Annotated in this window: 46 protein-coding genes, 1 tRNA gene and 1 pseudogene (1 of these 48 running past the window's edge); 16 read left to right on the top strand and 32 right to left on the bottom strand. The window is 59.0% G+C overall.

From position 1 onward, the window contains the following. The first annotated feature begins 131 nt into the window (after positions 1 to 131). A complete protein-coding gene (locus tag ACT6QH_RS02140) occupies positions 132 to 338 on the top strand; it encodes a helix-turn-helix transcriptional regulator (RefSeq protein ID WP_444973168.1) in 207 nt (68 codons plus the stop codon). On the opposite strand, the gene ACT6QH_RS02145 is transcribed toward ACT6QH_RS02140, so the two are convergent. The 6 genes from ACT6QH_RS02145 to surE form a co-directional block, all read right to left on the bottom strand. Further along, positions 289 to 1,566: a tyrosine-type recombinase/integrase gene (locus ACT6QH_RS02145; RefSeq protein ID WP_444973169.1), complete on the bottom strand. Its 1,278-nt coding sequence runs from the start codon at positions 1,564 to 1,566 to the stop codon at positions 289 to 291. The two genes, ACT6QH_RS02140 and ACT6QH_RS02145, sit on opposite strands and share 50 nt — an antisense overlap. A gap of 172 nt (positions 1,567 to 1,738) precedes the next feature. Beyond that, a tRNA-Ser gene (locus tag ACT6QH_RS02150) sits at positions 1,739 to 1,830 on the bottom strand. Between the two features lie 142 nt (positions 1,831 to 1,972). Next, positions 1,973 to 4,060, bottom strand: a complete 2,088-nt coding sequence (locus tag ACT6QH_RS02155; protein ID WP_444973170.1) for a tetratricopeptide repeat protein — start codon at positions 4,058 to 4,060, stop codon at positions 1,973 to 1,975. A 154-nt stretch (positions 4,061 to 4,214) separates the two neighbouring features. Then, on the bottom strand, positions 4,215 to 7,775 hold the full coding sequence (gene mfd / locus ACT6QH_RS02160; RefSeq protein WP_444973171.1) for a transcription-repair coupling factor: 3,561 nt from the start codon (positions 7,773 to 7,775) through the stop codon (positions 4,215 to 4,217). Positions 7,776 to 7,835: 60 nt separating this feature from the next. Next, positions 7,836 to 8,132 carry an FAD assembly factor SdhE gene (locus ACT6QH_RS02165; RefSeq protein ID WP_444973172.1) on the bottom strand — a complete coding sequence of 99 codons (297 nt, stop codon included), beginning with the start codon at positions 8,130 to 8,132 and terminating at the stop codon, positions 7,836 to 7,838. Between the two features lie 156 nt (positions 8,133 to 8,288). Next, positions 8,289 to 9,056: a 5'/3'-nucleotidase SurE gene (surE, locus tag ACT6QH_RS02170; protein WP_444973173.1), complete on the bottom strand. Its 768-nt coding sequence runs from the start codon at positions 9,054 to 9,056 to the stop codon at positions 8,289 to 8,291. Between the two features lie 354 nt (positions 9,057 to 9,410). On the opposite strand from surE, the gene lldD reads away from it, so the two are divergent. Further along, positions 9,411 to 10,544 carry an FMN-dependent L-lactate dehydrogenase LldD gene (lldD, locus tag ACT6QH_RS02175; protein WP_444973174.1) on the top strand — a complete coding sequence of 378 codons (1,134 nt, stop codon included), beginning with the start codon at positions 9,411 to 9,413 and terminating at the stop codon, positions 10,542 to 10,544. Between the two features lie 107 nt (positions 10,545 to 10,651). Continuing rightward, on the top strand, positions 10,652 to 11,443 hold the full coding sequence (locus tag ACT6QH_RS02180) for a hydroxypyruvate isomerase family protein (protein WP_444973175.1): 792 nt from the start codon (positions 10,652 to 10,654) through the stop codon (positions 11,441 to 11,443). A 61-nt stretch (positions 11,444 to 11,504) separates the two neighbouring features. Here ACT6QH_RS02180 and serS read toward each other — a convergent pair whose 3' ends face one another. From serS to ACT6QH_RS02220, 8 genes are all read right to left on the bottom strand, one after another. Further along, entirely contained in the window at positions 11,505 to 12,968 is a 1,464-nt protein-coding gene (gene serS, locus ACT6QH_RS02185) for a serine--tRNA ligase (protein WP_444973176.1), read from the bottom strand. Between the two features lie 133 nt (positions 12,969 to 13,101). Continuing rightward, positions 13,102 to 13,923: a twin-arginine translocase subunit TatC gene (gene tatC, locus ACT6QH_RS02190; protein WP_444973177.1), complete on the bottom strand. Its 822-nt coding sequence runs from the start codon at positions 13,921 to 13,923 to the stop codon at positions 13,102 to 13,104. Positions 13,924 to 13,936: 13 nt separating this feature from the next. Beyond that, positions 13,937 to 14,581, bottom strand: coding sequence for a Sec-independent protein translocase protein TatB (gene tatB, locus ACT6QH_RS02195; protein ID WP_444973178.1), 645 nt, complete (start codon positions 14,579 to 14,581; stop codon positions 13,937 to 13,939). Between the two features lie 75 nt (positions 14,582 to 14,656). Continuing rightward, positions 14,657 to 14,902: a twin-arginine translocase TatA/TatE family subunit gene (locus ACT6QH_RS02200; RefSeq protein ID WP_444973179.1), complete on the bottom strand. Its 246-nt coding sequence runs from the start codon at positions 14,900 to 14,902 to the stop codon at positions 14,657 to 14,659. Between the two features lie 141 nt (positions 14,903 to 15,043). After that, positions 15,044 to 15,760 (bottom strand): SMC-Scp complex subunit ScpB, encoded by a 717-nt coding sequence (gene scpB, locus ACT6QH_RS02205; RefSeq protein ID WP_444973180.1) that lies wholly within the window; start codon positions 15,758 to 15,760, stop codon positions 15,044 to 15,046. Further along, on the bottom strand, positions 15,757 to 16,584 hold the full coding sequence (locus ACT6QH_RS02210) for a segregation and condensation protein A (protein ID WP_444973181.1): 828 nt from the start codon (positions 16,582 to 16,584) through the stop codon (positions 15,757 to 15,759). Before ACT6QH_RS02210 ends, scpB begins: the two co-directional genes overlap by 4 nt. Positions 16,585 to 16,586: 2 nt before the next feature. Next, entirely contained in the window at positions 16,587 to 17,600 is a 1,014-nt protein-coding gene (gene nagZ, locus ACT6QH_RS02215) for a beta-N-acetylhexosaminidase (protein ID WP_444973182.1), read from the bottom strand. Positions 17,601 to 17,823: 223 nt separating this feature from the next. Continuing rightward, entirely contained in the window at positions 17,824 to 18,972 is a 1,149-nt protein-coding gene (locus ACT6QH_RS02220) for a peptidoglycan DD-metalloendopeptidase family protein (RefSeq protein ID WP_444973183.1), read from the bottom strand. A gap of 357 nt (positions 18,973 to 19,329) precedes the next feature. On the opposite strand from ACT6QH_RS02220, the gene cobS reads away from it, so the two are divergent. The 3 genes from cobS to ACT6QH_RS02235 are packed head-to-tail and all read left to right on the top strand — an operon-like array spanning position 19,330 to position 21,106. Continuing rightward, entirely contained in the window at positions 19,330 to 20,121 is a 792-nt protein-coding gene (cobS, locus tag ACT6QH_RS02225; RefSeq protein ID WP_444973184.1) for an adenosylcobinamide-GDP ribazoletransferase, read from the top strand. Between the two features lie 29 nt (positions 20,122 to 20,150). Next, positions 20,151 to 20,381 carry a DUF1289 domain-containing protein gene (locus ACT6QH_RS02230; protein ID WP_444973185.1) on the top strand — a complete coding sequence of 77 codons (231 nt, stop codon included), beginning with the start codon at positions 20,151 to 20,153 and terminating at the stop codon, positions 20,379 to 20,381. Beyond that, the gene (locus tag ACT6QH_RS02235) at positions 20,378 to 21,106 is read left to right on the top strand and encodes a retropepsin-like aspartic protease family protein (protein WP_444973186.1); all 729 of its coding nucleotides are present in this window, start codon (positions 20,378 to 20,380) and stop codon (positions 21,104 to 21,106) included. The genes ACT6QH_RS02230 and ACT6QH_RS02235 overlap by 4 nt, the downstream gene beginning before the upstream one ends. A gap of 21 nt (positions 21,107 to 21,127) precedes the next feature. Here the strand turns inward: ACT6QH_RS02235 and ACT6QH_RS02240 are convergent. Together ACT6QH_RS02240 and ACT6QH_RS02245 are read right to left on the bottom strand one after the other, a co-directional pair. After that, positions 21,128 to 21,962: pseudogene (locus ACT6QH_RS02240) on the bottom strand (aldo/keto reductase). 435 nt (positions 21,963 to 22,397) lie between these two features. After that, complete coding sequence (locus ACT6QH_RS02245) at positions 22,398 to 22,766, bottom strand: response regulator (protein ID WP_444973187.1); 369 nt, start codon at positions 22,764 to 22,766, stop codon at positions 22,398 to 22,400. 102 nt (positions 22,767 to 22,868) lie between these two features. On the opposite strand from ACT6QH_RS02245, the gene ACT6QH_RS02250 reads away from it, so the two are divergent. The 3 genes from ACT6QH_RS02250 to purB all read left to right on the top strand — a co-directional run bounded on the left by ACT6QH_RS02250 (position 22,869) and on the right by purB (position 26,071). After that, positions 22,869 to 23,195 carry a DUF3572 domain-containing protein gene (locus tag ACT6QH_RS02250; protein WP_444973188.1) on the top strand — a complete coding sequence of 109 codons (327 nt, stop codon included), beginning with the start codon at positions 22,869 to 22,871 and terminating at the stop codon, positions 23,193 to 23,195. 136 nt (positions 23,196 to 23,331) lie between these two features. Continuing rightward, positions 23,332 to 24,639: a DNA polymerase IV gene (locus tag ACT6QH_RS02255; protein WP_444973189.1), complete on the top strand. Its 1,308-nt coding sequence runs from the start codon at positions 23,332 to 23,334 to the stop codon at positions 24,637 to 24,639. 124 nt (positions 24,640 to 24,763) lie between these two features. Beyond that, positions 24,764 to 26,071, top strand: coding sequence for an adenylosuccinate lyase (gene purB, locus ACT6QH_RS02260; RefSeq protein ID WP_444973190.1), 1,308 nt, complete (start codon positions 24,764 to 24,766; stop codon positions 26,069 to 26,071). A 464-nt stretch (positions 26,072 to 26,535) separates the two neighbouring features. Here purB and ACT6QH_RS02265 read toward each other — a convergent pair whose 3' ends face one another. The 9 genes from ACT6QH_RS02265 to purC all read right to left on the bottom strand — a co-directional run bounded on the left by ACT6QH_RS02265 (position 26,536) and on the right by purC (position 36,719). Next, positions 26,536 to 27,357, bottom strand: a complete 822-nt coding sequence (locus ACT6QH_RS02265; RefSeq protein WP_444973191.1) for a tetratricopeptide repeat protein — start codon at positions 27,355 to 27,357, stop codon at positions 26,536 to 26,538. A gap of 748 nt (positions 27,358 to 28,105) precedes the next feature. After that, positions 28,106 to 30,889: a valine--tRNA ligase gene (locus ACT6QH_RS02270; protein ID WP_444973192.1), complete on the bottom strand. Its 2,784-nt coding sequence runs from the start codon at positions 30,887 to 30,889 to the stop codon at positions 28,106 to 28,108. Positions 30,890 to 31,122: 233 nt separating this feature from the next. Continuing rightward, positions 31,123 to 31,440: a hypothetical protein gene (locus ACT6QH_RS02275; RefSeq protein WP_444973193.1), complete on the bottom strand. Its 318-nt coding sequence runs from the start codon at positions 31,438 to 31,440 to the stop codon at positions 31,123 to 31,125. A 60-nt stretch (positions 31,441 to 31,500) separates the two neighbouring features. Next, the gene (gene grxD, locus ACT6QH_RS02280; protein ID WP_444973194.1) at positions 31,501 to 31,839 is read right to left on the bottom strand and encodes a Grx4 family monothiol glutaredoxin; all 339 of its coding nucleotides are present in this window, start codon (positions 31,837 to 31,839) and stop codon (positions 31,501 to 31,503) included. Between the two features lie 214 nt (positions 31,840 to 32,053). Beyond that, a complete protein-coding gene (locus ACT6QH_RS02285; RefSeq protein WP_444973195.1) occupies positions 32,054 to 32,287 on the bottom strand; it encodes a BolA family protein in 234 nt (77 codons plus the stop codon). A gap of 31 nt (positions 32,288 to 32,318) precedes the next feature. Next, positions 32,319 to 34,523, bottom strand: a complete 2,205-nt coding sequence (purL, locus tag ACT6QH_RS02290; protein WP_444973218.1) for a phosphoribosylformylglycinamidine synthase subunit PurL — start codon at positions 34,521 to 34,523, stop codon at positions 32,319 to 32,321. Between the two features lie 36 nt (positions 34,524 to 34,559). Then, entirely contained in the window at positions 34,560 to 35,258 is a 699-nt protein-coding gene (purQ, locus tag ACT6QH_RS02295; RefSeq protein ID WP_444973196.1) for a phosphoribosylformylglycinamidine synthase subunit PurQ, read from the bottom strand. 276 nt (positions 35,259 to 35,534) lie between these two features. Further along, positions 35,535 to 35,777, bottom strand: coding sequence for a phosphoribosylformylglycinamidine synthase subunit PurS (gene purS, locus ACT6QH_RS02300; protein ID WP_444973197.1), 243 nt, complete (start codon positions 35,775 to 35,777; stop codon positions 35,535 to 35,537). A gap of 147 nt (positions 35,778 to 35,924) precedes the next feature. After that, a complete protein-coding gene (gene purC / locus ACT6QH_RS02305) occupies positions 35,925 to 36,719 on the bottom strand; it encodes a phosphoribosylaminoimidazolesuccinocarboxamide synthase (protein WP_444973198.1) in 795 nt (264 codons plus the stop codon). 389 nt (positions 36,720 to 37,108) lie between these two features. On the opposite strand from purC, the gene ACT6QH_RS02310 reads away from it, so the two are divergent. Beyond that, complete coding sequence (locus tag ACT6QH_RS02310) at positions 37,109 to 37,432, top strand: DUF1476 domain-containing protein (RefSeq protein WP_444973219.1); 324 nt, start codon at positions 37,109 to 37,111, stop codon at positions 37,430 to 37,432. Positions 37,433 to 37,606: 174 nt separating this feature from the next. On the opposite strand, the gene rpsD is transcribed toward ACT6QH_RS02310, so the two are convergent. The 4 genes from rpsD to ACT6QH_RS02330 all read right to left on the bottom strand — a co-directional run bounded on the left by rpsD (position 37,607) and on the right by ACT6QH_RS02330 (position 43,115). Then, a complete protein-coding gene (rpsD, locus tag ACT6QH_RS02315) occupies positions 37,607 to 38,224 on the bottom strand; it encodes a 30S ribosomal protein S4 (RefSeq protein ID WP_444973199.1) in 618 nt (205 codons plus the stop codon). Between the two features lie 229 nt (positions 38,225 to 38,453). Beyond that, positions 38,454 to 39,272 (bottom strand): ferredoxin--NADP reductase, encoded by an 819-nt coding sequence (locus tag ACT6QH_RS02320; protein ID WP_444973200.1) that lies wholly within the window; start codon positions 39,270 to 39,272, stop codon positions 38,454 to 38,456. A 355-nt stretch (positions 39,273 to 39,627) separates the two neighbouring features. Next, positions 39,628 to 42,048 (bottom strand): DUF3141 domain-containing protein, encoded by a 2,421-nt coding sequence (locus ACT6QH_RS02325; protein ID WP_444973201.1) that lies wholly within the window; start codon positions 42,046 to 42,048, stop codon positions 39,628 to 39,630. A 635-nt stretch (positions 42,049 to 42,683) separates the two neighbouring features. Further along, positions 42,684 to 43,115 carry a DUF6163 family protein gene (locus ACT6QH_RS02330; protein WP_444973202.1) on the bottom strand — a complete coding sequence of 144 codons (432 nt, stop codon included), beginning with the start codon at positions 43,113 to 43,115 and terminating at the stop codon, positions 42,684 to 42,686. Positions 43,116 to 43,548: 433 nt separating this feature from the next. Here ACT6QH_RS02330 and rimO point away from each other — a divergent pair, with 433 nt between their 5' ends. Next, positions 43,549 to 44,907: a 30S ribosomal protein S12 methylthiotransferase RimO gene (gene rimO, locus ACT6QH_RS02335; RefSeq protein WP_444973203.1), complete on the top strand. Its 1,359-nt coding sequence runs from the start codon at positions 43,549 to 43,551 to the stop codon at positions 44,905 to 44,907. 116 nt (positions 44,908 to 45,023) lie between these two features. Further along, a complete protein-coding gene (locus tag ACT6QH_RS02340; protein WP_444973204.1) occupies positions 45,024 to 46,067 on the top strand; it encodes an aldo/keto reductase in 1,044 nt (347 codons plus the stop codon). A gap of 101 nt (positions 46,068 to 46,168) precedes the next feature. On the opposite strand, the gene rpoZ is transcribed toward ACT6QH_RS02340, so the two are convergent. Then, complete coding sequence (gene rpoZ, locus ACT6QH_RS02345; protein ID WP_444973205.1) at positions 46,169 to 46,558, bottom strand: DNA-directed RNA polymerase subunit omega; 390 nt, start codon at positions 46,556 to 46,558, stop codon at positions 46,169 to 46,171. 201 nt (positions 46,559 to 46,759) lie between these two features. On the opposite strand from rpoZ, the gene ACT6QH_RS02350 reads away from it, so the two are divergent. Continuing rightward, positions 46,760 to 47,374, top strand: a complete 615-nt coding sequence (locus ACT6QH_RS02350) for a LabA-like NYN domain-containing protein (RefSeq protein WP_444973206.1) — start codon at positions 46,760 to 46,762, stop codon at positions 47,372 to 47,374. Between the two features lie 5 nt (positions 47,375 to 47,379). Further along, positions 47,380 to 48,078, top strand: a complete 699-nt coding sequence (locus tag ACT6QH_RS02355) for a uracil-DNA glycosylase (protein WP_444973207.1) — start codon at positions 47,380 to 47,382, stop codon at positions 48,076 to 48,078. A 9-nt stretch (positions 48,079 to 48,087) separates the two neighbouring features. Here the strand turns inward: ACT6QH_RS02355 and ACT6QH_RS02360 are convergent, their stop codons facing one another. Both ACT6QH_RS02360 and ACT6QH_RS02365 read right to left on the bottom strand, forming a co-directional pair. Continuing rightward, positions 48,088 to 50,697, bottom strand: a complete 2,610-nt coding sequence (locus ACT6QH_RS02360) for an EAL domain-containing protein (RefSeq protein WP_444973208.1) — start codon at positions 50,695 to 50,697, stop codon at positions 48,088 to 48,090. Positions 50,698 to 50,919: 222 nt separating this feature from the next. After that, positions 50,920 to 52,971, bottom strand: a complete 2,052-nt coding sequence (locus ACT6QH_RS02365) for an NAD(+) synthase (RefSeq protein ID WP_444973209.1) — start codon at positions 52,969 to 52,971, stop codon at positions 50,920 to 50,922. A 632-nt stretch (positions 52,972 to 53,603) separates the two neighbouring features. On the opposite strand from ACT6QH_RS02365, the gene ACT6QH_RS02370 reads away from it, so the two are divergent. Both ACT6QH_RS02370 and ACT6QH_RS02375 read left to right on the top strand, forming a co-directional pair. Continuing rightward, on the top strand, positions 53,604 to 55,775 hold the full coding sequence (locus ACT6QH_RS02370; RefSeq protein WP_444973210.1) for a DUF3141 domain-containing protein: 2,172 nt from the start codon (positions 53,604 to 53,606) through the stop codon (positions 55,773 to 55,775). A 146-nt stretch (positions 55,776 to 55,921) separates the two neighbouring features. Then, positions 55,922 to 57,671, top strand: the 5' portion of a protein-coding gene (locus ACT6QH_RS02375; protein WP_444973211.1) for a plasma-membrane proton-efflux P-type ATPase. The gene runs 866 nt beyond the window's last position; the window shows 1,750 of its 2,616 coding nt (coding positions 1-1,750); it begins with the start codon at positions 55,922 to 55,924; its stop codon lies beyond the right edge, outside the window.

Below are 57,671 nucleotides of genomic sequence, written 5' to 3' on the forward strand. Positions count from 1 at the left end.
GAGGTGGTGCTGCGCCCCTTCCGGGGGGAACTCACCCCCCTTGAAAGTACCTCGGCCGATTATGACTATCGCGGCGCGGCCAGCCAGGGCGGCGAAATCGACGATGAAATACAGTTTTGAGGGAGGCGAGGATGGAAGAGAATTTCGTTTCTTTGTCGGAAATCAAGAAGTTACTATCCGTCAGCACCGCCACGGTCTATCGCTGGATGGAGCACGAGGGCTTGCCGCGCCCCATCCGGTTTTCGCCCCAAACCGTCCGGTGGAAACAGTCTGAAATCAATGCATGGATCATGCAGAAGCAAGCATCTTCAGGGGCGACGCGCGGCGCGGCCCATTGACAAGTTCTGCGGCAGGGCGCTGGCCATCCATCAGGAGGTCCGCCCACTCCTGTGCCAGTTCGGCCCGCCGCGTCATGTGCTCCGCACGATTATAGGCCCCTTCAACCCTGTCCTTTGGCGCGTGCGCCAGCATCAGGTCAATAATGTGCCGGTCTGCCGGGAATCGCTCATTCATGACGCTTGAGAAAGCGGCCCGCCAGCCATGCGGGACGTGGCGGTGATGGTATCCGGCCCGATTGAGGAGATAGCCCAGCGCATTTTCGCTGGCCGGCCGATGTGCGCTCCTGCCATTCGGGACCACATAAGGCCCTCGCCCCGTCACTGTGCGCAAGCAGCGGATGGCATCCATCGCCTGCCGCGAGAGCGGCACGAAATGATCGCGACTGCTGTCATCCTTCAGGGCTTTGCGCATTTTCATGCGCGCCGCCGGCACGCGCCAGATCGGGTTATCCCGATCCAGATCCTCAAATTCCCCCCACGGCGTTGTAATCAGGGCGCCCGGCCGCAAGGCGGTCAATGCGAGCAATCTCATGGCCAGCTTGTTGGCTGGATGCGCCGGGGTATCATCCACCCGCTGGATAATCTCGCGCGCCAGATCCAGATTCGTGATGGCCGGCTGCCGGCCCTTGACCAAAGGCTTGAGGGCCCTCTCGACGATGGCCGCCGGGTCATTATCCGCCAGACCGCTCGCAATGGCATGGACGAATACGGCAGACATGCGCTGGCGGACGCGCTTGGCCGTCTCTATCGCGGGGCGCGCCTCTATATCCCGAAGCACGGCGAGAACCTCAGGCACAGTAATCGTGCGCACATCACGCGCGCCGAGAAGCGGGAACACATCGCGCTCAAGGGAGCGCAACACATCACTGGCATGTGGCGGCGTCCAATGCCCTTTATTAATGCCGTGCCATTCCCGCGCCAGGTGCTCAAAGGTGACATTGGCGGCGATATTTACGGCGCGCAGGCCCCTCTTCTTTTCCTCCGCCGGGTTGCGCCCCTCTCTCAATAACCGCTTCTGGGCAACCCGTGCTTCGCGCGCCTCTTGCAAGCTGATATCGGGGTACGGACCGAGGACTAGCGTTTTCTCTTTCCCCTCGATCTCATAACGCAGCCGCCATATTTTCCCGCCCGCAGGCGTCACCGCCGGGAACAACCCGCCGCCATCAGTGAGTCTGTAGAGTCTGTCAGTCGGCTTGGCCTTACGGATTTGGGTATCTGTGAGCGGCATCAACCATCCTCCACAATGTGCCCGGTTTCTCACCCCGCCGATGCCCGGTTGATGCCCGGAAATACGTGAGCTTGGATGAGAAAGAATGGAACAAATAGAGAACGATAATGGCGCAGAAAACCAGCGTTTTCAACGCTTTTGAGAAAGAATGTTTGTGTGTGAGAAAGGTAGGTGGCGGAGACGGAGGGATTCGAACCCTCGAGACCCTTTTGGGGGTCTGCTCATTTAGCAAACGAGTGCCTTCAGCCTCTCGGCCACGTCTCCGGCCCCCTTCCTATGCCGAACCAGCGTTCATTTTGCAAGGCATGCGCGCAGGTTCCACAGGCAGAAAGGTCATTTTTCATGCTGGGGTGTGGAAAAATACAGCCGGATCACCTTTCAAATACGCGCCAGCGAGTAGCGGGGGTCAGACTTGGGTAAGGGGCTCATCCTCATTTACTCCCGCAGCAGCCTCCTGCACTGCCTTCTGGGCGGCGGCACGCGCAGCGGCAGCGGCCCTCCTCTCCTTAACCAGATCTTGGACAGCAGTAGCTATGGACGCGAAAACACCGCCCCATTCCCCAGCCTGTTTCTGTCGAAATAAACGCATCGTGGGATAAAGTGGCGACCGTTCCTCCGTCAGCCCCCAGTACCAGTCGGGCACTGCTCGCAACGCCGTAAAGACCGGCCGGCCGCGAGCGCCTGCGAGATGGCACAGAGCGCTGTCACACGTCACCACCACATCAAGTTGCTGGAGAATGCCGGAGGAATCCAGAAAAACGCCATCCTCGTCACAGGGCTGATCCAGTTTCATGATGCGATCAGCAAAAGAGACCCTTTCAAGCTGATCCGCTGCGCCACCCTGTTGCAGACTGATGAGCGACACGCCCTCTATGGCCGCTAATGGTGCGAATGCCTCCAAGGGGATGGAACGCCCACCATCCACCGTGCGGGCCGGGTCTTCCTGCCAACAAATCCCAATATGCAGGTTTGCCCCCTCCCCCTCGGCCAGATGGCGCCAGCGCAAAACCCTTTCTGGATCCGCAGTAAGGTAAGGGGGGCGCGGCCATTTGGCCGGGTCCGGGTTCATAAGGCCAGGCAAGCTGCCCAGTGGCGCCCACCGCAGGCCGGGGCGGGAGATATCCACGGAAGTCAGATCTGACTGAACTAGAACGCGCGCATCCACCCGGCTGAGCAGAGGAACATTCCGGGCGCTGGTCAGCAGGCGGGTGGCGATACCGCGATCTGCAAGACTGCGCAAATGCCGGGCAAACAGCAATAAATCCGGCAGATGCGTTTCGCCGACCACAATCAGTTCTTCCGGCATCTCCACCCCATCCCAGCGGCGGAAGGAGGGCGTTTCATAAGGTGCGGGCAGAAACCACGAGCGACTTTCATAACCGGCCCAGCCCTCACTCCATTGCCCTCTGGCGAGCTGATCCGTTGCGCGCAGATAAATAGCAGGAGGATAATGGGAATCTGTGCGACAGGCCGCATCTATGCAACTACGCGCCCGCTCAATATCGCCCAGGTCCGCCATCAGGCGCGCCTTGAGGGTCAAGGCCGGGGCATCATCCGGCCATCGCTCCAACGCCGCATTCACATCAGCCAACGCCCCCTGCACATCTCCCAGCTCCCGACGGGCCTCACCCCGCTCGTACAATATTGCCGTGCAGGCCGGGTCCAGCGCCAGTGCCGTGTCACAAATAGCGGCCGCACGGTCGGGCTGGTTCTTGCGTCGCTCCAGCCCGGCCAGTCGGGCCAGAATATCCGTATGCCGTGGTGCGCAGGAAAGGGCCGTATTGAAGGCCAGACGTGCCTCCTCAAAGCGCCCCTGCCCTTCCAGCCCCTGCCCGTGCAGTAAATGCGCCTCATACTGGCGCGGTTCCAATTCCAGCGCGCTTTTTGCAGCAATAACAGCTTCTGCAAAATGGCCAAAATCCAGCAGAATGCCTGCTTTCAGCACCAGAGGCGCTGCTTCGTTTGGCTGACGCCCTACAAGGCGCTCACAATCGGCTAAAGCTTCATTTTGGCGGTTCAGACGTGCATAAGCGCGCGCCCTGTTGGCTAGCGCTTCCGTCGCCTTCGGGTCCAGCGCAACAGCGCGATCATACCGGGCCACAGCATCGCTGTGCCGTCCAAGAGCCGAAAGCGTGTTACCCGCAAGATAATGTGCCTCGGCGGCAGAAGGTTGAAGAGCGCAGGCTGCGTCAAAAGCCACAAGGGCCTTTTCCCATTGGCGCGAAACCTGAAACACTGCCCCCATGAGCATTTGGGCTTCCGCGCGCGTGGGATGCAGGGCACAAGCCTGTCGCGCGCTGGCCATGGCCTCATCAGGATGCCCGGCCTGAAGCAGCGCGAAAGTCAGCAGGCGCTGAGTATCCAGAGCCGTGGGCTGCGCCTTGAGAAGATGACGATAGATTTCTATCGCTTCATCATAGCGCCCCTGACGATGCAACTCCGTCGCCCGGCTGAATGCAGTGCGCGCGTCTTGCGGCATGAATGCTTCCCCCACAAACGCTTTCAGAAACCTTCATAAGGCAAGTTGCACGCAGCAAGAGTGACGCAATCGAAAAATCAGGAAAAAATGTGGCACTCGTCGGAAAGCGAGCCACCCTTTCTCCATCCGAAACAATTCACTCATTCAGAGCCTGAAGCTCTGCCACTGCCTACAATTTCTTTTTCTGCGCCAGCACAGCCAATTTTTTCAAGACATCCAGCGTGCCTTTCAGCCGAGCCTCTGCGGAAGGCCACTCGCGGATAAACACCACCTTGAAGTCTGGCCTGACCTTGGCGGCAGTTCCCTCATTGGAGATCAGCTTCACAAGGCCGGAAGGATCGACGAATTCATTGTTGCGGAAAGCCAGCACCAGCCCCTTCGGCCCAGCATCCACCTTCTCGACATTGGCTGCACGCGCCAGCGCCTTGATCTTGGCGAGCTGGAGCAACTGTTCCACCTCCGGTGGCGCGGAGCCGAAACGATCCGTCAGTTCGGCACCGAAGGCGTCAATATCCTGATCCTCGACCAGATCGGCCAGACGGCGATACAGCGCCAGCCGCACATGCAGATCACCCACATACTCCTCGGGGATCAGCACCGGCGTACCGATGGTGATGTTGGGCGACCACTTGTCATCCACATAATCAGTGATACCGGCCTTGAGATGCGCGATCGCCTCTTCCAGCATCTCCTGATAGAGTTCGTAGCCGACCTCCTTGATATGGCCAGATTGCTCATCGCCGAGCAGATTGCCCGCGCCGCGAATATCCAGATCATGGCTCGCAAGCTGGAAGCCGGCACCCAGCGTTTCCAGAGACTGCAACACCTTCAGCCGTTTTTCGGCCTGCACGGTCATTGGCTTGTTTTCGGGTACGGTGAAGATGGCATAGGCTCGAGCCTTGGCCCGGCCCACACGCCCGCGCAACTGATAGAGCTGGGCAAGGCCGAACATATCCGCCCGATGCACGATCAGCGTATTGGCATTGGGCACATCCAGCCCGGATTCCACGATGGTGGTGGAGAGCAGCACATCATATTGGCCGTCATAGAAGGCGGTCATGATGTCTTCCAGCGCGCTGGCCGGCATCTGCCCATGCGCGACGGCGACCTTCACCTCTGGCACGGCGGCTGCCAGGAAGTCGCGCACTTCCGCCAGATTCTCGATACGCGGCACCACATAGAAGCTCTGCCCGCCGCGATAACGCTCGCGCAGCAGCGCTTCGCGCACGATCAGCGGATCGAATGGCGTGACGAAGCTACGGACTGCAAGGCGATCCACCGGCGGTGTCGCGATGATGGACAGCTCACGCACACCCGTCATAGCCAGTTGCAGCGTGCGTGGAATGGGGGTGGCCGTCAGCGTCAGCACATGTACTTCGGCGCGCAACTGCTTCAGGCGCTCCTTGTGGCTGACGCCGAAATGCTGCTCCTCATCCACGATGACAAGCCCCAGATCCTTGAAGTGGATGGATTTTCCAAGCAACGCATGAGTGCCAACCACAATATCGACCGTGCCATCGGCCAGCCCCTTCTTCACAGCCGTCAGCGCCTTGCCCGTGACCATGCGCGAAGCCTGACCGATATTCACCGGCAAGCCCTGGAAACGCTCCTCGAAGGTCTTGAAATGCTGGCGGGCCAGAAGGGTGGTGGGCACCACAACAGCCACCTGCTTGCCAGAAAGAGCCGCGACGAAGGCCGCACGCAGGGCCACTTCGGTCTTTCCGAAGCCCACATCGCCACAGACCAGACGGTCCATCGGGTGGCCGGAGGCCAGATCATCCAGAACCGCCTCGATCGCAGCATCCTGATCGTCTGTTTCCTCGTAGGGAAAGCGGGCGCGGAATTCATCATAGAGGCCGGCGGCGGGCTCAAATTTCGGCGCTTCGCCAAGCTGCCGCTGGGCTGCGATCTTGATAAGAGCCGACGCCATCTCGCGGATGCGCTTCTTCATCCGCGCCTTGCGGGCCTGCCAGCCCCCGCCGCCCAGCTTGTCGAGCTGCGCCTCGGTATCCTCCGAGCCATAACGGCTCAGGAGTTCCAGATTCTCCACCGGCAAGAAGAGCTTATCGCCACTCGCATAATGCAGTTCCAGGCAATCATGCGGCTGGCCCATGGCGGCAATGGTCTTCAGCCCTATAAAACGGCCGATACCATGGTCCACATGCACCACCAGATCCCCGGCGGTCAGCGCCGTGAGTTCCGAAATCACATCCTGCGGTTTGCGGGCACGGCGCTTGGGGCGCACCAGCCTGTCGCCGAGAATATCCTGTTCGCCGATGACAGCCAGCTCCGGCGTTTCAAAGCCGGTTTCCACCCCCAGAACCGCCAGGGCGGCCTGATTGCGGGGCATGGCAGCCAACAGCGCATAGCGGGAAACGGCCGCGGCATTTGTCAGCCCGTGATCCGCCAGCACAGTGCCCAGCCGATCCCGCGAGCCTTCAGACCAGCCGGCGAGAATAACCTTCTTGTGTTTCTGTAACTCACGCACATGGGCCACGGCGGCATCAAACACATTGCCTTCCGGGTCGGCCCTCTCGGCGGCGAAGGAACGTCCGGCAACGCCCTCCAGATCGAACACCTCCCCCTTCGCCCCCTCGGGAATGGCGAAAGGTGTCATATGCGCCAGTCGGGCCGCGGCGGCGTGTGCGCTCCATTCATCCCCGGCGAGATAAAGCTGATCCGGCGGCAGGGGGTTATAGACCGTGCCCACGGCGCCCATTTCCAGCGCATCCTTGCGGGCCTGATAATAATCGCGGATCTGCGCCACACGCTCGCCGGCCGCTTCTTCAGCCAGATTATCCAGCAGAAGCGGGCCGTCATCCAGATAATCAAACAGCGTATCCATGCGCTCATGAAAGAGCGGAAGCCAGTGCTCCATGCCTGCATGGCGACGGCCTTCGCTCACCGCTTCATACAGCGTATCGCCCTTCTGGGCTGCGCCAAACTCGGCCACATAGGCCATGCGGAACCGGCGCATCGTATCTGTGGTGAGCTGAAACTCTGCCATGGGCACCAGTTCCAGGGATCGCAACTGGCCGGTGGTGCGCTGGGTTTCAGGATCGAAGGCGCGGATACTTTCCAGTGTGTCGCCGAAGAAATCCAGCCGAATGGGAGCCTCGTATCCGGGCGGATAAAGATCAATCAGCCCGCCGCGTACGGCATATTCGCCGGTATCGCGCACGGTTGAAGAGCGCAGGAAACCATTACGCTCCGCCCATTCCACCACCCCATCCAGAGCGATGGTATGGCCGGGGGCAGCCGAAAGAGACTGGGCTGCAACCAGCGCCTTGGCCGGAACGCGCTGCACCGTGGCGTTCACCGTGGTGAGCAGAACGCTGGCAGAGCCACCTTCCACCCGCGCCAGCCGGGCCAGAGTGGCCATTCGCCGGGCGACAATGGCCGCATTTGGCGAGGCCCGGTCATAGGGCAGGCAATCCCAGGAAGGGAAAGAGAGCACTTCAAGCTCGGGCGCAAAGAAACTGAGGCCGCGCTCCAGCGCCGCCAGCCGTTGCCCATCGCGACACACCACGGTCAGGCTGGGCCATGGCGCCTTTTTTTCTGCGGCGATGACACGGGCCAGATCCCCCACGACCATGGCCTCCATCCCATCTGCCACACGGGCGAAATGGAGAGGCCGGCCTTTGACCAGCGCTTCGGCGACAAGACGGGGGCGCTTCACGGGAAAACTCCGGGGCAACGGGTCGCCCCCGCCAGAGGCGCGAGCAGACATGGGGCATTAAAAGGGGGGCTGATAAAAGAGGCCCTGACCAGAACAGAACGCGACGAACCCTTATTCCGGCAAGCCGCGACCGGAGAGGTGAAACTCTTTCATCTTGTGAAATAGCGGGGTGTCATACTCTGCCGGCAGGGGCACCGTATCGCTCACCCACGAGAAGATGTCATGGTCCTGCGCGTCCACCAGATGCTCGAAGTCATCCAGCTCACCATCGGAGAGATTTCCGATTTCGACATCAGCAAAACGACCCATGACAAGGTCCATCTCACGAATGCCCCGGTGCCAGGCCCGATACAGAAGGCGACGACGGCGCGGGTCCAGATCAGCACTGGTACGGGGGGAGCTTTTCATGCGCACTCTCCAAAGCAATATGGCGGGCGGGCCCATGGCCCGTCCGTGCCTGAACGCGAAGCTCTTGGCTTATAGGTGCATGTGCCGTTCAATTCCAGAACTGCTTCAACGGCACAGCGCATGTTGCAAGCCATGGCGAGATACACGCCGTTGCGGTTACTTCTCAGAAAACAGAAGCGCAAGACGCGTCATCAGCGGTTCATCTGTCATATCGAGCCGCAGCGGAGTCACGGATACGCGCTTCTCATCCATGGCCTGAAGGTCGGAGCCCGGAGAGGCGCTGTAACTGCGACGCTCAAAAGCAATCCAGTAATAAGGATTTCCACGCCCATCCCGACGCGGATCAATCTTGAGAAGCTGCTGATCGCGCGTGCCCTGAAAGGTGGCGGAAACGCCCAGCACTTCATCTGGCAGACAATCGGGAAAATTCAGGTTCATCACGATGCCTGCGGGAATCCCCTCATCCAGCAGCTTGCGGATCACTGCCGGGGCGTGGCGCTCGGCAGTTTCATAACCGGGATAAACCGGGCTTTGAGGGCCAAAAGCTTGCGAAAGCGCAATCGAGGGAATGCCGAGAATCGTCCCCTCAATGGCTCCCGCGACAGTGCCGGAATAGCTCACATCCTCGGCAATATTCTGCCCGCGATTAATACCCGAGAGCACCAGATCCGGCGGGTTATCGTGCAGCAGATGACGCACGGCCATGATGACGCAATCGGTCGGCGTACCCTTCACGGCAAACCGCTGGGTATCAATCTGTCGTAACCGCAGCGGATCGGAAAGGGAGAGCGAATGCGCCACGCCGGACTGGTCAGTCTCTGGCGCCACCACCCAGACATCCTCTGAAAAATGGCGCGCAATGCGCGCGCAGGCATCAAGACCGGGAGCGTGAATGCCATCATCGTTGGTGACCAGAATGCGCATCTGTTCCTCTTCATCCTTCAGCGAAGCCCGGCAGCACGATAGTGGCCCACCACCACCAGAGCAAGCTGTTGAATTTATTAGGCATGCACAGGCTGTCTTCCCATGCGCCTTTGCCTCTAAAGCGCCAGAATGCCGCGCCTTCAATACATCCCGCAGAAAGTTATCGGACAGGACAGCCCATGTTGCGCCCCCTGCAAGCGTTTGCGTGGCTGAAATGACAGCATGGGGAATATTGTTATGCGAAAAACAATTTTTGGCCCTGGCATGTGGGGCTCAACATCGCTTCAAGATACTATCCCATCTGGCATGGCTGCCCGCCCTGCATCTCCTCGCCCCTGATCTGGAATTGAGAACATGATCGTGTCATCGCTTGCCGATTATCGAGAAGCGGCCCGGCGTCGGCTGCCGCCCTTCCTGTTCCACTATATTGATGGCGGGGCTTACGCAGAGCATACTTTGCGCCACAATGTTTCAGACCTTGCGGAAATAGCGTTGCGCCAGCGTGTTCTGCGAAACATGAGCGATCTGGACCTGCGCACAGAGGTTCTCGGTCAAAAGCTGAACATGCCGGTTGCCTTGTCACCTGTAGGCCTCACAGGCATGTATGCACGCCGGGGTGAAGTGCAGGCCGCACGCGCCGCCTCCGCACATGGCGTGCCCTTCACGCTTTCAACGGTTTCCGTCTGCCCTATTGAAGAGGTGCAGCCACAATCCGCCAAACCCATCTGGTTTCAGCTTTATGTTCTGAAAGACAGGGGCTTCATGCGAAATGTGTTGGAGCGAGCACAGGCGGCGGGCATCAACACCCTCATTTTTACGGTGGATATGCCCGTGCCGGGCGCGCGCTATCGCGACATGCATTCGGGCATGTCCGGCCCTCACGCCAAGCTGCGTCAGATATTCCAGGCGATGACACACCCACTCTGGGCCTGGGATGTGGGAGTGCAAGGCACCCCACATGACCTTGGAAACATCTCCACCTATCGCGGCCAGCCAACCAGGCTGGAAGACTATATCGGCTGGCTCGGGGAGAATTTCGACCCCTCCATCAGCTGGAAGGATTTGGAATGGATCCGCGATTTCTGGAAAGGCCCCATGGTCATCAAGGGTATTCTGGATGTTGAGGATGCACGTGACGCGGTGCGTTTTGGAGCGGATGGCATCGTTGTGTCCAACCATGGCGGACGCCAGCTGGATGGAGTTCTCTCCTCGGCTCGGGCCCTGCCCGCCATTGCCGATGCCGTGAAGGGAGACCTGACCATTCTGGCTGATTCCGGCGTGCGCTCGGGGCTGGATGTTGTGCGGCTTCTGGCTCTGGGGGCTGATTGCGCCATGATGGGCCGTGCTTTCATCTACGCCCTGGCGACCGCAGGCGAGGCGGGCGTGTGTAACATGCTGGAGATTCTCGCCAAGGAAATGCGCGTGGCCATGACGCTGACTGGCGCACGTTCCATCGCGGAAATTGATCGCAGCATGCTTGCGACCTGAAGGCGCCCCTTTGCATTTTTGTCGGCATGAGCCAGTGAGGCTTGTGCCGGCTTGTTGGGAGGCGTCTTTCACGCTGTCTCCATAGAACACCGACAGGAACAAGATTTATGCAGTTTTCCGCCAATCTTGGTTTTCTGTGGAATGACCTGCCTTTGCCTGATGCCATTCGGGCGGCGGCGCAGGCCGGCTTTGATGCGGTAGAATGCCACTGGCCCTATGACACGCCAGCCGGGCAAACCTCTTTGGCCCTTGAGGAAGCCGGCCTCGCCATGCTCGGGCTCAATACCAGCCGGGGAAAGACGGGCGAGAACGGGCTATCCGCTCTGCCGGGACGAGTGGCGGAAGCTCGTGCGGCTATTGATCGGGCAGTTGAATATGCTGTGGCCATTCGGGCGCAATCCGTTCACGTCATGGCAGGTGTGGCATCCGGCCCCGAAGCGCACGACACTTTCTGCTGTAATCTTCAATATGCCTGCGCACGCGCCGCGCCACATGGGCTAACCATTCTCATCGAGCCGCTGAACATTCGTGATGCGCCGGGTTATTTTCTGCGCACAGCGCAACAGGCCGCCGACATCATCCAGAATCTGGGCCTGTCCGAACTACGCCTGATGTTTGATTGTTATCATCAGCAGATCACGGGTGGGGATATCTGCTGCACATTTGAGAGGCTTCTTCCCATCATCGGGCATGTTCAGATCGCATCTGTTCCAGCCCGCAGCCGCCCGGATGAGGGCGAACTTGATTATAGCTACGTCCTCGCCAGAATCGGTGCGCTGGGCTGGTCCCGGCCAGTTGGTGCGGAATATCGTGCACGCAGCCTGACAGAGCACACGCTCGGCTGGCTGCCAACCTACAGGGCCATTCCTGTCCGCCCCTCGCCTCAGGCGAATGCCTGAGCCCGCACAGCTGGCGGATCAGACAAAAAAGGCACCGAATTTCTCCGGTGCCTTTTTGATATCATTTCAGCTTTTCAATGGTTTTGAGGCCGCCCATATAGGGGGCCAGAGCCTCAGGCACCGCAACCGAACCATTTTCCTGCTGATAGGTTTCCAGCACAGCCACCAGAGCCCGCCCCACAGCGACGCCAGAACCATTCAGCGTGTTCGCGAAACGTAGCGCCTTTTCCCCCTTGACCCGATAGCGCGCATTCATGCGGCGGGCCTGGAAATCACCGCACAGGGAGCAGGAGGAAATCTCACGATACGCCTGCTGGCCGGGCAACCACACCTCAATGTCATAAGTTTTCTGCGCGGCGAAGCCCATGTCACCCGTGCAGAGCGTGACGACACGATAATGCAGATCCAGCTTCTTCAGCACGGCCTCGGCGCAGGAGAGCATCCGCTCCAGCTCATCAGCAGAACTCTCCGGCGTCGTGATGGACACCATCTCCACCTTGGTGAACTGATGCTGACGGATCATGCCGCGCGTATCGCGCCCGGCTGCCCCCGCCTCTGCCCGGAAGCACTGGGTCAGCGCCGTCAGACGCATGGGCAGTTCTTCTTCCGAAAGAATACTTTCGCGCACCAGATTCGTCAGCGGCACTTCCGCCGTGGGGATGAGCCACAGGCGGTTGGAAAGCTGGGCCTTCCTCAACTCAGTGGCGATGTTGACCTTGTTCAACGCCACTTCAGCTTCAACACCCTGCGCCAGAAGAGCCTCAATCTGCGCATTCATATTGCTTTGCGCCTGAGACAGAGCTTCCTCAAATTCCGCCATGCGGAAAGTCGGGAACTGGTCTTCTTCAAATTTGGGGAGCTGCGCTGTGCCGAACATGGCGTCATCACGCACCAGAAGGGGCGGGTTGACCTCCATATAGCCATGCTCTGCGGTATGGGTATCCAGAAACAGCTGGCCCAACGCACGCTCCATACGGGCGAGCGGCCCCCTGTTCACGACAAAGCGCGCGCCGGAAATGCGGGCCGCCTTTTCAAAATCCATCTGGCCGAGATCTTCACCAATCTCGAAATGCTGACGGGGGGTGAACCCATATTCACGCGGTGCGCCATAGCGATGATCTTCACGCTCGACATTGGCGCTTTCATCCAGCCCCAGCGGCACCTCGGGCAAAGGCATATTGGGAATTCTGGAAAGCTCTCCCGCCAGCATATGTTCCACAGCGCGGGCTTCAGCCTCAAGCTCCGGCAGATCAGCCTTCAGCTTGGCCACTTCAGCCATCAGGCTCTGCGCCTTGTCTTCGTCCTTGGCGGCCTTGGCCTGCCCGATTTCCTTGGAGGCCGCATTCCGGCGCGCCTGCAACGTTTCCAGGGAAGTGAGGGCCGAACGCCGTTGTTCATCCAGCCCATGCAGCTTCTTGACCAGCAATTCCGCACGCAGCTTCGCATCGCTTGAATTGCCACCGCGACGAGAAAGGGCCGCAACGAGCTCTTCCGGCTGTTCCCGAATCCACTTGATATCGTGCATGGCCTGCCTCCGCCGCAATAAGCGCGCGCCGCCCCTTTTTCATGAAGGCAATGGCTGGCTCGCGCCTGTAAATACATAAAACCAGACAAGCTGATCGCCGGCACCGCACAGCGGGCCGGCAGGTTCAAAGCGTTCAGTCCGCAGAAGATTCTGGCGTATTCTCTGCCGCATCTTCTCGCGCCCGGCGCTTTTCAACTGCCCCGACCAGATAGACGGATATCTCGTAAAGAAGGAGCGTCGGCAGAGCAAGGGCAAGCTGGCTGACAACATCTGGCGGGGTTGCAATTGCAGCAACCACGAATATGCCGACGATCGCGTAACGGCGAGCCTTTCGCAGCATCTGCTGGTTGACCACGCCAATCCGCGCCAGCAAGGTGAGAATAACCGGAAGTTGAAAACAGAGCCCGAAAGCCAGAATAAGAGTGGTAATCAGGGAGAGATATTCGGAAACCCGTGGCAACAGCGAAATTTCCGCCTGCCCATCTCCTCCCGCCTGCTGCATGCTGAGAAAGTAGATCATGGCCATTGGCATGGCGATGAAATACACGAAGGCTGCACCCGCCAGAAAACAGAAGGGAGTTGCGATCAGATAAGGGCGAAATGCCGCCCGCTCATTCCTGTAGAGCCCTGGCGCAACAAACATGTAAAGCTGCGCAGCAACTACAGGGAAAGACAAGAACGCAGCCCCGAATAGCGCCAATTTAATCTGAGTAAACAAAAACTCCTGCGGCGCAGTATAAATCAACTTCATACCCGGCGCGAAATCATTTGCGAATTCATAGGGCCACAGCAGAATATTATAAATCTGCTTCGCAAACAAAAAGCACAAAAAAAACGTCAGCAAGAACGCCGCGAGCGATTTGATTAACCGGCTGCGCAGCTCCGTCAGGTGCTCGATCAATGGTGCCTTGGAGGCGTCAACCTCATCCTCGGCCGTCATGCGGGTATCATTCATGGGAGAGGATAGCTCACGATGCCTTAGGGTGGACTGAGGGGAGATCTTCAGCCGGGCTGCTCTGGGAAGCAGGAGGCAGCCCGCCCTCTGCAACGGGCGCGCTCACCACAGGTGGTTCCAGCGGCGTGATTTCCACGGAAGAAACAGGCGGTGGGGGCAACACATCATCCAGCGGGTCTGGAACAAGCGCCGCACTGCCCCCCTCTTCACCGGCCATGGCCTTGCGGATCTCATCACGCATATCGTGCAGAGCCGCACTTTCCGGTGGCGCGACCGGGGCCTCTCTCCCCGCCTCGGGCCCAGCAACAGGCTGTGCTGAAGCCTCCACAGCGGCGGGAATAGACGCAACAGCCGCCCCTGCACCTGTCACAGTCGAGCGGATTTCATCCCGGATATTGCTCAAAGGATCGAACAAGGCCTTGGGAGAAACGGTCTTCCTTGCCGTCTCGGCAATGGAGGATATGTCCTTGGTGACGTCCTCCATGTCCGCTTCGCGCAGCGCATCCTGAAACTGCCCCTGAAAGTCGCCAGCCATGCGACGCACCTTTGTGACGGTGCGCCCCACGGTACGTAGGACAGCGGGTAAGTCTTTCGGGCCGATGACAATCAGCGCCACGCTCCCGACCAGCAATAATTCAGACCAGCCGATCTCGAACATTTGCGCCTCAAGCCCGCGGCCCAGCCGCGCTCCTCACTCAGGTGTTGGACATACGTTGCGTCGCATAGCGGCCATTCAGACCGGCTTCTTCTCCGCTTCAGCACTCTTGGTGGCTTGATGCGGAAGGGGGCGCGGCTCGGCGGTTTCTGTGCTGCCACTGGCGGCCGGCTTATCCTGATCCTCGTCGTCAGCAAGGCCCTTCTTGAAGGACTTGATACCCTTTGCCACGTCGCCCATCAGATCGGAAATCTTGCCGCGACCGAACAGCAGGAGCACCACGACCAGTACGATCACCCAGTGCCAGATGCTCAGTGAACCCATCCCGTCTTCCTCCGAGAGGTAACTTGCTCCCGCCGCACATCGGCTGGGACTCTTCAGAAAAGACAGTAAGCATGCCAAAAGGCGAAAACAAGGATGCCCGACAAGCTGATTTAACAATTGCACAAATATAGGGCACGGGCCTCAGTTTTCATCCTCGTCTGCGGTGGGCAATGGCGAAAGGGTGAAATCCAGCGGTTCCGGTTCCACAGGCTCTTCGTCCTCATGCAACTGGGGATCATCTGAAGGCAGAGGGATGGAGAAGCCCGCAGGAATGCGCCCATCCAGAAGCCCCGCCCCCTTCAGCTCATCAAGGCCGGGCAGATCCTGAACGCTGTCCAGCCCAAATTGCACCAGAAACGCCGGTGTGGTGCCATAAGTTACAGGCCTTCCGGGCGTCCTACGCCGACCGCGCAACCGGATCCAGCCGGTCTCCAGCAGCACATCCAGCGTACCCTTGGAAGTGGAAACACCGCGAATGTCTTCAATTTCCGCGCGTGTCACCGGCTGGTGATAGGCGATGATGGCCAGCACTTCCACCGCCGCGCGGGAAAGCTTTCGCTGTTCCGGTGCCTGTTCATTGAGCACCGGCGCGAGATCCGGGGCTGTGCATAACATCCAGCCCCCTGCCACGCGCAACAGATTCACGCCCCTCGGAGCATAGTCACGCTGCAAGGCCTCCATCAAAGCTCCAACATCCGCCTTTGCGGATAAATGCGGACGCAAGGTCGTAGATGTCTGCGGTTCAGCAGAGGAGAAAAGCCGCGCCTCGATGATCCGCAAATCCTGAGCAAAAACAAAGGCGCGCTCATCATCCGGGCGCACATCGAACAGATCTATACGGGGAACCGGACGCTTCATGCTGCCTCCCCGCCCGCAGTTTCAACGATCTGCGGGCGCGCCCTGAGCCAGAGAGGGGCGAAGGGCGCATCCTGCCGAATATCCAGAACCCCCTCCCGCACCATTTCAAGACTGGCGGAAAAACTGGAGGCAATGGCCGTTACACGCTGCTCAGGCGTGGCGCAATATTCCAGAAGGAACTCATCCAGACGCATCCAGTCTACCAGCACTTCCGCGCCGAGCAATTTCTCCAGGCGCGCCCGAGCGTCGGCCAGAGACCATACGGCCCGCATCTTGAGAGTAACAGCCGAAAGCACCTGCGTCTGTCTCTGCCGGGCATAAGCGGAAAGCAGATCGAACAGAGAGGCCGTATAGGTCACCGGGCGATCCTCCCCGCCCCCGATATCCGGCACCACCCGTGCAAACCTGTCACGTCCCACCTGCTCTCGCGCCATCAAACGCGCACCGGCGATGCGGATACGTTCCAGATGACGCAAGCGGCGAGTAATGGCAGCGGCCATCTCTTCCGCGCTTGGGCCCTCCTCTTGCGGAGGAGCCGGCAGCAACAGACGGGATTTGAGATAAGCCAGCCAGGCAGCCATCACCAGATAATCCGCCGCCAGTTCCAGCCGTCCTCGACGCGCTTGCTCGATGAAGGCGATATATTGGTCAACCAGCGCCAGAATGGAAATATGTGTCAGGTCCACCTTCTGGGTGCGCGCAAGCGACAGCAGCAGATCAAGCGGACCTTCAAACCCATCCAGATCGACAACGAACGCACCTTCTCCCGCATGTTCGGGGCGGTCTTCACCCGAAGGATCAAAGGTATCGTCATCATCGTGCATTGTCAGGCTGAAACTCCGAGCAAACGCACCAGTTGGGCGCGCAGCGTCACGCCATCAACGGGACCGGGGGCCCGACGGAAACTCAGAGCCCGCTCCGCCCGCTCAGCTGCTCGCCCATCCAGAAGCGGCGCGTGGCTTGCCACCACGTCCATCTCCATCAGCTTGCCATTGCAGTGCAGCAGCATGTCACAGCCTGCGGAAATCGCGCTCTGGCAACGGGTGGCCATATCGCCCGCGAGCGCCCCCATGGAAAGGTCATCGCTCATCAGCAGGCCATCAAAACCGATCTGCCCGCGAATGATCTCATCGATCATCAGGGGCGATGTCGTCGCTGGCGCATCCGGGTCGAGAGCTGCATAGACAACATGAGCCGTCATGGCCATCGGCATGTCTGCCAGCGGCTGAAAGGCGGCAAAATCTGCCTTTTCCAATTCATCCCGGCCAGCTGTCACCACAGGCAGTTTCTCATGGCTGTCCACCGGTGCACGCCCATGGCCGGGAATATGCTTGATGACGGGCAGAACGCCGCCTTCCATCAGCCCCTCGGCAGCGGCGCGGGCCAGCGTGGAAACCACCTTCACCGTTTCCCCATAGGCACGATTGCCGATGATGCCGTGCCCATCGGGGTGGCGCAGATCAACCACAGGCAGGCAATCCACATCAATACCAAGCGCGAACAAATCCGAGGCAATCGCGCGGGAGTTCAGGCGCACGGCCTCCAGCCCACGGGCCTTGTTCTTCTGGTAAAGCGCACCGAACAGCTCAGCCGGCGGATATTCCGGCCAGTGTGGTGCGCGCAGGCGCTGAACCCGTCCGCCTTCCTGATCAATGAGCACCGGAGCCTTCCACCCCACGGCCGCCCGCATCTCGGCCACCAGAGCCCGCACCTGATCCGGCGTTTCCACATTCCGCGCGAAGAGGATGAAGCCCCACGGGTTGCTGGAGGCAAAGAAAGCCCGCTCTTCCGCCGTGAGGCGCAAACCGGAACAACCCGCAATGAAGGCTCGTGATGTCATGCTCTGCCCTTGCAAAATCGGTGACGAAAACAACCGTCAACAACAGCTTCACCGCGTGCGAGGCGAAAGCGCCACGGACTGTCGCGTTTAAGTAGATCGTATGAATCGCCCAGACACAGCGTCAAGCTGTCCGCAGCTCACGCGGCTCTGAACCATGGGGCTGGGTTTTGCAAACAAAAACGGCCGGGTCATAACCCGGCCGCCGGTCCAAATTCTTTGGCGCTCAGAGACCCGCCACATACTGGCTGGGGTCCACAGCCTTGGAACCCTTGCGAATTTCAAAATGAAGCTGTGGAGACTGCACGTTGCCGCTCTGCCCGGCCTTGGCGATGATCTGGCCGCGGCGCACCTTGTCGCCACGCTTCACGGTCAACTCGCTATTGTGAGCATAAGCGGTGACATAGCCATCCGCATGCTTCACCAGAACAAGATTCCCGTAGCCCTTCAGCTCATTGCCGGCATATGCGACCGTGCCATCTTCAGCGGAACGCACCGAAGTACCTTCCGGCACGGCGAAGTTCACACCCTCATTACGTGTGCCGCCCGGCTTTGGCCCAAAGCTCGCAATCACACGCCCCCGTACCGGCGCACGAAACTGAGGCCCACTGACGCCTGCCTTGCGCGGCTCGTCTTCCACCGTATTCACGGCTTCCGCCACCTTCGCAGCCGTTTGTGCCGGCGCAGGCACAGCGGTGCGGGTGATGGTTGCGGCTCCAGCCGTTGTTGCAGCCGCCGTGACGGCGGTCGAAGTGGCTGCCGCCATTGCCGGACGAGATGATGGCACGGGCGCTACGGCCGGCGCCATGGCTGCGGCTTGCGCCCCAAGCGTGGAAGCTGGCGCGCCCATCGCCGTTGTTGCAGCAGATGTCGCCGCAGTCGAGGCCGTGGCAGTTGCCGTCCGCACCTGCGACTGCACATTACCGACACCCTGGTTCACACTCTGCGCAGCAGACTGAAGGGGCGTTACGGCAGCCGCAACCTGCGGAATGATGAGGCTCTGGCCAGCACGCAACCCATAGCCGCCCATCATGTTGTTGGCCGTCGCCAAGGCTGACGTCTGCACGCCATAACGCTGGGCGATGGATGTCAGCGTCTCGCCCTGCTGCACCACATGCGTTGCAGCATAATTGGTGCCATAACCCTGCTGGGCGACAGCCGCAGAGGCATAGGATGCCGCCTGCCCGCCATAGCCCTGCGCTCCATATTGCTGGGCACCATAGGCCGGCGCACCATAGCCCTGCGCGGAACGACCCGCGCCGAGCGAACCTGTTACTTCGGGAGCTGAATAAGCACCAGTCTGGACGCCATCAGCGCCAAAACGGCTTACATCCGAGCTGCATCCGGCGATAGCACCAGAAACAAGGCCAAGCACGGCCACTCGCGCAAAGACTTTACGCCCCCTGGTTCCGTCTGAATTACGCATCTGCCCGCACTCGCACGCCACAAAAGATCATGAGCCCATTAGAAAGGGTAGGCGTAAACGTCACCTTAAGGGCGCGCGTACGGATAACGCCTTCCCCACCTTCCGGCCGAGATTGTGGCAAAAACACAACTCTAAATGGCATGACTTCACATCATGATGTCGCCCAATGAGCAGATCTTGACGTTGGTCTTGTTTCCAGACCAAACGGATGGGTATTTTTCCGCGCAAGCTCATGGCATGTCATTTTGCGCAAGAATGACATGATGCGCTCTGCCCTGCCCCTTCTACACTCGCGATGGAACTCTCATGACGCTGGATCGGATTGTCCAGGACACGCTTTCAGCTCTGCGCTTCTATTCGCGCCTGCCTATTCCCACCCGCTCGAATGAGCCGGATGCTTATGGCCCGCCGGATATGGACCAGCTTGCCTATGCCATTCCTCTGGCTGGTGCCGCCATGGGCGCCATGGGCGGCGTGACTCTGGTGGCAGCCGTTGCGCTGGGCTTTCCACCTTTTCTGTGTGCAGCGCTGGCCCTGAGCGTGATGGTGCTGGCGAGCGGGGCCATCCATGAAGATGGATTGGCGGATACAGCGGATGGCTGGGGCGGTGGCCGGGACAAGGAAAAGCGTCTGGCTATCATGCGCGACAGCCGCGTGGGCAGCTTTGGTGCTGTGGCGCTTGTGCTGTCTCTCCTGCTTCGGCTGGGCGCGATTTCAGCCTTGATGGTGGCGAGTGATCCCGTCCGAGCCGGACTGGTGCTTGTCGCTGGGGCTGCCGCATCCCGCGCCATGGGTATTGCCCTGCTTCGCGCCCTGCCTCCGGCCCGGACCGACGGTGCCTCTGCGGCCTTCGGCCAGCCTTCGGCCCAAGCTGTTCTGGCCTGCCTGTTGATGGCAGCCCTGATCGTCGCTGTCATTCTGGTGCCCCTCTTCGGAGTCGGCGCCACCTTTGCCGGCCTGATCGGGCTTGTGCTTTCCTTTTATGTGATGATCGGCTTTTCCCGCCGTCTTCTGGGCGGGCAAACAGGCGATGTTTCCGGGGCAACCCAGCAGATCAGCGAGATTGCCTTCCTGCTTGCCGTGCTTATCTACGCCTGATGAAATGAATGGAGCGGAGGTGTCCAGCCATGCCATCTTCAGGCGCATATGCACCGGAAACGGTTGAAAGCCCCTGTCTCAACATTTGCGAACTGACGGATGACCGCACCATGTGCACGGCGTGCGGACGCATGCTGATGGAAATTGCCAACTGGTCCAGCTTCAGCCCGGAGGAGCGTAGCCGCATCATGGCCGAACTGCCTGCGCGCCTGGCCCGGCTCAAGGCGGAACAGGCTGCCGAAAAGGCCTCGGCCCAATGAGGCGCGGCGGAGATCGCCTCCTGCTGGTCCTTCTCCTTGGGCTTCTGGTCGGGTTGGTTCTGCTTGTCACCCATCATGAGCAAGGAGAGGTCGCCGGGTTGGGCCTGGACCAGTTCGGGCAATTGGTCGTGCTGCTCTCTATCGCCATATTCATTGGCGCAGGCATATGGGGTGGCTGGCGCAGCCGCATTACAGAATCGCTGAAAGCTGCCCTGTTCTGGTGCCTCATCGCCACCTTGCTCGCCGTGGTCTACACCTATCGCGATCAGATGCGTACCGTGGGTGAGCGCGTGATGGGAGAGCTTGTACCCGGTTATGTCGTAAGTTCCGGCACCGGGCCACTGGAGACGGTGGAAATCACCCGTTCGCGTAGCGGCAGCTTCTCTGTTCATGCCGCCATCAACGGAGCCGGCCTCGCCATGCTGGTGGATACCGGCGCATCCTCCGTCGTTCTCACTCAGGATGATGCCCGCGAAGCGGGGCTGCCGCTGGAGTTCCTGACCTATGACATTCCCGTTGACACGGCCAATGGCAGGGTGAAAGCCGCAGCTGTTGTGCTAGACAACATCATTGTTGGCGGCATTGTGGAACGGCAAGTGCCGGCGCTGGTTTCTCCGCCTGGCGCATTGCGCAGCTCCCTTCTGGGCATGAGCTTTCTGCGACGGCTGGATGGGTTCGAGTTCCGGGGCGACAGGCTCATTCTTCGCGGAATTGCCGCTCCCTGAAAGCTCCGCCTGCGACTTCTTTCAGATCATTTCCAGCGCTATCCTGTTCCGCGGCGCCGGAAATGCCTTGTCTATCGCCGCCAAATCATTTTCATCCAACACCAGCTCCCGCGCTTTGGCATTCGCCTTGACATGAGAGATCTGGCTGGCCTTGGGAAGGGCGATGATGTCCGGCCGCCGCAGCACCCAGGCGAGCGCAACCTGAAGGCTGGAGACATTATATTTGCGCGCAACCTGCTCCAGCACACCACCGGACGGCAGGCCGGCGTGCTCCAATGGGCTGTAGGCCATGGCCGGCATGGCTGCTGCGGCCATCATCGGAAACAAATCAAACTCCGGCCCGCGACGGGTGACATTGTAGAGAATCTGGTTGGTGGCGCAGCCTTGCCCGCCAGCTGCGGTCAGGTCGCCCATATCCGCCACATCAAAATTGCTGACGCCCCACATACGTATCTTGCCTGTGGACTGGAGCGCCTGAAACCCCTCAAGGGTTTCCTCCAGCGCGATACCTCCACGCCAATGCAGCAAATACAGATCCAGTCGATCCGTACCGAGCCGTTTCAGGCTGCGCTCGCACGCCGCGACCACACCGCTAGCGCTGGCATTGTGCGGATAAAAACCTTGCTGACGAGGAAAACGCCATCCCGGCGGCCTGCAATGGCCTCCCCCGCCACATATTCAGCCCCGCCTTCCCATACATCTCGGCGGTGTCGATCAGGGTCAGCCCCAGATCAAGCCCATGACGCAAAGCTGCTACTTCCGCGGCCCGGCGATCTGCACGCTCTCCCATTTTCCAGCTCCCCTGCCCCAGAGCCGGAACCTGCTCACCATTTGGCAAGCGCACCATTTTACGCATGGCCTTGCTCCAATACGGAAAGCCTTATGAGCAAAGCCGGCCACAAAGATGCACCCCGACAAGCTGAACGCCCACAATGGCAAGAAGGCATATGTGAAGAAAGCAATGAGAAGGAAAGGCTGGCCGGTGGGGAGCACGGGGAGGCCGCCCGAAGCTCTGACCCACCGGCCAAACCCTACGGACCCAGGAGATGCGGCGGACCTGAGCACTCCGCAGGGTTGTCTCTAACCTGAAAGGCATGGAGCAGCAGATCTATTCTCATCCGAAGCTCGCATGCGGTGGATCAAGCCGCATTCAGAATCCACCTGTGCCACCACCATACCGCAACGCTTCTTCAGAGTCATGGCCTTTGGCAGCAAGGCTTCTAAGCAACTTTCCGGTGCAGTTTCAAGAAGAAACACATGGCCAGACAAGCGTCGCCAGCGCCGCACGACTTCAGCCGCCGGTGAATTCCCGCACGGTTTCAAGAAACTTCATCACGGAAATAGGCTTGGAAAGATAGGCCTCGCAGCCCCCTGCCCGAATACGCTCTTCATCGCCCTTCATGGCAAAAGCTGTCACAGCCACGACGGGAATCGCCCTTAGCTCCGGGTCGGCCTTCAGGTTGCTGGTTACTTGCAGCCCCGAGATTTCGGGCAACTGAATATCCATGATGATGAGATCCGGCCGATGCGCACGTGCCAGTTCCACGGCCTCCACGCCAGAGCGGGTTTCAACCGTCCTGTAGCCATGCGCTTCCAGAAGGTCGTGGAAGAGCTTCATGTTCAGCTCATTGTCTTCCACGATCATCACTGTTTTCGCCATGGCCTGTCCCTGCTTCAAGGTCTGCGCCGGTACACCCTTCGCACCGCGCCCCGAACGTGCTGGAATGGTAAAAGCTAGACCCCATTCCTTGCGGAAGCGCAAATGCTCATCAAAGAGACCTCCAAAAGACCCGAAGCCCATATGGCCGCCGCCCGCGAGCTGGCCGTCACGGCGCTGACCTTCCTGGCTGCGGACCCGGAGCGCCTTGTGCGCTTCATGGGGGAGACGGGGCTGACCCCGCAAACCTTACGCGAATCCGCATCCCAGAAGGATTTCGGAGCCGGCATACTGGCCTATATTCTCGCCGATGAAACTCTGCTTCTGGCGTTTTCCAGCGCTCAGGGCCTGAAGCCGGAACATGTTGCCGGTGCCCATGAAATTCTTGCACCGGGTTTCGACCCGGATGCCATCATCACCCGAACAGACTGAAACATTCCACAGGCGCGGCATCGGCGAATCGTCGGTGAACTGGAAAGTCATGTGGCGGAACCCGATAAAGATCCGCCACATTTTCTACGGCATGTTATCATGAACAGAAGCAGAACCTTTCATATGTCGCACGTTCATGAATACGACCACGCGCATCCGTCCATCTCTTCCCGCACCCGGCTTTTGCCGCGATTGCCTTGGTGATACCGGGGCGGGTTCACGCTGCCCGCATTGCGGCAGCCCGCGTCTGGTCCGGCATGCGGAAATTGATCGCCTCGCCATAGCGCATGTGGATTGTGACGCCTTCTTCGCTTCGGTGGAGAAGCGCGACAACCCTGCATTGGCGGATGTGCCCCTCATCATTGGTGGCGGCAAACGCGGGGTGGTCTCTACAGCCTGCTACATCGCCCGAATCAAGGGGGTGCGTTCGGCCATGCCGATGTTCAAGGCATTGCAGCTGTGCCCCGAAGCGGTGGTGTTGCCGCCCAGCATGGATAAATACCGCAAGGCCGGGCGCGAGGTGCGCGCCATGATGCAGGCGCTGACCCCTCTGGTTGAACCCCTCTCCATCGACGAAGCCTTTCTGGATCTGACCGGCACTCAGGCCCTGCATGGCCTGAGCCCGGCCCGCACCCTCGCCCGTTTTGCGCAAGAGGTGGAGCGACAGGTGGGCATCACGGTTTCCGTCGGTCTGGCAACCAACAAGTTTCTCGCCAAGACAGCTTCGGATCTCGATAAGCCGCGCGGCTATTCCGTGCTCGGGCAGGCTGAAGCGGCGGGCTTTCTGGCCCCTCGGCCCGTCACCTTTCTGTGGGGCGTGGGGGCGGCCTTCGGGGCCAAGCTGGCGCGGGATGGCTTCCATACCATTGCCGATCTCCAGCGTGCCGACTCATCCGAACTGGCCCGTCGCTATGGCATGGAAGGGCTGCGCCTGGCCCGCCTGTGCCGAGGTGAAGACCGCCGCAGGGTAACGCCGGACAGACCCGTCAAAAGTGTTTCCGCCGAAACCACATTTGAAGCGGACATCAAGGATCTGCGGCCTCTGGAGCAAAAGCTCTATGCACTTGCGGAAGAAGTGAGCGCACGGCTGAAACACGGTGACATTGCCGGGCGCACAGTGACATTGAAATTGAAAGGGGCCGATTTTCGCCAGCGCACCCGTTCCCGCACGCTGGAAAACCCAACATGCCTCACCAGCCGCATCTATGGCGCCGCGCATGACCTGCTGTTGAAGGAGGTAGATGGCTCACGTTTCCGGTTGATCGGCGTCGGTGTTTCCGAACTGGCTCCGGCGACTGAGGCTGATCCTGCCGACCTGCTAGATGAGGGAGCCGAAAGACGCAAGGCCGCAGAAAATGCCATGGATATACTGAAGGCCAGATTTGGTCGCGACGCCGTCTCACACGGTATCATGATCGGGGCTGAGCGCCGCAAAGGTCGCTGAAACATACACAACCAGCCCTTTCCGGCCTTGAATTTCGCCCCGTGTGCTACTCATTCGCCCCCCGATCTGCTAGAGCGCCAATGGCGTCTTTAATCCTCGGGCGTCGCGATAGACGAGAGTGTCGATGATTCCGCGTTACAGCCGGCCGGAAATGGCCGCCATCTGGTCCCCCGAAAGCCGCTTCCGCATCTGGTTCGAAATCGAAGCTTATGCCGCCGAAGCAATGGCCGACCTTGGCATTGTCCCCAAGGAAGCGGCGGCCAAAATCTGGGAGCTGGGCTCCAAGGCGGAATTCAACATTGACCGCATCGACGAGATCGAGCGGGAAGTGAAGCATGATGTCATCGCCTTCCTGACGCATCTGGCCGAATTCATCGGGCCGGAAGCGCGCTTCGTCCATCAGGGCATGACCTCTTCAGATGTGCTGGATACCTGTCTGGCCGTGCAGCTCACCCGCGCCGCCGATCTGTTGATCGCTGATGTGGACGCGCTGCTGAAAGTGCTGGAACGCCGCGCCATCGAGTTCAAGCTCACCCCCACGGTTGGCCGTTCCCACGGCATTCATGCCGAGCCCACCACTTTTGGCCTGAAGCTGGCCATGGCTGCGGCCGAATTCCAGCGTTCCCGCGCCCGCCTTGTCGCTGCGCGGGATGAGGTGGCCACCTGTGCCATCTCCGGCGCGGTGGGCACCTTTGCCCATATTGATCCGCGTGTGGAAGCCCATGTCGCCCAGAAGCTGGGCCTGAAGATAGAGCCGGTTTCCAGCCAGGTCATCCCGCGTGACCGGCACGCCATGTTCTTCGCCACGCTGGGCGTGGTCGCTTCCTCTGTCGAGCGTCTCGCCATTGAAGTGCGCCACCTTCAGCGCACCGAGGTGCTTGAGGCGGAAGAGTATTTCTCTGAGGCCCAGAAGGGCTCCTCGGCCATGCCGCACAAGCGCAACCCGGTGCTGACTGAAAACCTCACCGGCCTTGCCCGCATGGTGCGCGCCTATGCGCTGCCCGCCATGGAGAATGTGGCCCTGTGGCACGAGCGGGACATCTCCCACTCCTCCGTTGAGCGCATGATCGGCCCTGACGCCACTGTGACACTGGATTTCGCCCTTGCCCGCCTCACTGGCGTGATGGACAAGCTGGTTGTCCATACCGACAACATGCAGAAGAATATCGACCGCCTCGGCGGCCTGATGCACTCTCAACGCGTGCTGCTGGCCCTGACCCAGAAGGGTGCAAGCCGTGAAGATGCCTACCGTTTGGTGCAGCGCAACGCCATGAAGGTGTGGCGTGGTGAAGGGGACTTCCAGAGCTTCCTTCTGGCAGATACGGACGTCCGCAAATATCTCTCGGAAGAAGAGATCGCCGAGAAATTCGATCTCGGCTACCATCTCAAGAATGTGGATACCATCTTCCAGCGCGTGTTCGGCCACGCCTGAGGCCACGTACTGAAACCATAAAAAGCCCGAGCACAGCTCCCCTGTGCTCGGGCTTTTTTGTTGCTTCCGCCGGAGTTGAACGGCTCTCCAGACAATGAGGCTGGTCTGAGCCCGAAGTTTCTACCAGCTACGAGTAGAGCCTTGGGCCGTTTTGATGCCCGTCGCTGGGCGTGATGGCAACAACCGTATTGGGGGCATGCCCCCCCGCCAATACTCAGCCGGGAAGACTGGCTTGCAAGAAACCGATGGCCATGAGCCCCGGAAGAGCCGCCAGTACACATTCAAAATGTAGGGGTAAAACGCTGAGGAGCCTGAAATCCGCATCTACGCATTCAACCCGACATATCAGGCCGCAGAAGCAGAGTGAGTATCAGAGCTGCTGAACTGAAAAACATGGGGCGATTTTACGAAATGCCCCTGAAGGCCCCCGCTTCATCTTGCGAATGCGAAGGCTCATTCCAAAATCAACGACGGGCCGTTTGCAGCCAGCGTTCCAGATAGTTGAAGGCTTGGGCCTGTTGTTCCCGCGTCGCCTCGGCAAAAATCTCTTCGTGCAGATCAACAACCCATTTGTCTTCGGGTTTTGCAGCCCCATCCCGCGCCAAGGTCAGCCACATCAAGCCACGGGCAGGTTGGCGCCGGATACCCTCATCTCCGCGGAAGAGCAAGGCCCCCAACAGCGCCTGAGCCTCAAACTGCCCCTTCTGGGCAGAGAGGGTCAGCCAACGCCCGGCGCTGCGGGCATCCCTCCCTCCCCCAACACCTTCCAGATACATACGCCCCAGGCGATATTGAGCATCCGCATCACCGAAATAGGATGCAGCGTAGGAGAACATATCCCGCGCGCGAGAGGGATCAGGCGCAATACCCGCCGCCGGAATGCCCACCAGATAATAGGAACCCAGCGCCACAAAAGCGTTGGCGACAAAACGCGCCTGCATGGTGCCGGGATAATCCTCGGCATGGGAATTGGCGATATTGCTGAAATAGCGGAAGGCCTTGGCATCATCACGTGTAACGCCATCGCCTTCGGCATAAATGCGGCCCAGTTTCCATTGCGCCACGGCATGGCCCTGCGCGGCAGCATAATTCAGGGCATCAAGCCCCTTCGCAGTTTCACCAGACCGCAGTGCCCGTGCACCTGTGCGAAAGGCCTCATCCACTGGCACAACCGCAGGCGCTCCCGGCACATCTGCCGGAGGCGTCAGAAACTGCGGCTCATGATTCTGTGATGTGGTGCCATCAAAGGCATGAGTTGGGGAGGCACTGGCCCATATTCCGACCATGCCGGCCAACAGCAGGCTCGCAGCGCGCCAGCGCACTGAACCGGCGCGCGGGGAGCGAGGCTGAGAAGCCGCAGAAGCATGGCGGTTGTGCCGCATGGGAGACAAATGATTCACCAACATGATGACCGAACCATCGCAGTTTGCGGAGGCAAGATCAGGGCCGTGAAAGGGCCTGAGCGCGGCGTCACCATGGCGGCACGGGGAAGGTGCATGGCCTGCATGCGCAGCCACGTCTCGCTCCATTCTCCGCTCCTGCCCTACGGCCATCAACCAATTACGCATCATGACCCCATCGCGAACGGAGCAGCGGAAATGGACTGGCATATCTACACATGCCTTGTCACGGGCTGCCCGCGTTTCGACCTCTGGTTTCATGTTGTTTTATGGCGGGAACACGGCGTTTAGAGGAGGGAGACAGGCTCACCTATTGGTTTGGGAGGAGCCTGTGGCTTTGTCGTCACAGAACGATACGGCACCTAAACACCATGCAGATCTTCCCGCAGAGTATGCAAAAGCGGAATCGCAAGGAAATTCAAGCCTCCACTTCTCCTCTGATGGGCGCGCCGCCAACCCCGCAGAAGCATTAACCTTAAATTCCAGTTAATGACGCAACGCCTCAGTTGCGGGTGTGGACATCTCCGTTACCCCTGCTTTCTCTCCTCACTACGGTCCTGAAGAACGACAACTCGGGCCTCATCAGGCTCTGCAAGCAAAAAGCCCGGCGCAATGGCCGGGCTTTTCATTACTATCAACTTCCAAGCTGGGTGATGGCCGCGCGCACCTTTTCACGGCGCTGCACATATTCCTCACGCTTCTCACGCTCGGCTTCCACCACCTCTTCCGGCGCGCGGGCCACGAACTTCTCATTGGCCAGCTTGCCATCAATACGGGAAATTTCCTGCCCCAGCTTCTCCTCCTCCTTCTGGAGGCGAACCCGTTCGGCAGCCAAATCGACCACGCCGGCCAAAGGCAGAGCCGCCACTTCACCGCGCACCACCATCTGCACCGCTTCAGAAGGCATGGCTTCTGCGAAGCTGATGTCACTGAGGCGGGCAAGACGACGCAGTGCCTCATCCCAAGCGCTGGCGCGTGCCCGGCTTTCTGCGCTGGCCTGCACCAGAACCAGAGGAGCCCTGGCGCTGGCGGGCACATTCATTTCAGCCCTCACGGAGCGGATTTCAGCAATGAGATCCACAACCCAACCCACTTCCGCTTCGGCGTCGGGCGCTTCCAGACCAGCCAGATCCGGCCAATCCGAAAGCACGAGAAGGCTCTTGCGGGCGGGGCCGACTTTGCCGGTTTCAGCCCAGAGCTCTTCGGTCAGGAACGGCATGAAGGGATGCAGAAGCGCCATGGCTACATCCAGCACCCAAGCTGTGGTGGCGCGGGTCTCCTCCTTCGCCGAACCATCCGGCCCGGACAGCACCGGCTTGGCCAGTTCCAAATGCCAATCGCAGAACACATTCCACAGGAAGCGATAAATGGCTGCGGCAGCATCATTAAAGCGATAAGCCTCAATAGCTTCCGTCACCTCACGGGTCGCGCGGGCAGCTTCTCCGATGATCCAGCGGTTGAGGGTGTTTTCAACCTTTTCGGGGTCGAAGCCCTCCACCCGCGCGCAACCATTCATTTCGGCGAAACGCACCGCATTCCACAGCTTGGTTGCGAAATTGCGGTATCCCTCCACGCGGGAAGTCGCCAGCTTGATATCACGCCCCTGCGCCGCCATGGCCGCCAGTGTGAAGCGCAGCGCATCGGCGCCATACTGCTCCACCAGATCCAGAGGGTCGATGACATTGCCCTTGGACTTGGACATCTTCGCGCCCTTCTCGTCACGGACGAGGGCGTGGATATAGACATCCTTGAACGGCACTTCGCCATCCATGAAGTGCATGCCCATCATCATCATTCGGGCGACCCAGAAGAAGATGATGTCAAAGCCCGTCACCAGCACGCTGGTAGGATAGAATTTCTTCAGCTCCGCCGTCTCATCCGGCCAGCCCAACGTGGAGAAGGGCCACAGGGCGGAAGAGAACCACGTGTCCAGCACATCCTCATCACGCGTGAGGAATTGGGCACGCCTGTCCTTATCCTGTATCAGCGCTTCCGCGTCTTCAGGTGAAAGGGCCTCGTTGCCCACATTGTGTGCGATGGCCTGCTCGAAGGCTTCATCTTCATCAAGCGCCACGAACACATTACCAAAGGGGTCATACCAAGCCGGGATCTGGTGTCCCCACCAGAGCTGGCGGGAAACACACCAGGGCTGAATATTCTCCAGCCACTCGAAATATGTTTTCTCCCAGTTTTTCGGTATGAAATTGGTGCGCCCCTCACGCACCGCAGCCAGCGCCGGCTGGGCAAGAGTCTTGGCATCCACATACCACTGGTCTGTCAGCCATGGCTCAATCACCACATTCGAGCGATCACCATGGGGCACCACATGGACATGCGGCTCGATGGTCTCCAGCAGTTCAAGCTGGGTAAACAGATCAACAATCTGCTTGCGGGCGGCGAAACGATCCTGCCCCTGAAGATGCTCCAGCACACCGGCTGCATCCGGCGTTTCCACATAGGCATCCGGGCGATCCGACTGATCGTCGCGAATGGCGGAAATGTCGATACGCGCCTCGGCATCCAGCACATTAATCATGGGCAGAGCATGGCGCTTGCCCACCTCAAAATCGTTGAAATCATGGGCCGGGGTGATCTTCACCGCGCCGGAGCCCTTTTCAGGGTCGGAATATTCATCCGCCACAATCGGAATGCGACGCCCCACCAGCGGCAGAATCACATTCTTGCCGATCAGGTCCTGATAGCGCTCATCGTCCGGGTGAACGGCCACGGCCGTATCACCCAACATTGTTTCCGGGCGCGTGGTGGCGACGATGATGAACCGCCCCTTCTCACCCTCCACAGGATAGCGCAGATGCCAGAGATTGCCCTTCATCTCTACCGGCACCACTTCAAGGTCTGAAATAGCGGTGATGAGCTTGGGGTCCCAGTTGACGAGGCGCTTGTCCTTGTAGATCAGCCCTTCACGATAGAGCTGCACAAACACCTTGAGCACAGCGCGGGAGAGCCCCTCATCCATGGTGAAGCGCTCGCGCGACCAGTCACAGGATGCACCAAGCCGCTTGAGCTGACCGGCAATGGTGCCGCCAGATTCGGCCTTCCATTCCCACACCCGCTTGATAAAAGCCTCACGCCCCATGTCGCGGCGGCCCGGCAAGCCCTGAGCGGCCAGTTGGCGCTCCACCACCATCTGGGTGGCGATTCCGGCATGGTCCATGCCCGGCTGCCACAGCACATCCTTGCCACGCATCCGTTCGAACCGCGCCAGAATATCCTGCAACGTATTGTTGAGGGCATGCCCCATATGCAGGGAGCCAGTCACATTCGGCGGCGGAATTACGATGGAGTAGCCCGGCTTGTCCTTCCGCTCCGGACGACTGCAACGGAAAGCCCCCTCGGCCTCCCATGCCGCGCTGATGCGCGTTTCCACGGATGCAGGATCAAAGACTTTTTCAAGCATGGGCTTTCAGCTCCACGGAAAGGGTATGCCATCACGCGCGGTGGACAGGCCAGTTAGCCCGCGCGAACGCAACCTGTGTCAGAACTCTGAAGGGGTTAAAGCCGGATGGAACGGGATGCGTCAACACCCCCGCGTCTTTCGCGCCATCCTTTCCGCGCCTTCCCTTCAGCCAGAAATGAAAAAGCCGGCAGCCTGTCTATGCGCTACCGGCTTTATCGAAAAAATGCTCTCGCTCAGATAGCGAAAACCGCGCCGGCCAGCAGCCCAAGGATTGGCAGCCATACGCCCGCCAAAGCTGCTCCACGCTGACCTGAACGCCACTTCCTGAAGCCATAAAGCGGTGCCAGAATACTGATCGCCAGCGCCATGGCCCAAGCGAAAACAGCGTAAAGGCCCACACTGGTTTCCATGCCCTTCAACACGGTTTCAACCACGCCAAGCAGAAGAAGAACCAGAAGCCCGTCCACCAGCAGACCAAGACCAAGCAGGCCCTTCAAAAGCCAAGAGGGTGCACTGCCCTTGGTTGTAGAAACAGAATGATCGCTGGCCACCAGCACCTCCTGAGCACGCTCATCCGCTTCACCTGGCAAAGTGAACCGCGTGCAAATGAATCAGTTCGCGGCCGGATCGCGCAGTTGAACGCCCTTCTCGGTGAACAGCGTCTGCAATTCACCTGCCTGGAACATTTCCCGCACAATATCGCAACCGCCGACAAATTCGCCCTTCACATAGAGCTGGGGAATCGTGGGCCAGTTGGCATAATCCTTGATGCCCTGACGCACTTCTTCATTCTCCAGCACATTTACGCCCACGAATGGCGCGCCCACATGGTCCAGAATCTGCACAACCTGGCCGGAAAAGCCGCATTGCGGAAAGTTCGGAGTGCCCTTCATGAAAAGAACGACATCATTGCCTTTGACGACGTTATCGATTTGATCGCGAATGCTCATGGGGTCAATTCCAGTCTGGCGCGCCGAAAAACGGCATGGCAACCCTTTTGCGGGCCGAACAAAACTTTAAAGAGGCAAGCCCCACTGCGGGGAGCCAGCCACTCTCAACTAGATTGGCCTTCCCTATGGAAAGCGCAAGCTTATTGCGACACTCAAGGCCGATCACGGAGGCTGGACAGCTTGCGCCCAACCCGACACCCATTGTTCATCAGCCTTACTTGGGGGCGGAGGTATGCAGGGCAAGGGCATGCAGCACGCCCCCCATATTCCCTTGCAAAGCAGCATAAACCATCTGGTGCTGCTGCACCCGGCTCTTGCCGCGAAAGGCTTCGGAAATGATGGTGGCGGCGTAATGATCGCCGTCACCAGCCAAGTCCTGAATCTCCACCTGCGCATCCGGCAGAGCGGCCTTAATCAGGCGTTCAATGTCGTGCGCTTCCATCGCCATGGTCGCATACCCCTCCGCAGGCAGCTTGATTTCAGACAGCGCCCATATAGCTAGGCAACCAGTTCTCACTCTGCTCGCGCAAGGTGCTGATGGAGACGGAACCCTCGCCAGTCACCAGCAAGGCATCTCCGCCCGTCCGGCCGATCCGCGCCAGAGGAACACCGGCCTGCGCAGCGCTCTTCATCAGTTCATCAGCCTGCGCGGCAGGAGCCGTCAGCACATAACGCGCCTGATCCTCACCGAACCAGAAGCCGGTGCTATTGCTTCCAGCCGGAGCAGATTCAAGTTCCGCCCCCATCTTGCCCGCCATGGCCATTTCCGCCAGCGCAACCAGAAGGCCACCGTCAGAAAGATCATGCACCGCACTCACCTTGCCGCCGCGGATAAGGTCCCGAACGAAATCGCCATTGCGCTTTTCGACGGCCAGATCCACAGGCGGTGGCGCACCTTCTTCACGGTCACACACGGTCGCAAGAAAAGCCGAAGCCCCCAGCCAACCCTTCGTTTCACCCACGAGGAAGATGTCTTCTCCCTCAGCCTTGAAGTTCACCGTCATGGACTGGTGCAGATTGTCGATCAGACCCACGCCGCCAATAGCCGGCGTCGGCAGAATGCCCTGCCCGTTGGTCTCATTGTAGAGACTCACATTGCCGGAGACGATCGGGAAAGCCAGCGCCTCACATGCCGCGCCGATCCCCTTGATGCAGGCCACGAACTGCCCCATGATCTCGGGCTTCTCGGGGTTGCCGAAGTTCAGATTATCCGTCACCGCCAAGGGTTCAGCGCCCACAGCAGTAAGGTTGCGCCAAGCTTCGGCCACCGCCTGCTTGCCACCCTCGAAGGGCCCAGCCTCACAATAGCGCGGCGTCACATCCGTCGTCATGGCCAGCGCCTTGGGGCCATCCTCCACACGCACCACAGCAGCATCGCCACCCGGGCGCTGCACGGTGTTGCCGAGAATGAGATGGTCATACTGTTCCCAGACCCAGCGTTTGGAGCACAAATCTGGTGAAGCAATGAGCTTCTCCAGCGCAGCCATCAGCGACAGCGGGCTTTCGACATCATCTGCCACAATGACGGGACGCGCGACTGGCTCGATATAGGGACGCTGATATTCAGGCGCCTCATCGCCCAATTCCTTAATGGGAAGATCGGCTTCCACCATACCCTTGTGCTTCACCACGAAACGCAGCGTATCGGTAGTGTAGCCAACAATGGCGAAGTCCAGGCCCCATTTACGGAAAATGGCTTCAGCTTCAGCTTCCTTGCCATCTGCAATGACCATGAGCATGCGCTCCTGGCTTTCAGAAAGCATCATCTCGTAGGCGCTCATGCCAGTTTCGCGGCAAGGCACAGCATCCAGATTCAGCTCAACACCCAGATCGCCCTTTGCGCCCATTTCCACAGCCGAACAGGTCAGGCCCGCTGCGCCCATATCCTGAATTGCAACCACGCAGCCGGCCTGCATGATTTCAAGGCACGCCTCAAGAAGCAGCTTTTCGGCAAAGGGGTCGCCAACCTGCACGGTGGGGCGCTTCTCTTCGGCATCCTCGCCAAATTCGGCGGACGCCATGGTTGCGCCGTGAATACCGTCACGCCCCGTCTTGGAGCCGAGATAGACAATGGCCCGGCCTACGCCCGTAGCGGCAGCGTAGAAGATTTCATCGGTCTTCGCGAGGCCAACAGCCATGGCGTTGACGAGAATATTGCCATCATAACGTTTGTGGAACCCCACGGCCCCGCCCACGGTGGGCACGCCGAAAGAGTTGCCATAGCCGCCAATGCCAGCCACCACACCGGACAGCAGGCGACGCGTGCGCGGATTACTCACATCACCAAAGCGCAGAGCGTTCAGCGCTGCAACAGGGCGCGCCCCCATGGTGAACACGTCACGCAGAATGCCGCCCACACCCGTTGCCGCACCCTGATAAGGCTCGATGAAAGACGGATGGTTGTGGCTCTCCATCTTGAAGACCACGGCCATGCCATCACCAATATCCACCACGCCGGCATTTTCGCCCGGCCCCTGGATGACACGCGGGCCGGTAACCGGCAGCGTCTTCAACCAGAATTTGGAGGATTTATAGGAACAATGCTCGTTCCACATGGCCGAAACGATGCCAAGCTCCGTAATGGAGGGCTCGCGGCCAATCAGCTTGATGAAGTGCTCATACTCCTCGGGCTTCAGGCCATGTTCGGCCACAAGATCGGGAGTGATGCGGGGCGTATTGGGAATCTGGGTCACAGCGTTCGATCCGACTTGAGGCGCGTCTCACGCCGCCTTGAATGCACCGGCGAGGCTCTCGAAAAGCCCACGGCCATCAATGGGGCCCATCTCAGGCTCGATATAGTTTTCCGGGTGAGGCATCATGCCAAGCACATTGAACTTCTCGGAATAGATGCCTGCAATGGCGTTGAGCGAACCATTTGGTCCAGCAGCGGCATCCGCCGAGCCATCAGGCTGGGCATAGCGGAAGGCCACTCGACCCTCCTTTTCCAGAGTCTCAAGCGTCGCCTCATCCGCCGTATAATTTCCCTCACCATGGGCGATCGGAATGCGGATAAGCTGGCTTTTTTCGTAAGCGCTGGCGAAGGGCGTATCTGCCCGTTCCACACGCAACAGCACCTCATGGCACAGGAAGCGCAAGCCCGCATTACGCACCAGAACACCTGGCAGCAACCCGGCCTCACACAGGATCTGGAACCCGTTACAGATTCCCAGAACCAGCCCTCCGCGCTCGGCATGCGCGCGCACGGCATTCATGATATTGGCCCGCGCCGCGATGGCCCCGCATCGCAGATAATCGCCATAGGAAAAACCACCCGGCAGCAGGACAATATCCGTACCTGCGGGCAATTCATGCTCCCCATGCCAGACGATCTGCACCTGAGCGCCGGAAACAAGCGACAGCGCGCGGGCCGCGTCACGCTCGCGGTTGGAGCCGGGAAAAAGGATGACGGCAGCTTTCATGGTCTCTCAACAGCATCGGCACACAGGCCGGCTTCCGTTCCGCCCCGGTTGAACGACGACCATATTGGCCGGCGTGGCGGGCGATGGCATTCTGGATACCAGATCTGGCCCGCGCATTCTGCCCCTGAAGACGAGCGCCCGGCCCTGGAATCCGCTGAACTACTGCTGCGCACACAAGCATGAGCCTGAACCAGCCTGAGTGGAGAGACAACTCTCTCAACGAAGCTGACCCGCCTACCGAGCAAGGTTGCCCGGCAGCATGCGCAGCCGATCACATCACTCCGCGAATTCGATCCGATAGGTTTCGATCACGGTATTGGCGAGCAGACGCTCACAGGCTTCCTTCAATGCAGCCTCAGCGGCGGCGCGGTCGGCACCACCCAGATCCACATCGAAGACCTTGCCCTGGCGCACGCTATCCACGCCGTTGATTCCGAGGCTGCGCAGCGCACCCTCGATAGCCTTGCCCTGGGGGTCCAGAACCGCGGATTTCAAAGTGACGATGACACGCGCCTTCATGACACCTTCTGCTTTCCCATGAGATCAGGCACGGCAAAGTCCGGCACAAATCTACATTCCAGCCCGCCCCGCACTTTGCGGAGACATGCAAACGGGGGCCTTTCGAGACCCCCGCCTAGCACTATTTCACAATGTGGCTCAACCACATCATTTCACAACCGTGGGTCCATCGCCCTGCACAGGCTCGTTCTCCACCAGAATACCGAGGCGGCGAGCCACTTCGCTATAGGCTTCGACCAGCCCGCCCATATCCCGACGGAAACGATCCTTGTCCATCTTGTCGTTGGACTTGATGTCCCACAAGCGGCACGAATCGGGGCTGATCTCATCAGCCACCACAATCCGCATCGTATCGTTTTCCCACAAGCGGCCGCATTCCATCTTGAAGTCCACAAGACGAATGCCGACACCCAGGAACAAGCCAGACAGGAAATCATTCACACGGATCGCCAGAGCGATGATGTCGTCGATTTCCTGAGTGTTGGCCCAACCGAATGCGGTGATGTGCTCTTCCGACACCATCGGATCGTTCAGCGCATCATTCTTGTAGTAGAACTCGATGATCGAGCGAGGCAACTGGGTGCCTTCCTCGATACCCAGTCGCTGGGACAGAGAACCAGCAGCCACATTGCGCACAACCACTTCGAGGGGGATAATCTCCACCTCGCGGATGAGTTGCTCACGCATATTCAGGCGGCGGATGAAGTGGGTCGGCACGCCAATATCATTCAACCGGTTGAAAACGAATTCAGAAATCCGGTTGTTGAGCACGCCTTTGCCATCAATGACATCGTGCTTCTTGGCGTTAAAGGCCGTGGCATCATCCTTGAAATGCTGGATCAGGGTGCCGGGCTCAGGACCTTCATAGAGGACCTTCGCCTTGCCTTCGTAAATGCGGCGGCGGCGGCTCATTGGGGTATACCGTCTATTGAGAAAATCCATGGGTGTGCCAAGGCTCCGTTCGGGTAACGCTCCTCGGCGGGGTACGGATGAATATCGTTCGTACCCACGCAGACATTAGCCCATCATGTCGCAGGATACAACGCGGCTACGCGCCACAGCTCTGCCCTGTGCCCATCAATACCGCTTCCGAGCCATGTCAGCCTCTGCGCAGCAGTCTGCTTGCGTACAATATTACCTCTTATCATTTCCCCTCCACTTTGAAGAGAAAATCGGCGATTATCACGCACTGGAACAATGCCTCGACAACGTTGATCTGCGCATGAGGCCACTATATGCAAGGGCAGACGCGCGGGGCGACGGACAAGGTCCGGGCAGCGCGCACAGTTTCTGGAACCAATGGTTCACGATTACGTCAGAAGAGGGCTGCGATGACCACGTTCGACAAGCGCGAGAAGGATTTTGAACGGCGCTTCGTGCTCGACGAAGAGACCCAGTTCAAGGCTCTCGCCCGCCGCAACAAGAATCTCGGCCTCTGGGCCGCTGAAAAGCTTGGCTTGAGCGGCGACGCGGCTGATGCTTATGCGAAGGAGGTTGTCTTCTCCGATCTGGAAGAAGCTGGAGATGAAGACGTCTTCCGCAAGATTCGGGGTGATTTTGACGCCAAGGGCATTGAGCAGTCTGACCACCAGATCCGCCGCACGATGGACGAGCTTCTGGCTGCGGCTGCCCAGGAAGTGAAAAACGTCGGCTGATTCTCCCAGGAGGCCAGCGCCTCTCCATCAGTGCCGACACTGAGAAGCGATAAAGCTCTCTCCCCTTCCGGGAGGGAGCTTTTTTATTGGCTCACAATCTTTGACGCTACTCGGCGGGTATCACAAAAAAGGCCGCCCACAGGGCGGCCTTCCGTTTCCCAGATGGGAAAAGCATCAGCGCGAATAGAACTCGACCACCAGGTTCGGTTCCATCTGCACCGGATAAGGCACTTCATTCAGCTCCGGCACGCGGGTGAAGGTGGCGCTCATCTTGCCGTGGTCGACGGTCAGATAATCCGGCACATCACGCTCGGCGAGCTGCACAGCCTCAAGAACCAGAGTCATCTGACGCGAAGCCTCCTTCACCTCGATCACATCGCCCACCTTCACACGGTAGGAGGGGATGTTGACGCGACGACCGTTGACCTTCACGTGACCGTGAGAGACGAACTGACGTGCGGCGAAGATGGTGGGCACGAACTTGGCGCGGTACACAACCGCATCCAGACGGCGCTCCAGCAGGCCAATCAGATTGGCGCCGGTATCACCCTTCATCCGGGCCGCTTCTTCGTAGGTGCTGTGGAACTGCTTCTCGCCGACGGCGCCGTAATAGCCCTTCAACTTCTGCTTGGCACGAAGCTGAAGACCGAAGTCCGACATCTTGCCCTTGCGGCGCTGGCCATGCTGACCGGGGCCGTATTCACGACGGTTCACCGGGCTCTTGGAACGACCCCAGATGTTCTCGCCCATACGGCGGTCAAGCTTATGCTTGGCTGCAATGCGCTTGCTCATATCGCGCGAATCCTTGCGTTGGTGTTGTATATGGATTCCGCGCCCCTCCTCTGCGAACAGCTCTCTTGCAAGAGAAACTCTTCGCCGACAGGCTTGCACGGCGCGCTGCCGGGCAAAACCACAGGTGCGTGAAACGCCAAGCGGGCCGCAACGGCCCGCAAGGTCTGCGCCTTCTATGCGGCACAGGTGGCAAAGTCAAGATTTGCCACCTTTCCAAAAGACCGTCAGATCAATCTGCGAACGCCTTCTCTGTCACAAACTGGCCGGGCGCATTATTTGCCCCTTCACTCAGTCCAGCCGCCTCCAGCAGCGCCTTCGTATCCTTCAGCATTTCCAGGGACCCGCAGATCATGCCGCGATCAATCTCCGGGTTCAGCGGAGGCACACCCAGATCCGCAAACAGTTTTCCAGAGCTGATGAGATCCGTAATACGACCCTGAAACTCATAAGGCTCACGGGTCACGCTGGCATAGTGGCGCAGCTTGCCCTGTGCGAACTCACCCACCAGCGGATCATTCAGAGCTTCAGAAACAATATCAAAACCGTATTTCAGCTCATCCACCTGCCGGCATGTATGAGTGAGAATCACCTCATCAAACTTCTCATAGGTTTCAGGATCACGGATCAGGCTGGCAAAGGGCGCAATCCCCGTGCCCGTGGAGAACATGTAAACCCGCTTGCCGGGCGTCAGTGCATCCAGAACCAGCGTGCCCGTCGCCTTCTTGCGAAGGAAGATTCCATCACCGGGGCGAATCTTCTGAAGATGCGAGGTCAAAGGGCCATCCGGCACCTTGATGGAGAAGAATTCCAGTTCTTCCGCCCAAGCCGGGCTGGCAACGGAATAGGCCCGATAGAGCGGCTTCCCGTTCACAGGAAGACCGATCATCACAAACTCGCCAGACCGAAAACGCAGGCTGGCCGGCCGCGTCGTACGAAAACGGAACAGGCGGTCCGTGTAATGATCCACACTGGTCACAGTCTCGACCAGCACGCCCTCAGGCGCCATCGCAACCAGATCTTCAGCGCGCGGGGTGAAGGAAATCGTCATGTTCAGGTCCATTACGCTGTGGGCAGGCCGGCAAAAAACAGGGAGGCACAGGCCCCATCATGATCCGGCGCTTCAGGTAAGCTTTTCTGCCTTTTCGCTGAAATCTGCTCATTTGTCACGACTGGCCGCTCCATGCCCCAATCCATTCAGCCGGGAGCGCGCATGAAACAAGCGGCAACCCATTAAAACGGCTGAGTTTCCATCCGACGAACAGGGAAATCTTCGGACTGGAACTGCCCGCGACAGATTGTCATCCGGCCGGAAAGCCTTCACTGCGTCGTTATCCAGGGCATAGAAAAGACCCCGGCAGCACTGGCTGCCGGGGTCTCTTTATCATCAGAAGCAGAGGTTTTGCTTACTGTGCTGCAACCTGAACAGCCCGCAGCGGGTCCTGCAAAACATCTTCCACTGCCGACTCCAGCCCCAGCACATGACGGAACCGCTGCAACATGGCGAGTGTCCGCGGATCCATCTCATCAATCCGCCCCGGCACATACTGCACCACATCCATGGCCTTGCGCCGCTCTTCCTCAGTCTTGAGCATCTCGGGCAGAGCCTGGATGGCTTCTTCACCGGCATACTCCACCACGAGCGTTTGCTCATGAATGATCTGCGCACGCTGTTCCACCGGCAGGGAGCTGAACGGCTCATCACTCGTCAACACCTGAGCCGAACGCTCCAGCCGATCACGCCGCACATTCTCGCGGGCGTCAGCCAGCAGGATCAGCATGCGGATCACCGCCTCCACAAATCCGCCAGAGCGGACATGCAGCAGAGCAGAGCGCACTTCAGGAAGCCCCACCAGTTCCTCGCGGCTCTTGCGAGTCCGCTCAAAATAGTGGTTCCGCCCGAACCAATGCATGAAGGGTGTGGCATAGATGGAGTAGAAGGTGACTTCGTACATGGCGTCGCGCATGTCGCGAACGATGTCGATCGTCTGCTCAAAAGCCTCCACCATCAGCTTTTCAGCAAGAACGAAGGGGTTATCCGCAGCCACGGGCTTGCGGGACTCGCTCACGGTGCGCGCCAGAGATTCCACCGGAGCCATCAGCGGGTTGCGAGACGACAGCATGGCGCGCTGGAGGCGCAGCGGATGCATGGTGCGACCGAGTTCAGCGCTGGCGCGGGTCACGCTCGCCTGAACGAAAGGACGCACGAAGACATCATAAAGCTCACCCTGCAACTCGGAGACATGCTCCACAGCGGCAAAAGGCACCTCATCTTCACGCCCATCCGAATAACCGGGCAGATCGCTCATCTTTCGCTCGGCGAAAGAAACGGTGAAGTGCGCTTCGTCGCCTTCTCCATGAACCTCTTCAATCGTCATTTCGTAAAGACCGGGTGCAAGCGCCTCAATGGTCTTCAGCGTAGACGACACCTCCGTATGCTCGCGCTTGGCGATAGAGGAGGAGACGAAGATGCCCAGATGGCCGATCTTGTCATGCACCATATAGACAATGCGCTGACCGCGAATGCGGATCTCGCTCTCATCCGTGTAGGTATCCATGATCCAGTTGATGGCCTGCTTCACGGGCGTGATGTTGTCGCCGTGGCTGGCGAACACGATGATGGGCGAGCGAATGTGCTTCACATCCAGCCCGCGGCCGTGCTCCAGCCGGGCCTCGTTGCGGGCCAGCTTGTTGCCCACGAACAGTTCACGCACGATCCAGGAAATTTCCGGCTCATTCAGCAGGAAGAAGCCGCTCCACCAGCGCTCAAATTCCAGGAAGCGATCACGCTCGGTGTCCACCTTCTCAAACAGATCGTAATATTTGCGGAACCAGGTGCGGCTCGGGTTCAGCATTTCGAAGTTCAGAACCAGCCAGGCACCATCAAACACGCCATCGCCGATATCCGACCAGAACATGGGCTGAACCTGCCCACCCAGAAGGCCGGCATTATAGCGCATTGGGCTACCGCCCACATCGCCGGACCAGGTTTCAACCGGGGCGCCGTTCAACACCAGCGGGCCGGTGATATCCGGGTTGGAAGCTCCCAGAATAAGCGTGGCCCAGCCACCCTGACAGTTGCCGATCACCACCGGCTTGGGAGCATCCGGGTGCTGCTCCTGCACATAACGCACGAAAGTCGCTTCTGCGCGCGTCACATCAGCCAGAGTCTGCCCCGGCTCGGGGTTGCGGCTGAAGCTGACGAAATAGACAGGATGTCCGGTCTTCAGCGCCACGCCGACCTGACTGTCGGACTTGAAGCCGCCAATACCTGCACCATGGCCGGCCCGCGGATCAATGATGATGTAAGGACGCTTCGTGACTTCCGTCTCCACCCCCTCCGGCGGCTTGATCTTGAGAAGGGCATAGTTGCACGGACGCGGCAGATCACGCCCCCACATCACAACGTCATAATCGTAAATAAGCACAGGCGGGCAACCTGCCGCCTCATGCTCAAAGAAGTTGTCTCCACGCACACGCAGCGTGTCCAGCGTCATCATGGCGCGCTGGGCCCGGTCAACCATATAGGCTTGCGCATCCTGGAACATGGCGCTGCCGGAACGGTCCTGACGGGTTACCCCGCCGACAAGGCCGGTCAGCTCGTCGAAGGTCTTGCGCAGGCGCTGACCGTGGGTCGCCGAGATATTGCTGAAATGACGCCCGGCCGCGCGCGATGTCAGATCCCCAAGGGTCGACCATTCCGAAAGCTGAGCCGTCATGGCGAGGGCGCGCTGACGCATCGTCCAGGCATTGCCATCCGTCACCTTGGAAAGGAAGGGATTGCGAAAGCCGTTGCGGAAACCGGGGGCTGTATATTGCGTGCTCAATCTTGCCTCCTCACCAGCCGCTTGCGCGGAAGATGGTCCGGCTCAGCACAATGCTGGCCTGTATGCTGCGGTGCAGAATAGAGGAAAAGGATTACACTTCCGTGGCAGCCAAATGTTTTCTCTGCGCACCCACAAAGTCTCCCAGCCAAAACAAGATGTGTTTTTGCCTGCGCCTTCAAGACTTTGCCCATGGATTTCTTGCAGCCATGCGCTCAGCGTGCCAGAGCCATGTGACATGCGCGATGCAGGAGCGGACAAAGAGGGCCACCCTCCCCTTGCAGAAGGTCGAGCCCACTCGCCCCCCGCTTTGCCGGAAAGAGGTGAGCTGTCATATAGGCTCATGCTAAGGTGAAAAACGCATTCAGGTCTCGCCGATCAGGCCCCGCCCAATATCAGCAATATGGCGTGCCCACTGGAATAGCACGTCATCGAAAACCAAAGACAGGCCCTTCATGATTCTGCATAAATTTGCTGCCCGCCATTGGATCATCGTCGCCATCATCCTCATCATCGCCACCCTCGCCTATCTGGGCAGCTGGTCCTGAGGCATAGCGATGCGCCCCTTAATAGAGGGCGCAGCTTCATCACAATTCCAGACACGCAGCCTGCGGTAACGAGCGTGCAGCAGGGGCGCTTCAGTTTTCGTCTGTTTCCCGCGCGGCACGGATGGACAGCACCCCATAAGCGACCACCAGCCCAACCTCCAGCACAGTAAACAGCATCAGCAGCACCATGCCGGGCGGTGCCCACAACGCCATGAGCACCTGGGTGAAGGTGGCCACCAGCCAGAACACCACTGCCCAGTTCGCCCGTAGCCACAGGCCCACCCCAGCGATTGGATCAACAATCGCCCCCCATATGACAGCCCCCTGCGCAATCATGGGCAGCATTTCAAAGCGCGAGGGCGTTCCGTCTCCCAGACCGATAATCACGGCCCAGTTCAGCAACCCCTCAAGAATGAGGAAAATCGCAACTCCTCGCAAAAACAGGAACAACCGCCGCCGCCATGGCGAAAGCCGGGCCCAGTTGGCGCGTGCGCTGGCGTCGATGGGGTCATAATGTGTCATTGCGTATGAGGCCGGGAGCTGGAGTACTGGAATGCAGAAGAAGAATCTGTACGTGCATGATGGGCTCAGACCCAAGGCTACACCAGGGCGACCTCTTCAATGGGTATTGGGCAAAAAATGATAAAGCCCTGTGGGCAAGAATGCGGCCGGCCCGGTCAAAGGTCATCTGGAATGCGCATCCTGTGCTCATGGGTTCGCCGCCATCTGCCCTGAACCCCCATGAATACAACCTCTTCACCCATGCCTTCTGCAAAATATGCGGGCCTGCCGCAGAAGGGGTAGACCGGCAACATGCCCCTGTCAAAGCCTCCCCGGCCATGCGCAGATGACATGCACATTCGCGCGATGCCCGTCCTTGCGGGATTGACGCAGCACCTGCCCTCCCGTAACGCCTGTTTCTTTCCTTATTCTTTTTTGAAGAAGCGCCGCGTCCATGGCCGAGAATCTGCATCCTGCCCCGAGCGCGCAAAAGCCTGCGCCTCGCATCTCCTTCGTCTCCCTCGGCTGCCCCAAGGCGCTGGTGGATAGCGAGCGCATTGTCACACGGCTGCGCGCGGAAGGCTATGAACTCAGCCGCGATCATGCCGGCTCCGATCTTGTCATCGTGAATACCTGCGGCTTCCTCGACAGTGCCAAGGCCGAAAGTCTGGAAGCCATTGGCGAGGCATTGGCCGAAAATGGCAAGGTGGTTGTGACAGGCTGCATGGGCGCCAATCCGCAGGATATTACCGCGACCCACCCGGATGTTCTCGCCATTACCGGCCCGCAGCAATATGAAAGCGTGCTCGATGCTGTGCACAAGGCGGTGCCGCCAGCTCATGATCCCTTTTTGGATCTGGTGCCGGAACAGGGCGTAAAGCTCACCCCGCGCCACTATGCCTATCTGAAGATTTCCGAAGGCTGCTCCAATCGGTGCAGCTTCTGCATTATTCCCCAGTTGCGGGGAGATCTGGTCTCACGCCCCGCGGCTGATGTGCTGCGCGAAGCTGAAAAGCTGGTCAAAGCCGGTGTAAAAGAGCTTCTTGTTATCTCGCAGGATACATCCGCCTATGGAGTGGATCTGCGTTATGCCCCCTCCATGTGGCATGACAAGGAAGTCGCCACCCGCTTTGTGGATCTGGCTGGCGCACTGGGTGATCTCGGCGCATGGGTGCGGTTGCATTATGTGTACCCCTATCCGCATGTGGATGGGATCATGCAACTCATGGCTGATGGCAAAGTGCTGCCCTATCTGGATATCCCTCTCCAGCATGGCAGCCCCAGCGTTCTGAAGCGCATGAAGCGCCCGGCCGCGCAGGAAAAGACCTTGGCCCGCATTCAGGCGTGGCGGGAAGCGGTACCGGATCTAACCATTCGCTCCACCTTCATTGTCGGCTTCCCCGGAGAGACCGAGGCGGAGTTTGAAGAACTCCTGGCCTTCATTGAGGAAGCGCAGATCGACCGGGCCGGCTGCTTCAAGTTCGAGCCTGTCGCCGGTGCTCCGGCCAATGGCCTGCCGGATGCTGTGCCGGAAGAGGTGAAGGAAGAGCGTTATCACCGCTTCATGCAGGCCCAGCAGCGGGTTTCGGCCCGGCGCATGAAGCGCAAGGTCGCCACGCGCCAACCGGTGATTATCGACCAACTGACACGTCATGGCGCGATCGGCCGCACCCGTGGTGATGCCCCCGAGATTGATGGCACGGTCACCATTTCTTCCCGTCACCCGCTGGAAGTCGGTGAGATCATTCAGGTGCGGATTGATGGCACATCCGGCCCTTATGATCTGGTGGGAACGGCCGTCAAGAATCGCTGATCGGGAGAGGCTGACGCAAGGGCGGGCATTGCCCAAGCCCTGCGCTGCCCCTTATGCTCCGCCTCCCTTAGGGCCGGCTTGTCCATGGCTGGCCCCACAGCCCCCGGAGCATTCCCATGGAGTATCGCCCCCTTGGGCGCACCGATATCAAGGTGTCAGCCGTCGCACTTGGCACCATGACCTTCGGCCAGCAGAATACCGAAGCTGAAGGCCATGCCCAGCTTGATTATGCGCTGGAACGCGGCATCAATTTCATCGACACAGCAGAGCTTTATTCCATTCCCCCCAAGCCGGAGACGCAAGGCTCCACCGAGCGCGTCATCGGGAGCTGGATGAAGGCGCGCAGCAACCGCGACAAGGTGATTTTGGCCACAAAGGTGGTGGGCCGCACACAAAGCACCTGGTATCGCGCAGCCCGGACACCAGCCTGCCTTGACGCGACGAATATCCGCGAAGCTATTGATGGCTCCCTCAAGCGCCTCCAGACCGACTATATAGATCTGTATCAGGTGCACTGGCCGGATCGCGCCATCCCCCTCTTTGGTCAACCCGCACCGCATAATGCCTCCACGCTGCCAGAAGTGCCTGTCGAGGAAACGCTGGAAGCCCTGGGGGATTTGGTGAAGGCCGGCAAGGTGCGCCACATTGGCGTTTCCAATGAAACCGCATGGGGGCTACACGCCTATTTGCGAGGCGCAGAGCGCGGGCTTGGTCCGCGGCTGGTTTCCAACCAGAACGCTTATAATCTTTTGAACCGGGTCTATGAAACGGATCTGGCGGAATTTGCCGTGCGCGAGGGCGTCGGCCTTCTGGCCTATTCGCCGCTGGGACAAGGCTATCTCACCGGAAAATATCAGCGCGGTGCACGCCCCGCAGGCGCGCGGACCACGCTGTTCGACCGTGGGCAGCGCTATCAAAAGCCTGGCGCGGAAGAGACTATCGACGCCTATCTGGCACTGGCCCGCGAACTGGGCTGGACTGCGGTGCAGCTTGCACAGGCCTTCGTGACAACGCGCAGCTTCGTCACCACCAATATCATTGGTGCAACCAGCATGACGCAGCTGAAAGATAATATTGACGCCGCCGAAATGGCCATGCCGAAAGAGGCGGAAGAGCGCATCAACGCCATCCATCAGCTTCACGGCAACCCCTGCCCCTGAGGCTGCGCACAAATGAAAATGGCCGGGCTCAAGGCCCGGCCATTTTCATGAAATCAGATGACATCCTTCCGAATTGCCAAAGCCCATCGAAGAGGGAAGGCTCAGCCCTCCTCTTCATCCCGGCGATCCGGCGGCTCAAGGCCCTGAAGACCTGCCAAAAGCTCTTCTTCGGTCATCCGATCGAACACAATGTCGGAATCATCACCGGAGCCCGTTTCGCCAGCGGCGATCATCGGCGCGGATTCAGGTTCCGGCTCATCCACCTCGGTGTACTTCTGGAGCGAGTGGATCAGATCCTCCTCCAGATCCTCGGGGCTCACCGTCTCATCCGCGATTTCGCGCAGAGCCACAACCGGGTTCTTGTCATTATCGCGATCAATCGTGATCTGCGAGCCGGAAGAGATCATGCGCGCACGGTGAGCGGCCAGCAGTACCAGTTCAAACCGATTGTCTACCTTGTCGATACAATCTTCAACTGTGACGCGGGCCATAAGCTCGGCACTCCTCATGCGCGAAAAGGCGCTGGACCTTAACCTTGAAAGAGTGATCCGATACAACAATTCACCATTATGGGCAAGCCTGCCCCTTCTTTTTGCTTGCCATGCCTGATCCTTCATCGGAGAAAGGTGGAGAGAGCAGATTAAAGCCGCTCCAATTTTCGCCTACCCTTTTTCCATTGGTGGACATGTTTCATGCGTGGCACGGAAAAGATCGCACTTCTGATTGACGGCGCGAACCTCTACTCCGCGACCAAATCTCTCGGCTTTGACATTGACTATAAAAAACTCCTGAAGGAATTTCAGGGGCGTGGCTATTTGCTGCGAGCATTTTACTATACAACCCTGATTGAAGACCACGAATATTCATCTATCCGCCCGCTTCTCGACTGGCTGGATTATAATGGTTATTCAGTCGTCACAAAATCCGCCCGCGAATTTACAGATGCACAGGGGCGACGGCGGGTTCGCGGCAGCATGGATATTGAAATTGCCGTCGATGCCATGGAGCTGGCCGAGCACGTCGATCATATCGTCCTGTTTTCTGGCGACGGCGATTTCCGCAAGCTGGTCGAGGCTCTGCAACGGCGCGGGATTCGGGTTTCGGTGGTTTCAACCATCTCCACCCAACCCCCGCTGATCGCCGATGACCTGCGGCGGCAAGCCGATATCTTCATGGATCTCGCCGAACTTCAGTCGCGCATCGGTCGCGATTCGAATGAGCGGCAAGGGCGAATGCAGGAGATGCCCCGCTTTCTGGAACGCAGAGGCCCGCAACCCAGCCTTCCGGATGAGGACGAGCAGTTCTGAAGGTCATGACACCTCCGCATTCCACCGCCTGTGAGCCGCAACATGATTGCCCGCTCTGCCCGCGCCTTGCAGAATTTCGGCATGAGTGGCGTGCGCGGGAGCCGGAATGGTTCAATGCGCCCGTCCCCGGCTTCGGCCCGCATAATGCACGGCTGCTGGTGATTGGCCTTGCGCCCGGATTACGTGGCGCCAACCGGAGCGGGCGGCCTTTCACCGGAGATTATGCCGGGGATCTGCTCTATGGCACCCTGCTGAAATTCGGTTTTGCGCATGGCACCTACGCGGCCGCGCCTGATGACGGGCTGGCTCTGCATGACGCACGCATCGTAAATGCTGTGCGTTGCGTTCCGCCGCAAAACAAGCCAACTCCGCTGGAAATTCGAACCTGTAGACCCTTCCTGCTGGCTGAACTGGCTGCCATGCCCAACCTCATGGCAATCCTGACATTAGGCAAGATTGCCCATGATACGGCCCTGGCCACCTTTGGCCTGCCTGCCTCACGCCTGAAGTTCGGCCATGGCGTTGAGGGCGATCTTCCGCGGGAGGGTGCCCCTCTGCGCCTGTTTGCGAGCTATCATTGCTCTCGCTACAATACCAATACAGGCAAACTCACCACGGCCATGTTCCATGATGTTTTCACGGCTGTGCGGCAATATCTGGACAACACGCCCTGCCCTGACACTGGACAAGATGCAGGCGCTTGAGATTCGGCCTCAATGTACGATGCGCGGACGGGGCCTGTAGGTTCTCATCCATCGCTTCAACTCGTCTGGCGGCATGGGCTGCGCAAAGAGAAAGCCCTGCAAGGTCTCACACCCCAAAGAAGCCAGAATATCCGCCTGCTCGTCTGTCTCAACGCCCTCAGCCACCACCGAAAGGCCAAGGCTCTGCCCAATCCGCACCACGGCCATGGTCAGGGACCGCGTACCAGCATCCCTCTCAATATCGCTCATGAAGCTGCGATCAATCTTGAGTTCCGTCACGGGCAAACGGGAGAGGCTGGCGAGGCTGGCATAGCCGGTACCAAAATCATCCATGGAGAGGCCCACCCCCAGATTGCGCACCTTGCCTACGGTTTCAAAGGTGCTCGCATCAACACCCATCATGGCCGTCTCGGTGATCTCCAAGGTGAGGCAGACAGGGGGAAGAGAAAATTCACTCAACAGGCTCGCAATATAATCCGGCAAATCCGGCAACCTGAATTCATGAGCTGAAACATTGACCGCCATGGTCGGCACGATCATGCCACTATCGCGCCAGCTGGCCATCTGTTGGCAAGCCTGCCGCAAGCACCAACGGCCAATGGCAACAATTTCACCTGTCTCCTCCGCCAAGGGGATGAACTTTTCAGGAGAAATCGGCCCCAAACTCGGGTCTGTCCACCGCAACAAGGCCTCAACACCGCACAGCTCGCCCCGCTCCGTCCAGATCTGGGGCTGGTAGTGAAGTGCAAGCTGGTTCTGCTCAACAACATTATGCAGCCGGGCCCCCAACATCAGGCGCTCGGCAGCCAGAGCATTCATTTCCGGGCTGAAGAACATATACTGCCCTGGCCCGGACACCTTGCTGCGGTGCATCGCCAGATCAGCACTTTTCACCAGCGCCTCGCTCCCAGGTCCATTCTGGGGATATTCCGCGATGCCGATGCTGGCCGTGATGCTAAAGGGGTCGCCTTCTATATGGAAAGGCTTCCGCAACTCTCGCAACAGAGCCTCGGCAACCACTGACGCTTCCTGAATGCGACACCCTTTGCGCACCAGAACAAAGGTGTCTCCATCAATGCGCCCAACCACACCATGATCTTCGGTCAGAAGCTCCAGTCGGCGCGCCACTTGAAACAGCAGCGTATCGCCACAGCTGTGCCCACGCGTATCGTTCAGATCCTTGAAATGATCCAGATCCAGCACAAAGACAGCGAAGCATTCATCCGGCGCGTCTGCAATATAGCCATCGATACGACGATAGACCTGCATTCGATTGGGCAGGCTGGTCAGCGGATCATATTGCGCGAGCCGATCCATCTCCTTGCGGCCCGCTTCGCGTTCAAAGGCAACAGCGCACAGATGCTCACACGCATCCACGACCTGCCGTAAAAAAAGGGGCGGGCTGCAATATTCCCGGAAATAGAACAGAAAAGCACCCGTCACCCGTCCGTCCCGCCGCATAATGGGGCAAGCCCACGATGCCCGAAACCCCAAAGGCGCAACCAGCTCTCGAAACCCATTCCATCGGGGATCGCCGACAATATCCGTCGAAACCATCTGCTCGCCTGCCCAGACAGGGCCAGCAAAAACCGAAGCATTCACATGCGAAGACAAGGCAAGGCCGTTAAGAGCACTGGAATAAGTTTCTGGCAAGCTGGGCGTAGCGACCAGACGAAGCCGCATATCTTCATCCGCCGCCATGACAGAACTGACCACATAGGGCGCAATATTTTCTAGCCGACGGCAAAAAACATCCATCACCTCAGAAAGCGACAAGCCGCTCGCCATGGCTTCAGCCAAGCCACCTTGGAGCGTCTCAATGCGCCAGCGCTCGGTAATATCGGTCAAAACCAGCACAATATGGCTGACCTCGCCATCCTCTCCCCGCAGCGGGCGTGTACTGGCGATAACACGCAAATCTTCCCCGCGCGCATTATGGCACATGAAATCTGCGCTGGATGCCTGACCCTGCCATGATCTCTGCCGCATATGCTTCACGGCTTCAGCATCTGTCTGCGGACTGGCCAGCACATCACTTGGCTGGCGCCCGACGATTGCTTCTGCCGGAAAGCCGAACATTTCCGTGAATGCCGGGTTTACGCGTGCCACACAATGATGACGATCCAGAATGAGAACCGCCTGTTCGATGGTGTCCACCACCAGGGACAATATCCGGTTATCATCTCTTTGAAGAAGCTCAGCGCCAATATCCCTCAGAAATGCGAGATAATAGGAGGCTCCTCCGATGACCACATGGGAAAGGGAGAGTTCAACCCATGCGAAGGAGCCATCCTTGCGCGCCGCCATAAGCTCACGCCGACGCCCAACAATTCTGTTTTCGCCGCCAGCGCGGTTCGCGGCGATATTGGCATCATGCGAACCCTGCAAATGATCTGGCAGCAGGCAACGGACATTGCGCCCGAGAACTTCCGCCCGCGTATAGCCCCACAAGCGCTCCGCAGCGGCATTGAAAAAAATGATCCGATTATTCGTGTCGATCAGGACGGCGGCTTCAACCGCCTGCTCCAGTGCAGGGGGAAGAGCCTGCCCAACAATGCTCTCCATATCTGGAGGCATATCGGCGGCATCTGCACGACCCTGACCTTCTGTCCGCGACATCGGCATACTCACAGCTTTTTGTGCAATTTGGCCTTATTCACTCACAAAACACGGACATTAATTCAAAGGCAGCCTATTCCAATCTTATACGCGCTAACAACTAAGTAAGCGCATATTCAGCCATTCACGCAAGCCCTTGCATATAAATGTTTTATTTGAAATTCGGCAAAGCAAAGCTCTCAAGCCCTGCCATGTATACCCAGGGTTGTGGCCACCCTTTGGTCAGCACACTTCTTTTCCCTCCGGCACATGCGCCTCCAATTCTCGCAGCCACGGGCCGGGACCAGCATCCGAGGGGGCGCGCCAATCTCCACGTGGAGATAATGAGCCCCCAGACGAGATTTTCGGCCCATTTGGCAGAGTGGAGCGCTTGAACTGACTGGTAAAAAAGCGCTTCAAAAATACACGCATCCAGTGTTTGATCTCACCTAGATCATAAGCTTGCCGCTCATCCTGCGGCAATGCTTCGGGCCACGCCCCTTTGCTTGCATCAGCCCAGGCATGATAGGCCAGATAGGCAATGCGCGAAGGGCGAAAACCATAACGGGTCAGGTAGAACAGCGTGAAATCCTGCAAGGCATAAGGCCCCACAATCTGCTGGGTTGACTGAATAGCCGCCCCTGCCGCAGCTGGCACCAGCTCCGGTGAAATCTCTGTCGCCAGAATGGCCTCCAAAATCCGGCTTGTTTCCGCACTGGTGCCCGGCTCGCCTGCCACGAAGCGGATCAGATGCTGGATCAGCGTTTTCGGCACCGAGGCATTCACATTATAATGCGACATGTGATCGCCCACGCCATAGGTGCACCAACCCAGCCCCAGCTCAGAGAGATCCCCCGTCCCGACAACAAGCGCGCGATGCAGATTGGCCAGACGGAACAGATAATCCGTGCGAAGGCCCGCCTGCACATTCTCGAAGGTCACATCATATTGCGCCTGACCCTGCGCATAGGGGTGGCCAAGATCCTCAAGCATTTGTTGCGCCGCAGGGCGAATGTCGATTTCTTCAGCGCTCACGTCCAATGCCCGCATCAGCGCCCAGGCATTCGCCTTGGTTTCATCCGATGTCGCGAAGCCCGGCAATGTATAGGCCAGCACATGCTTCCGTGGCAGGCCACACAAATCCATGGCCCGCACGGCAACAATCAGGGCCTGCGTAGAATCCAGACCGCCCGAAACGCCGATCACCAGATGTTTCAGGCCCGTGGCGCGAAGCCGCTGCGCCAGGCCCTGCACCTGGATATTATATGCCTCATAGCAATCTTCCCGTAGCCGCTCCGGCTCTGCCGGCACGAAGGGAAAGCGCGGAACATCGCGCTCCAGCGGCATGTTCCGCTCTGGCTTTTGCAACGTGAAAGTCGCTTCACGGAAGGGGGCCCCAGCCTCGGCGCGTGCGCAATCACCAAAACTATTGAGGCGCATCCGCTCCTGTCGGATACGGGCGAGATCCACATCCGCACGCACCATGCTGGCGCCCTGCGGAAAACGTGGACCTTCGGCCAAGGTATCCCCACACTCGAATATGGCGGCCTGCCCATCCCACGCCAGATCCGTCGTGGACTCACCCGGACCTGCGGCGGAATAGGCATAGGCAGCAACAGTACGCAGGGATTGGGCCGCGCACAGTTCACGACGGGTCCGCGCCTTGCCGATGGTAATGTTGCTGGCAGACAGGTTCAACAACACTTCCGCACCCGCCATGGCCGCCCGGCAGGATGGCGGCAGCGGCACCCAGATATCCTCACAGATTTCAATATGGAAAGTGAAAGGCACAGGGCCGATAGCACGGAACAGCAGATCAACCCCAAAAGGGACGTCTTGGCCACATAGTATAATACGCTCTCCGTGCACCTCCGCACCGGGCGTAAAATGGCGGCGCTCGTAAAATTCACGATAATTAGGAAGATAGCTCTTAGGAACCACGCCTAAAATCTGCCCCTTATGAAGAGCTATAGCCACATTATACAATCGCCCACCGGCCCGTAGGGGCGCGCCAACGACCAGAACGGGAAACAAGCCTTCCGAAGCCTTCACGAGGCGTGCCAGCCCATCCTCTACCTCTTGCAACAACGCATCCTGAAACAGCAAGTCATCAATGGCGTAGGAAGAAAGCCCAAGCTCCGGAAACACCATAACGCCCACGCCATCCGCATCGCCCTGCCCCGCCATTTCCAGCGTTCGGTCTACCGCAACAGCCGGATTTGCCACAACCGCCTGGGGCACGCAGGCCGCAACCCGCAGGAACTCATGGGAATACAGGCTTTCAAAGGCTTTCATGTCGTCCCGTCGCAGTCTCTCACGGCTACATGCCGCACAAATCTCTGGACCGAAGCCATAGCACAGGCACCACATCATAAGCATCCATGGTGACCGGCTTCGCCACAGACCGCCCCCTTGCACGAGAGCAAGGAGATAAGCGAGTGACGCAGCCCACACACTCAACGCAAACTCTTTTGGAAAGAAAATAAACTCGCTCTCATCTGCCAGGAACAGGGCGGCCGTAGCCATTGCCCCGACAAACCTGCCTGGCACATCTGGCAAAAGCATTCATCCCACATAGATTTTTAAATTGCCGGGCAACATGCGCCCCATCACGCCGGTTTGCGCTGCAAAAAATTGCATCGCCATGCGCTATTCATAGTTGACCGGCATCAAGGAAACCCCATAACTTCTTTGCGATAACTTGATGGTCACAATGAGTGATCGTCATTCCGGGTGCAGAAACGTCACCTGCCAAGAAATTACCTGCGCCACAATTATGCCTGGAGGACATCATGTCCGAAGAATGCACACCTGCGGCTGCAACAAATACAATAACTTGGCCCCTTCCCGTCCCTCTTCCGCCATGGCCAGAAGCCGGTGGACGATGGCCCGCGAATATCACCACATCTCTTCCACTGCCCGAATATATGGTGGATGCGTGGCAGCGGGGCGTTCTGTTTCTTGATCTCATGCGGCAGCGCGGCAATGAGCAGCAAGCCATGACAGCCCGGCCCATGGCCACAGTTCTCAGCTTTGATCATGAAGTTATCCTGAGCGGGCACTCACTACCCCGCCCTATCAATTTTTCTCTATCCCGAATTATTCCGCCGGCTAATGTTCAGATTGACCTCAGCAAACGCCCTGTCGTGGTGGTGGACCCGCGTGCAGGTCAGGGACCGGGCATTGGAGGCTTCAAAACCTCCAGCGAAATCGGGGAAGCCCTGCAAAATGGCCACCCCGTCTATTTCATCGGCTTTGCCGCAGAGCCTGAGCCGGGCCAGACATTTCTTGATGTGGTGGAGGGTCAAGTTACCTTCTTTGAGCGTGTCGTTACCCTGCATCCAGATGCCCCACGCCCCTTCGCCATTGGCAATTGCCAAGCCGGCTATCAAACATTGATGATCGCCATGTTGCGTCCGGATCTGTTCGGCCCGGCCATGGTGGCAGGTTCGCCCATATCCTATTGGCAAGGCACCCATGGCAAAAACCCCATGCGCTATGCTGGCGGCCTGCTGGGCGGTTCCTGGCTCACTGAAATGGTGAGCGACCTGAGCGGCGGGAAGTTCGATGGCACCTGGCTGATCCTGAACTTCGATAATCTCAACCCCGCCAACTGGCTGTGGGGCAAGCAATATGATGTCTATGCTGGCATAGATACCGAAGGACCGCGTTATCTCGACTTTGAAAAATGGTGGGGTGATTTCATCTTCCTGAACGGGGATGAAATCCAGTATCTCGTCGATGAAATGTTCATTGGTGACAAGCTGACCCGCAACCAGCTTCGCTCCAGTGATGGCAAGGTCTTTGACCTGCGCAACATCACCTCTCCTATTATCGTCTTCACCTCGTTGGGAGACAATATCAGCCCGCCACCCCAGACGCTGGGCTGGATCATGGATCTGTACAAGGATGTGGACGACATGCGCGCCCAGGGCCGCACTGTCGTCTATTGCCTCAACCAGAAGGTCGGCCATCTCGCCATCTTCGTTTCGTCCAAGGTCGGCACCAAGGAAGACGAGGAAATGGTGCGCTTGATGGACCTGATCGACTGCATTCCTCCCGGCCTTTACGAGCTGGTCATCACGCCCACAAGTGAAGAAGAGCAGACAGCAGGCCGGCCGCCTTGGCACAGCCGTTTTGAAATGCGGACCTTCGATGATCTGCGCGCCTATGGCCGTAACACGCCAGCAGATGACCGGGCTTTCGCAGCGGTGCGGCGTCTTAGCGAGATCAACCACTCGCTTTACCGCACCTTCATGCGACCGGCGATCAAGGCCTTTGCCACGCCACAGATGGCCCAGCTTATGGTGAACGCCAATCCGCTGCGCCTGAGCTACTCCCTGTTTGCCGACTCCAACCCCATGATGAAGGGCGTTTCCAAACTGGCGAACGAAGTGCGCGCCCGGCGCAAGCCCACCAAGCCGGATAACCCCTTCCTCACCATGCAGCAAATGTTCTCCGATCAGATCAATGCCAGCCTGAACACCTATCGGGATGCACGGGACAAGATGGTGGAGCAAAGCTTCTTCAGCTTCTATGGCAACCCCATGGTGCAGGGATTACTGGGGCTCAATGATGGAGAAGCGGTGCGCGAACTGCCCCCCGTCAGCCCTCAAGCATTGGAAGAGCGACAGCACCTTGCTGAAGAGGCTGCTGCAAAGGCGGCCTGCGGTGGCTTCAATGAAGCGCTGATCCGTGCCGTTCTGTTCGTCATAGCCGCAGAACGCACTCTTGATGAACGCTCTGCCGAAGCGCTCAACACGGTGCGCCAACGCCTGATGGGGCTTTCCCTGACGGATTTCAAGGCGATGGTTCGGGAGCAATATTACATCCTGCTGCTCGATAAGCACCGCGAAGAAGCTATCGACCTGTTGGCTCAAATGGTGCCTGATGCCACCCGACGCCAGAATTTACTGAATGATGTCGTGGCCATTACCGCAGGGGAAAGCGGCCTCACCACAGCGGAAAGCGGCCGCGTGAACAAGCTGGCAGCCGTATTGGAAACTCAGGCGCCAAAGACAGCAAGCCTTTCGCTGGCCCCGGACAACACCACCGCATCCGCGACAGAAAGGCATCAATACGCACCCGCAAATGCGTAAGCATTTATATCGACCAACAAATATTCGGGGTTCATCCCGTTTTCCTCATGAGAACACCCATCTTGCGCGTTCTCATGAACTCATCAGCCAGACCAGCCTGACTGAAATTCAGCTGCATAGCCGACATATGAAATGGGGGATTTTCCATGTCGCCGACGGCCACCGCAAGCACACTCCCAGGCGCATCTGCACCGCCAGACGTTTCAACAAAGACCTCAACAGGAGAACAGAAGAACGTCTCTCTGGATGCGGCAGGTATCGCAGCCTCATTCAAAGATCTCCAATCATCTCCTAAAGGGCTGAACAGCGCTGATGCCACGCAGCGTCTGGCCAAATATGGACCGAACGCCATTCAGGCCCATGAAGAAAGCCGCTGGAAAAAGCTTCTTGGCTATTTCTGGAGCCCGATCGCGTGGATGATCGAAGCCGCCGCCATCATCTCGCTGTTGCGCGAAGACTGGCCGGATTTCATCGTCGTGACCGCCCTTCTGCTTTACAATGCTGCTGTTGGCTTCTGGCAGGATAACAAGGCGGCCAGCGCACTTGCCGCCCTGAAGAAAGGCCTCGCTCTCAAGGCCCATGTATTGCGTGATAGTGCATGGACGGAAATTGATGCAGCCGATCTCGTGCCCGGCGATGTTGTTACCATTGCGGGCGGTGAGATTCTGCCGGCGGATGTGCTTTTGTTTGACGGCAAATATCTCTCCGTCGATCAGGCCGCGCTCACAGGTGAATCTCTGCCTGTCTCCAAGAAGATTGGTGACAGTGGTTTCTCCGGCTCCATCGCGCGTCAGGGTTCGATGACCGGCGTTGTCACGGCTACCGGCAACAATACCTTCTTCGGGCGCACGGCCAAGCTGGTGGCATCCGCCGGCACCAAGTCTCACGCTGAACAGGCCGTGACGAAGATTGGCGACTTCCTCATCCTCATCGCGGTGTTTCTTGCCATCATTCTCATTGGCACCCAGCTCTGGCGAGATCTTGCATCCAGCGGGCAGTGGCACTGGTCCGAAGCCGGGCGGATCGCCCAGTTCGTTCTCGTGCTTCTGGTGGCCTCCGTGCCCGTGGCCCTGCCAGCGGTGATGTCTGTCACCATGGCGCTCGGCGCATTGGCGCTCTCCAAGCAGAAGGCCATTGTCTCTCGCTTGTCGGCCATTGAGGAACTGGCCGGCGTGGATGTGCTGTGCTCGGACAAGACCGGCACGCTCACCATGAACCAGCTGGCGTTGCAGACGCCCATTCCCTTCTCGGGCACCAAGCCGGATGATCTGGTGATTGGAGCCGCTCTCGCAAGCCAGCGCCAGAGCACGGATGCCATTGACCAGGCTGTGATGAAGGGGCTGAAGGATACGAAGGTTCTCGACGCCTACAAGCCTGTCGATTTCGTCCCCTTTGATCCGGTCAACAAGAAGACCGTGGGCATTGTCTCTGATGCCAGCGGCAAGCAGATTCAGTTTGCCAAGGGCGCGCCTCAGGCCATTGCAGCCTTGTGTGGCATTCAGGAAAATGCGACCGACGGAGACGGTGCGGCCTATTTTGGCAAGGTCTCCGAGCTTGCCTCCCATGGCATCCGCGCCCTTGGCGTCTCCCGTTCAGATGATGGCGGCAAGAGCTGGACCCTGCTTGGCCTTCTGGCCCTGCTGGACCCGCCGCGGCCGGATGCCAAGAGCACCATCGCACAGGCCAAGGAACTCGGCCTTTCCGTAAAGATGGTGACGGGTGATGACGTGGCCATTGGCTCTGAAATCTCCCGTGAGCTGGGTATTGGCGCCAATCTGCTCGTGGCCTCCAGCGTGTTCGAAAAAAGCATGGACCCGGATCATATCCCGATTGATTCTGCCCGTGCGGTGGAGCAGGCGGATGGTTTTGGCCGTGTGTTCCCCGAGCACAAGTTTG

It is taken from the genome of Haloleucobacter albus (assembly GCF_052492075.1).

Coding starts and splice junctions, on each gene's coding strand:
- ACT6QH_RS02140 (WP_444973168.1), top strand. CDS start 132: ATGGAAGAGAATTTCGTTTCTTTGTCGGAAATCAAGAAGTTACTATCC.
- ACT6QH_RS02145 (WP_444973169.1), bottom strand. CDS start 1,566: ATGCCGCTCACAGATACCCAAATCCGTAAGGCCAAGCCGACTGACAGA.
- mfd (WP_444973171.1), bottom strand. CDS start 7,775: ATGTCTGCTCGCGCCTCTGGCGGGGGCGACCCGTTGCCCCGGAGTTTT.
- ACT6QH_RS02165 (WP_444973172.1), bottom strand. CDS start 8,132: ATGAAAAGCTCCCCCCGTACCAGTGCTGATCTGGACCCGCGCCGTCGT.
- surE (WP_444973173.1), bottom strand. CDS start 9,056: ATGCGCATTCTGGTCACCAACGATGATGGCATTCACGCTCCCGGTCTT.
- lldD (WP_444973174.1), top strand. CDS start 9,411: ATGATCGTGTCATCGCTTGCCGATTATCGAGAAGCGGCCCGGCGTCGG.
- ACT6QH_RS02180 (WP_444973175.1), top strand. CDS start 10,652: ATGCAGTTTTCCGCCAATCTTGGTTTTCTGTGGAATGACCTGCCTTTG.
- serS (WP_444973176.1), bottom strand. CDS start 12,968: ATGCACGATATCAAGTGGATTCGGGAACAGCCGGAAGAGCTCGTTGCG.
- tatC (WP_444973177.1), bottom strand. CDS start 13,923: ATGAATGATACCCGCATGACGGCCGAGGATGAGGTTGACGCCTCCAAG.
- tatB (WP_444973178.1), bottom strand. CDS start 14,581: ATGTTCGAGATCGGCTGGTCTGAATTATTGCTGGTCGGGAGCGTGGCG.
- ACT6QH_RS02200 (WP_444973179.1), bottom strand. CDS start 14,902: ATGGGTTCACTGAGCATCTGGCACTGGGTGATCGTACTGGTCGTGGTG.
- scpB (WP_444973180.1), bottom strand. CDS start 15,760: ATGAAGCGTCCGGTTCCCCGTATAGATCTGTTCGATGTGCGCCCGGAT.
- ACT6QH_RS02210 (WP_444973181.1), bottom strand. CDS start 16,584: ATGCACGATGATGACGATACCTTTGATCCTTCGGGTGAAGACCGCCCC.
- nagZ (WP_444973182.1), bottom strand. CDS start 17,600: ATGACATCACGAGCCTTCATTGCGGGTTGTTCCGGTTTGCGCCTCACG.
- cobS (WP_444973184.1), top strand. CDS start 19,330: ATGACGCTGGATCGGATTGTCCAGGACACGCTTTCAGCTCTGCGCTTC.
- ACT6QH_RS02230 (WP_444973185.1), top strand. CDS start 20,151: ATGCCATCTTCAGGCGCATATGCACCGGAAACGGTTGAAAGCCCCTGT.
- ACT6QH_RS02235 (WP_444973186.1), top strand. CDS start 20,378: ATGAGGCGCGGCGGAGATCGCCTCCTGCTGGTCCTTCTCCTTGGGCTT.
- ACT6QH_RS02245 (WP_444973187.1), bottom strand. CDS start 22,766: ATGGCGAAAACAGTGATGATCGTGGAAGACAATGAGCTGAACATGAAG.
- ACT6QH_RS02250 (WP_444973188.1), top strand. CDS start 22,869: ATGCTCATCAAAGAGACCTCCAAAAGACCCGAAGCCCATATGGCCGCC.
- ACT6QH_RS02255 (WP_444973189.1), top strand. CDS start 23,332: ATGAATACGACCACGCGCATCCGTCCATCTCTTCCCGCACCCGGCTTT.
- purB (WP_444973190.1), top strand. CDS start 24,764: ATGATTCCGCGTTACAGCCGGCCGGAAATGGCCGCCATCTGGTCCCCC.
- ACT6QH_RS02265 (WP_444973191.1), bottom strand. CDS start 27,357: ATGGTCGGAATATGGGCCAGTGCCTCCCCAACTCATGCCTTTGATGGC.
- ACT6QH_RS02270 (WP_444973192.1), bottom strand. CDS start 30,889: ATGCTTGAAAAAGTCTTTGATCCTGCATCCGTGGAAACGCGCATCAGC.
- grxD (WP_444973194.1), bottom strand. CDS start 31,839: ATGAGCATTCGCGATCAAATCGATAACGTCGTCAAAGGCAATGATGTC.
- ACT6QH_RS02285 (WP_444973195.1), bottom strand. CDS start 32,287: ATGGCGATGGAAGCGCACGACATTGAACGCCTGATTAAGGCCGCTCTG.
- purQ (WP_444973196.1), bottom strand. CDS start 35,258: ATGAAAGCTGCCGTCATCCTTTTTCCCGGCTCCAACCGCGAGCGTGAC.
- purS (WP_444973197.1), bottom strand. CDS start 35,777: ATGAAGGCGCGTGTCATCGTCACTTTGAAATCCGCGGTTCTGGACCCC.
- purC (WP_444973198.1), bottom strand. CDS start 36,719: ATGGATTTTCTCAATAGACGGTATACCCCAATGAGCCGCCGCCGCCGC.
- ACT6QH_RS02310 (WP_444973219.1), top strand. CDS start 37,109: ATGACCACGTTCGACAAGCGCGAGAAGGATTTTGAACGGCGCTTCGTG.
- rpsD (WP_444973199.1), bottom strand. CDS start 38,224: ATGAGCAAGCGCATTGCAGCCAAGCATAAGCTTGACCGCCGTATGGGC.
- ACT6QH_RS02320 (WP_444973200.1), bottom strand. CDS start 39,272: ATGACGATTTCCTTCACCCCGCGCGCTGAAGATCTGGTTGCGATGGCG.
- ACT6QH_RS02330 (WP_444973202.1), bottom strand. CDS start 43,115: ATGACACATTATGACCCCATCGACGCCAGCGCACGCGCCAACTGGGCC.
- rimO (WP_444973203.1), top strand. CDS start 43,549: ATGGCCGAGAATCTGCATCCTGCCCCGAGCGCGCAAAAGCCTGCGCCT.
- ACT6QH_RS02340 (WP_444973204.1), top strand. CDS start 45,024: ATGGAGTATCGCCCCCTTGGGCGCACCGATATCAAGGTGTCAGCCGTC.
- rpoZ (WP_444973205.1), bottom strand. CDS start 46,558: ATGGCCCGCGTCACAGTTGAAGATTGTATCGACAAGGTAGACAATCGG.
- ACT6QH_RS02350 (WP_444973206.1), top strand. CDS start 46,760: ATGCGTGGCACGGAAAAGATCGCACTTCTGATTGACGGCGCGAACCTC.
- ACT6QH_RS02355 (WP_444973207.1), top strand. CDS start 47,380: ATGACACCTCCGCATTCCACCGCCTGTGAGCCGCAACATGATTGCCCG.
- ACT6QH_RS02360 (WP_444973208.1), bottom strand. CDS start 50,697: ATGTCGCGGACAGAAGGTCAGGGTCGTGCAGATGCCGCCGATATGCCT.
- ACT6QH_RS02365 (WP_444973209.1), bottom strand. CDS start 52,971: ATGAAAGCCTTTGAAAGCCTGTATTCCCATGAGTTCCTGCGGGTTGCG.
- ACT6QH_RS02370 (WP_444973210.1), top strand. CDS start 53,604: ATGGTGGATGCGTGGCAGCGGGGCGTTCTGTTTCTTGATCTCATGCGG.